This window comes from Nonomuraea sp. KM88, from assembly GCF_052245635.1.
Taxonomy (GTDB): domain Bacteria; phylum Actinomycetota; class Actinomycetes; order Streptosporangiales; family Streptosporangiaceae; genus Nonomuraea.
In genome coordinates, this window is record NZ_JBQQCC010000003.1 from 170,363 (window position 1) to 227,313 (window position 56,951).

Annotated in this window: 50 protein-coding genes (2 of these 50 running past the window's edge); 27 read left to right on the forward strand and 23 right to left on the reverse strand. The window is 69.6% G+C overall.

The genetic code is table 11. The annotated features are described in order from the left end of the window. Window positions 1–800, reverse strand: partial view of an L-talarate/galactarate dehydratase gene (locus ACTWPV_RS10420; protein ID WP_443151971.1) — the 5' portion only. The gene continues 337 nt to the left of window position 1, outside the view; only the first 800 of its 1,137 coding nucleotides appear in the window; it begins with the start codon at window positions 798–800; its stop codon lies beyond the left edge, outside the window. 5 nt (window positions 801–805) lie between these two features. Beyond that, window positions 806–1,933, reverse strand: a complete 1,128-nt coding sequence (locus ACTWPV_RS10425; protein WP_443151572.1) for an L-talarate/galactarate dehydratase — start codon at window positions 1,931–1,933, stop codon at window positions 806–808. Window positions 1,934–2,041: 108 nt separating this feature from the next. Here ACTWPV_RS10425 and ACTWPV_RS10430 point away from each other — a divergent pair, with 108 nt between their 5' ends. Continuing rightward, complete coding sequence (locus tag ACTWPV_RS10430; RefSeq protein WP_443151573.1) at window positions 2,042–2,893, forward strand: DUF72 domain-containing protein; 852 nt, start codon at window positions 2,042–2,044, stop codon at window positions 2,891–2,893. Window positions 2,894–2,983: 90 nt separating this feature from the next. Here the strand turns inward: ACTWPV_RS10430 and ACTWPV_RS10435 are convergent, their stop codons facing one another. The 6 genes from ACTWPV_RS10435 to ACTWPV_RS10460 form a co-directional block, all read right to left on the reverse strand. Continuing rightward, entirely contained in the window at window positions 2,984–3,691 is a 708-nt protein-coding gene (locus tag ACTWPV_RS10435; RefSeq protein WP_347642948.1) for an alpha/beta fold hydrolase, read from the reverse strand. Between the two features lie 37 nt (window positions 3,692–3,728). Beyond that, a complete protein-coding gene (locus ACTWPV_RS10440) occupies window positions 3,729–4,571 on the reverse strand; it encodes a class III extradiol dioxygenase family protein (RefSeq protein ID WP_443151574.1) in 843 nt (280 codons plus the stop codon). A gap of 3 nt (window positions 4,572–4,574) precedes the next feature. Beyond that, window positions 4,575–4,922: a hypothetical protein gene (locus ACTWPV_RS10445; protein ID WP_443151575.1), complete on the reverse strand. Its 348-nt coding sequence runs from the start codon at window positions 4,920–4,922 to the stop codon at window positions 4,575–4,577. 49 nt (window positions 4,923–4,971) lie between these two features. After that, entirely contained in the window at window positions 4,972–6,372 is a 1,401-nt protein-coding gene (desA, locus tag ACTWPV_RS10450; protein WP_443151576.1) for a syringate O-demethylase, read from the reverse strand. A 253-nt stretch (window positions 6,373–6,625) separates the two neighbouring features. After that, complete coding sequence (locus ACTWPV_RS10455) at window positions 6,626–7,303, reverse strand: response regulator (protein WP_443151577.1); 678 nt, start codon at window positions 7,301–7,303, stop codon at window positions 6,626–6,628. After that, window positions 7,300–8,940: an ATP-binding protein gene (locus ACTWPV_RS10460; RefSeq protein WP_443151578.1), complete on the reverse strand. Its 1,641-nt coding sequence runs from the start codon at window positions 8,938–8,940 to the stop codon at window positions 7,300–7,302. Before ACTWPV_RS10460 ends, ACTWPV_RS10455 begins: the two co-directional genes overlap by 4 nt. Window positions 8,941–9,351: 411 nt before the next feature. Here ACTWPV_RS10460 and ACTWPV_RS10465 point away from each other — a divergent pair, with 411 nt between their 5' ends. Together ACTWPV_RS10465 and purU are read left to right on the forward strand one after the other, a co-directional pair. Continuing rightward, a complete protein-coding gene (locus ACTWPV_RS10465) occupies window positions 9,352–10,251 on the forward strand; it encodes a methylenetetrahydrofolate reductase (protein ID WP_443151579.1) in 900 nt (299 codons plus the stop codon). Beyond that, a complete protein-coding gene (purU, locus tag ACTWPV_RS10470) occupies window positions 10,248–11,129 on the forward strand; it encodes a formyltetrahydrofolate deformylase (RefSeq protein WP_443151580.1) in 882 nt (293 codons plus the stop codon). Before ACTWPV_RS10465 ends, purU begins: the two co-directional genes overlap by 4 nt. A gap of 68 nt (window positions 11,130–11,197) precedes the next feature. On the opposite strand, the gene ACTWPV_RS10475 is transcribed toward purU, so the two are convergent. Next, the gene (locus ACTWPV_RS10475) at window positions 11,198–12,142 is read right to left on the reverse strand and encodes an acyl-CoA desaturase (protein WP_443151581.1); all 945 of its coding nucleotides are present in this window, start codon (window positions 12,140–12,142) and stop codon (window positions 11,198–11,200) included. A 207-nt stretch (window positions 12,143–12,349) separates the two neighbouring features. On the opposite strand from ACTWPV_RS10475, the gene ACTWPV_RS10480 reads away from it, so the two are divergent. From ACTWPV_RS10480 to ACTWPV_RS10495, 4 genes are read left to right on the forward strand one after another with little or no spacing between them, the layout of a single operon-like run. Further along, complete coding sequence (locus ACTWPV_RS10480) at window positions 12,350–13,654, forward strand: cytochrome P450 (RefSeq protein WP_443151582.1); 1,305 nt, start codon at window positions 12,350–12,352, stop codon at window positions 13,652–13,654. Between the two features lie 2 nt (window positions 13,655–13,656). Continuing rightward, window positions 13,657–15,237 (forward strand): peroxidase family protein, encoded by a 1,581-nt coding sequence (locus tag ACTWPV_RS10485; protein ID WP_443151583.1) that lies wholly within the window; start codon window positions 13,657–13,659, stop codon window positions 15,235–15,237. Further along, entirely contained in the window at window positions 15,234–17,471 is a 2,238-nt protein-coding gene (locus ACTWPV_RS10490; RefSeq protein WP_443151584.1) for a hypothetical protein, read from the forward strand. The genes ACTWPV_RS10485 and ACTWPV_RS10490 overlap by 4 nt, the downstream gene beginning before the upstream one ends. A gap of 15 nt (window positions 17,472–17,486) precedes the next feature. After that, the gene (locus ACTWPV_RS10495) at window positions 17,487–17,729 is read left to right on the forward strand and encodes a hypothetical protein (RefSeq protein ID WP_443151585.1); all 243 of its coding nucleotides are present in this window, start codon (window positions 17,487–17,489) and stop codon (window positions 17,727–17,729) included. A 40-nt stretch (window positions 17,730–17,769) separates the two neighbouring features. Here ACTWPV_RS10495 and ACTWPV_RS10500 read toward each other — a convergent pair whose 3' ends face one another. Continuing rightward, window positions 17,770–19,248, reverse strand: coding sequence for a flavin monoamine oxidase family protein (locus tag ACTWPV_RS10500; RefSeq protein WP_443151586.1), 1,479 nt, complete (start codon window positions 19,246–19,248; stop codon window positions 17,770–17,772). Between the two features lie 170 nt (window positions 19,249–19,418). Between ACTWPV_RS10500 and ACTWPV_RS10505 the strand changes: the two genes are divergently transcribed. Next, window positions 19,419–20,552 carry a hypothetical protein gene (locus ACTWPV_RS10505; protein ID WP_443151587.1) on the forward strand — a complete coding sequence of 378 codons (1,134 nt, stop codon included), beginning with the start codon at window positions 19,419–19,421 and terminating at the stop codon, window positions 20,550–20,552. 16 nt (window positions 20,553–20,568) lie between these two features. Here ACTWPV_RS10505 and ACTWPV_RS10510 read toward each other — a convergent pair whose 3' ends face one another. Genes ACTWPV_RS10510 through ACTWPV_RS10530 form a run of 5 tightly spaced genes read right to left on the reverse strand, consistent with a single transcriptional unit; the run spans window position 20,569 to window position 31,109 of the window. Next, entirely contained in the window at window positions 20,569–20,715 is a 147-nt protein-coding gene (locus ACTWPV_RS10510; protein ID WP_443151588.1) for a VOC family protein, read from the reverse strand. A 23-nt stretch (window positions 20,716–20,738) separates the two neighbouring features. Then, on the reverse strand, window positions 20,739–23,084 hold the full coding sequence (locus tag ACTWPV_RS10515) for an SDR family NAD(P)-dependent oxidoreductase (protein WP_443151589.1): 2,346 nt from the start codon (window positions 23,082–23,084) through the stop codon (window positions 20,739–20,741). Next, on the reverse strand, window positions 23,081–24,415 hold the full coding sequence (locus ACTWPV_RS10520; protein WP_443151590.1) for a cytochrome P450: 1,335 nt from the start codon (window positions 24,413–24,415) through the stop codon (window positions 23,081–23,083). The genes ACTWPV_RS10515 and ACTWPV_RS10520 overlap by 4 nt, the downstream gene beginning before the upstream one ends. Beyond that, the gene (locus tag ACTWPV_RS10525; protein WP_443151591.1) at window positions 24,412–29,880 is read right to left on the reverse strand and encodes an SDR family oxidoreductase; all 5,469 of its coding nucleotides are present in this window, start codon (window positions 29,878–29,880) and stop codon (window positions 24,412–24,414) included. Before ACTWPV_RS10525 ends, ACTWPV_RS10520 begins: the two co-directional genes overlap by 4 nt. After that, window positions 29,877–31,109 (reverse strand): acyltransferase domain-containing protein, encoded by a 1,233-nt coding sequence (locus ACTWPV_RS10530; RefSeq protein ID WP_443151592.1) that lies wholly within the window; start codon window positions 31,107–31,109, stop codon window positions 29,877–29,879. Before ACTWPV_RS10530 ends, ACTWPV_RS10525 begins: the two co-directional genes overlap by 4 nt. Window positions 31,110–31,658: 549 nt before the next feature. Here ACTWPV_RS10530 and ACTWPV_RS10535 point away from each other — a divergent pair. Beyond that, a complete protein-coding gene (locus tag ACTWPV_RS10535) occupies window positions 31,659–32,945 on the forward strand; it encodes an erythromycin esterase family protein (protein ID WP_443151593.1) in 1,287 nt (428 codons plus the stop codon). A gap of 210 nt (window positions 32,946–33,155) precedes the next feature. Here ACTWPV_RS10535 and ACTWPV_RS10540 read toward each other — a convergent pair whose 3' ends face one another. Then, window positions 33,156–33,914, reverse strand: coding sequence for an SDR family NAD(P)-dependent oxidoreductase (locus ACTWPV_RS10540; protein WP_443151594.1), 759 nt, complete (start codon window positions 33,912–33,914; stop codon window positions 33,156–33,158). A gap of 226 nt (window positions 33,915–34,140) precedes the next feature. On the opposite strand from ACTWPV_RS10540, the gene ACTWPV_RS10545 reads away from it, so the two are divergent. Beyond that, complete coding sequence (locus tag ACTWPV_RS10545; RefSeq protein ID WP_347642926.1) at window positions 34,141–35,046, forward strand: AraC family transcriptional regulator; 906 nt, start codon at window positions 34,141–34,143, stop codon at window positions 35,044–35,046. Between the two features lie 58 nt (window positions 35,047–35,104). Here ACTWPV_RS10545 and ACTWPV_RS10550 read toward each other — a convergent pair whose 3' ends face one another. Next, window positions 35,105–36,223 carry a DUF1648 domain-containing protein gene (locus ACTWPV_RS10550; protein ID WP_443151595.1) on the reverse strand — a complete coding sequence of 373 codons (1,119 nt, stop codon included), beginning with the start codon at window positions 36,221–36,223 and terminating at the stop codon, window positions 35,105–35,107. Further along, window positions 36,220–36,609 (reverse strand): GntR family transcriptional regulator, encoded by a 390-nt coding sequence (locus ACTWPV_RS10555; RefSeq protein ID WP_347642924.1) that lies wholly within the window; start codon window positions 36,607–36,609, stop codon window positions 36,220–36,222. Before ACTWPV_RS10555 ends, ACTWPV_RS10550 begins: the two co-directional genes overlap by 4 nt. Window positions 36,610–36,797: 188 nt before the next feature. On the opposite strand from ACTWPV_RS10555, the gene ACTWPV_RS10560 reads away from it, so the two are divergent. Continuing rightward, window positions 36,798–37,952 (forward strand): acyltransferase family protein, encoded by a 1,155-nt coding sequence (locus ACTWPV_RS10560; RefSeq protein ID WP_443151596.1) that lies wholly within the window; start codon window positions 36,798–36,800, stop codon window positions 37,950–37,952. A gap of 63 nt (window positions 37,953–38,015) precedes the next feature. Here the strand turns inward: ACTWPV_RS10560 and ACTWPV_RS10565 are convergent, their stop codons facing one another. Further along, window positions 38,016–38,690 (reverse strand): hypothetical protein, encoded by a 675-nt coding sequence (locus ACTWPV_RS10565; protein ID WP_443151597.1) that lies wholly within the window; start codon window positions 38,688–38,690, stop codon window positions 38,016–38,018. 720 nt (window positions 38,691–39,410) lie between these two features. Here ACTWPV_RS10565 and ACTWPV_RS10570 point away from each other — a divergent pair. Together ACTWPV_RS10570 and ACTWPV_RS10575 are read left to right on the forward strand one after the other, a co-directional pair. Beyond that, the gene (locus tag ACTWPV_RS10570; RefSeq protein ID WP_443151598.1) at window positions 39,411–40,805 is read left to right on the forward strand and encodes a cytochrome b; all 1,395 of its coding nucleotides are present in this window, start codon (window positions 39,411–39,413) and stop codon (window positions 40,803–40,805) included. Between the two features lie 199 nt (window positions 40,806–41,004). Next, a complete protein-coding gene (locus ACTWPV_RS10575) occupies window positions 41,005–42,264 on the forward strand; it encodes an alpha/beta fold hydrolase (protein WP_443151599.1) in 1,260 nt (419 codons plus the stop codon). Between the two features lie 536 nt (window positions 42,265–42,800). Here the strand turns inward: ACTWPV_RS10575 and ACTWPV_RS10580 are convergent. Next, a complete protein-coding gene (locus ACTWPV_RS10580; protein ID WP_443151600.1) occupies window positions 42,801–43,631 on the reverse strand; it encodes a DUF4231 domain-containing protein in 831 nt (276 codons plus the stop codon). 530 nt (window positions 43,632–44,161) lie between these two features. On the opposite strand from ACTWPV_RS10580, the gene ACTWPV_RS10585 reads away from it, so the two are divergent. Beyond that, window positions 44,162–44,617 carry a DUF488 domain-containing protein gene (locus ACTWPV_RS10585; RefSeq protein ID WP_443151601.1) on the forward strand — a complete coding sequence of 152 codons (456 nt, stop codon included), beginning with the start codon at window positions 44,162–44,164 and terminating at the stop codon, window positions 44,615–44,617. Window positions 44,618–45,645: 1,028 nt separating this feature from the next. Here the strand turns inward: ACTWPV_RS10585 and ACTWPV_RS10590 are convergent. Together ACTWPV_RS10590 and ACTWPV_RS10595 are read right to left on the reverse strand one after the other, a co-directional pair. After that, window positions 45,646–46,530 carry a DUF4238 domain-containing protein gene (locus ACTWPV_RS10590; RefSeq protein WP_443151602.1) on the reverse strand — a complete coding sequence of 295 codons (885 nt, stop codon included), beginning with the start codon at window positions 46,528–46,530 and terminating at the stop codon, window positions 45,646–45,648. Window positions 46,531–47,471: 941 nt separating this feature from the next. After that, complete coding sequence (locus ACTWPV_RS10595) at window positions 47,472–47,900, reverse strand: NUDIX hydrolase (RefSeq protein WP_443151603.1); 429 nt, start codon at window positions 47,898–47,900, stop codon at window positions 47,472–47,474. 79 nt (window positions 47,901–47,979) lie between these two features. Here ACTWPV_RS10595 and ACTWPV_RS10600 point away from each other — a divergent pair, with 79 nt between their 5' ends. The 9 genes from ACTWPV_RS10600 (at window position 47,980) to ACTWPV_RS10640 (ending at window position 53,182) form a co-directional block, all read left to right on the forward strand. After that, complete coding sequence (locus ACTWPV_RS10600) at window positions 47,980–48,753, forward strand: GntR family transcriptional regulator (RefSeq protein ID WP_443151604.1); 774 nt, start codon at window positions 47,980–47,982, stop codon at window positions 48,751–48,753. A 102-nt stretch (window positions 48,754–48,855) separates the two neighbouring features. Continuing rightward, complete coding sequence (locus tag ACTWPV_RS10605) at window positions 48,856–49,185, forward strand: SCO3933 family regulatory protein (protein ID WP_443151605.1); 330 nt, start codon at window positions 48,856–48,858, stop codon at window positions 49,183–49,185. Window positions 49,186–49,406: 221 nt separating this feature from the next. Then, a complete protein-coding gene (locus tag ACTWPV_RS10610; RefSeq protein ID WP_443151606.1) occupies window positions 49,407–49,637 on the forward strand; it encodes a hypothetical protein in 231 nt (76 codons plus the stop codon). After that, window positions 49,637–49,795: a hypothetical protein gene (locus ACTWPV_RS10615; RefSeq protein ID WP_443151607.1), complete on the forward strand. Its 159-nt coding sequence runs from the start codon at window positions 49,637–49,639 to the stop codon at window positions 49,793–49,795. Before ACTWPV_RS10610 ends, ACTWPV_RS10615 begins: the two co-directional genes overlap by 1 nt. A gap of 11 nt (window positions 49,796–49,806) precedes the next feature. Continuing rightward, on the forward strand, window positions 49,807–50,979 hold the full coding sequence (locus ACTWPV_RS10620) for an FtsK/SpoIIIE domain-containing protein (protein WP_443151608.1): 1,173 nt from the start codon (window positions 49,807–49,809) through the stop codon (window positions 50,977–50,979). A 293-nt stretch (window positions 50,980–51,272) separates the two neighbouring features. Then, window positions 51,273–52,043, forward strand: a complete 771-nt coding sequence (locus ACTWPV_RS10625) for a DUF2637 domain-containing protein (RefSeq protein WP_443151609.1) — start codon at window positions 51,273–51,275, stop codon at window positions 52,041–52,043. 113 nt (window positions 52,044–52,156) lie between these two features. After that, window positions 52,157–52,480 (forward strand): hypothetical protein, encoded by a 324-nt coding sequence (locus tag ACTWPV_RS10630; protein WP_443151610.1) that lies wholly within the window; start codon window positions 52,157–52,159, stop codon window positions 52,478–52,480. Window positions 52,481–52,500: 20 nt separating this feature from the next. Continuing rightward, window positions 52,501–52,662 (forward strand): hypothetical protein, encoded by a 162-nt coding sequence (locus ACTWPV_RS10635; RefSeq protein ID WP_443151611.1) that lies wholly within the window; start codon window positions 52,501–52,503, stop codon window positions 52,660–52,662. Window positions 52,663–52,960: 298 nt separating this feature from the next. Further along, window positions 52,961–53,182, forward strand: coding sequence for a hypothetical protein (locus ACTWPV_RS10640; RefSeq protein ID WP_443151612.1), 222 nt, complete (start codon window positions 52,961–52,963; stop codon window positions 53,180–53,182). A gap of 164 nt (window positions 53,183–53,346) precedes the next feature. Here ACTWPV_RS10640 and ACTWPV_RS10645 read toward each other — a convergent pair whose 3' ends face one another. After that, entirely contained in the window at window positions 53,347–53,928 is a 582-nt protein-coding gene (locus tag ACTWPV_RS10645; RefSeq protein WP_443151613.1) for a hypothetical protein, read from the reverse strand. 871 nt (window positions 53,929–54,799) lie between these two features. Between ACTWPV_RS10645 and ACTWPV_RS10650 the strand changes: the two genes are divergently transcribed. The 4 genes from ACTWPV_RS10650 to ACTWPV_RS10665 all read left to right on the forward strand — a co-directional run. Next, window positions 54,800–54,964: a hypothetical protein gene (locus ACTWPV_RS10650; RefSeq protein WP_443151614.1), complete on the forward strand. Its 165-nt coding sequence runs from the start codon at window positions 54,800–54,802 to the stop codon at window positions 54,962–54,964. A gap of 116 nt (window positions 54,965–55,080) precedes the next feature. Beyond that, window positions 55,081–55,227 carry a hypothetical protein gene (locus ACTWPV_RS10655; protein WP_443151615.1) on the forward strand — a complete coding sequence of 49 codons (147 nt, stop codon included), beginning with the start codon at window positions 55,081–55,083 and terminating at the stop codon, window positions 55,225–55,227. A gap of 136 nt (window positions 55,228–55,363) precedes the next feature. Next, the gene (locus ACTWPV_RS10660) at window positions 55,364–55,600 is read left to right on the forward strand and encodes a hypothetical protein (protein WP_443151616.1); all 237 of its coding nucleotides are present in this window, start codon (window positions 55,364–55,366) and stop codon (window positions 55,598–55,600) included. Beyond that, on the forward strand, window positions 55,597–56,951 hold the 5' portion of the coding sequence (locus tag ACTWPV_RS10665; protein ID WP_443151617.1) for a replication initiator. The gene runs 28 nt beyond the window's last position; the window shows 1,355 of its 1,383 coding nt (coding positions 1–1,355); it begins with the start codon at window positions 55,597–55,599; its stop codon lies off the right edge, out of view. The genes ACTWPV_RS10660 and ACTWPV_RS10665 overlap by 4 nt, the downstream gene beginning before the upstream one ends.

Genomic DNA, 56,951 nt, shown 5'->3' on the forward strand with positions numbered 1-56,951 from the left:
CGCACCAGGTCGGCGACGCTGGAGAGCATCTCGCCGGTGGCGATGGGGGTGTCGAGGGCCTCGGCGAGCCGGGCGTGCCCCTCGGCGTCGTACGCGTCGAGCGGCTCCTCGATCCAGACCAGGCCCAGCTCCTCCACCGCCCGCCCGAACCGCAGCGCCGAGTGGCGATCCCACTGCTGGTTGGCGTCCACCATGAGCGGCACGTCCTCGCCCAGGTGCTCACGCACCGCCGCCAGCCTGCGCAGGTCCTCCCGCATGTCCGGCTGACCGACCTTGATCTTGATCCCGCCGATGCCGTCCTCGATCGACTGCGAGGCCCGCGCCTTGACCTCCTCGATCGGGGCGTGCAGGAACCCGCCGGAGGTGTTGTACGTCCTGACGGAGTCGCGATACGAGCCCAGCAGCTTCGCCAGCGGCAGCCCCGCCCGCCTGGCCTTCAGGTCCCACAGCGCGACGTCGATCGCGGCCAGGGCCTGCGTGGCCACGCCGGAACGCCCGACGGACGCGCCCGCCCACACCAGCATGTCGTAGATCCGGCCGACGTCGGACGGGTCCTGGCCCAGCAGGCGCTCCCCTGTCTCCTTGGCGTGAGCGTACTGCGCGGCGGTGCCGGCGCGGGTGGTGTAGGAGAAGCCCAGCCCGTCCAGGCCGTCGGCCGTGGTGACCTCGCAGGTCAGCACGTCGATCTGGGACAGCGGGCGCTGGCGTCCGGTGGCGACCTTGGCGTCGCTCACGGGGGACGGCAGGGGCACGGCGTAGCGGCGGAACCGTACGGACTCGACGCGGTCGCCCGGCGGCATCACGGTCACGCCCGCCCGAACTCGACGCTGTCGACCACCCATGCGCGGCACTGGTCGCTCAGCGTGAAGCCGAGGCCGGGCCGGTCGGGGACGATCATGCGGCCCTCACGGGTCTCCAGACGCTCGTTGAACAGGGGGTCGAGCCATTCGAAGTGCTCGACCCACGGCTCGCGCGGGTAGGCGGCGGCCAGGTGGAGGTGGATCTCCATGGCGAAGTGCGGCGCGAGGTGCAGGCCCGCGTGGTCGGCGAGGGTGGCCAGGCGCAGGAAGGGGGTGATGCCGCCGACGCGCGGCGCGTCGGGCTGGATGATGTCGGCGGCGCGGGCCTCGATGAGCCGGACGTGCTCGGCGACGCTGGAGAGCATCTCGCCGGTGGCGATGGGGGTGTCGAGGGCCTCGGCGAGCCGGGCGTGCCCCTCGGCGTCGTACGCGTCGAGCGGCTCCTCGATCCAGACCAGGCCCAGCTCCTCCACCGCCCGCCCGAACCGCAGCGCCGAGTGGCGATCCCACTGCTGGTTGGCGTCCACCATGAGCGGCACGTCCTCGCCCAGGTGCTCACGCACCGCCGCCAGCCTGCGCAGGTCCTCCCGCATGTCCGGCTGACCGACCTTGATCTTGATCCCGCCGATGCCGTCCTCGATCGACTGCGAGGCCCGCGCCTTGACCTCCTCGATCGGGGCGTGCAGGAACCCGCCGGAGGTGTTGTACGTCCTGACGGAGTCGCGATACGAGCCCAGCAGCTTCGCCAGCGGCAGCCCCGCCCGCCTGGCCTTCAGGTCCCACAGCGCGACGTCGATCGCGGCCAGGGCCTGCGTGGCCACGCCGGAACGCCCGACGGACGCGCCCGCCCACACCAGCATGTCGTAGATCCGGCCGACGTCGGACGGGTCCTGGCCCAGCAGGCGCTCCCCTGTCTCCTTGGCGTGAGCGTACTGCGCGGGGCCGCCCGCCCGCTTGGAGTAGCTGAAACCGGTGCCGCTGTGGCCCTCCTCCGTCGTGATCTCGGCGAACAGGAAGACGACCTCGGTCATCGGCTTCTGCCGGCCGGTGAGGACCTTGGCGTCGCTGACGGGGACGGCCAGCGGGAGCGTGACGGAGGAGAGCGAGACGTGGCGGATCTGGTCGGCGGCCATGGCGGTCCCAAGGGGTCGGCTTGCTGGAGTCGCTCGTCATCATACGAATCTGAAAGTCGTATGACAACATGGCCGCGGTGCGCGCCGGTCTCCGATAGCGTCGCGTTCATGCGGCTTCATGTGGGATGCGCGATGTGGACCCACGCGCGCTGGCAGGGACGGCTCCTGCCCGCCGGGCTTCCCCCCGGCGAGCGGCTGCGCGCCTACGCGACCTGGTGCGACGCGGTGGAGGGCAACACGACCTTCTACGCCACCCCGTCGAGGAGCACGGTGGAGTCGTGGGCTGCGCAGACCGGGCCCGGCTTCCGCTTCGTCGTCAAGCTGCCCAAGGCGATCACCCACGAGCGCCGCCTCACCGGCGCCGAGGAGGACCTGCACACGTTCCTGGAGGCGATGGAGCCGCTCGGGTCGCGGATCCACGCGCTCTGGCTGCAGATGCCCGGCTCGTTCTCGCCGGCCGACCTCGGCGCCCTCGCCGCCTTCCTGCACCGGCTGCCCCGCTCGCACCGCTACGCCGTCGAGGTGCGGCACCGCGCGTTCTTCGCGGACGAGCGGTCGCAACGCCTGCTCGAACGGCTGCTGGCCGGCTTCGACGCCGAATGGGTGCCCTTCGACACCACCGTGCTCTTCCGGAGCCCGCCCACCAGCGACGCCGAGCGCGACGCGTGGACGAAGAAACCGCGCGTGCCGCGCCGCACGCGCGCCCTCACCGCCCACCCGATCGTGCGCTACCTCGGCAGGGACGACGAGGCGCGCACGATCGACGGCTGGGGCCCGTGGGCCGGCACGGTGGCGGACTGGCTGCGCGAGGGGCGCTCGCCGACCGTGTTCATCCACACGCCGGACAACGCGGACGCCCCGGCGCTCGCCCGCCGCTTCCACGACGACGTACGCGCCCGCGTACCCGAGCTGGAGCCCCTGCCGGAGCCGATGCCCAGCGAGCCGCTGACCCTCTTCTGACCCGGTCGTGGCCGGTCAGCGTCCCGTTCAGCGCGTAGCCGCCGGACGCCATCAGGCCGCGACCGTCACGGGCCGCGTCAGAGGGCCGCGTCACGCGGCGGCGACCGCCAGCAGCAGCTCCGCCAGCTCGCCCGGCGCGGTGACCATCGCCTCGTGGCCGGTGGCGAGCTCGTGGACCGGCCAGCCGCGGGCGGCCGCCCGCTCGGCCTGCGGGGTGAACACCCGCATCCAGTCGGTGCACTCGATGAACGCCGCAGGCGCCTGCTCCCCCTTGCCGGTGAGCCGCAGCGGCTCGGTGTAGGTCAGCCACGGGTGCGGGGTGAGACGCGGGGTCAGCCAGTCGAGGTCGGCCTGCTCGGTGACGCCCAGGACGCCCAGCGAGCGCACGGGGATCAGCCAGCCGAACCCCGGCCCCGCCACCGACTCCCGGTAGTGCCCGGCCACGGTGGCGGGCAGCAGGTCGATCGCGGCCTCGCCGTCCTCGCCGACGAAGGCGTCGAGGTGCACGCGCATGGCCAGCCGCTCGCCGATCCGGTCGGCCACGCCCGTGACGACCTGCCCCGCGTAGCTGTGCCCGACGAGCACCACGTCCCGGGCGTCGTAAGCCTCGATGAGGGCGACGACGTCCTGGACGTGGGTGCCGAGCCCGACCTGCGGGTGCAGCACGTGCGCGCGGTCGCTGAGGCCGGTCAGGGTCGGGGTGTGGACCTCGTGGCCGGCCGCGCGCAGCAGCGGCGCCACCCGCCGCCACGCCCAGCCGCCGTGCCAGGCCCCGTGGACCAGCACGAAGGTACTCATGCGCGGACCTCCTCGTACGGGCGGGCGGCGAACCGGGTCATGCGTTCTCCATGACGATCATCCCGGCTCCCGTCATCGAGGCGGGTACGAAGTAGTGCCGGTGCCTGACCACGACCTCGGGGTCGAGCGCGCCGCGCATGACCAGCCACATGATCAGCTCGGCTCCCTCCCCGCCGAACGTCTCGACGTACTGTTCCCTGCTCCAGCCGGCGAGCGTCCCGGGATCGTGGGCGATGTCCTGGAGGAAGCGCCGGTCGGCCTCCGGGTTGACGAACCCGGCGCGGGCCCCCTGGAGCTGGTGGGACAGGCCGCCGGTGCCGAGCACGACGAACCTCTCGTCGCTGTCGTAGCTCTCGATCGCCCTGCCCAGCACCTTGCCGAGCGCGTAGAGGCGGCCGGGCAGCGGGATCGGGTACTGCAGCACGTTGACGAAGATCGGCACGACCTTCACCGGCCACGCCTTCACCGGCCTGCCCCAGAAGAGCTCCATGGGCACCTGCAACCCGTGGTCGACCTTGATCTCCTGGATGATCTCCGGGTCGAAGTGGTTGTCCACCAGGGTGTCGACCAGATGCCAGGCGAAGTCGGCCGCCCCCTCGAACGGGGGGATGGGCCGCGGCCCCCACCCCTCGTCGACGGGGTGGTACTCGGGGGCGCAGCCGACCGCGAAGGTCGGCACCCGATCGAGGAACAGCGCGTTGAAGTGGTCGTTGAAGACGACGACCGCGACGTCCGGCCGCTGCTCGCGCACCCACTCCTGGGCGGGCGCGTACCCGTCGAAGAAGGGTTTCCACTCAGGCGTGTCGCGCAGGCCCTTGTCGAGCGCCGCCCCGATCGAGGGCACGTGCGACGTTCCCAGCCCTCCGACGATTCTCGCCACGTCTCACACCTTCTTCCCGAGCCTGTCCCGCAGGAACGACTCGTGGTCCATGCCGGCCTGGTGGGCGCCGATCTCGGTGATGCGCACGGGATCGACCGCGGAGATCTTCAGGATGAAGAACAGGTTGCCGCCGAGGCGCACCATCTCCGTCCAGTCGCGCGACAACACCGCGGCCTTCTCCTCGTCGTTCAGGCCGAACCGGTCCAGGTAGGCCGGCTCGTCGGCCCGGAACGCCGCGCGGTTGGCCGGGTCGCCCAGCCCCATGGCCATCTTGTTGATCCGGTAGCCGAGAAACCGGCGCTTCTTGTCGAGGAGGGGGGTGTCGGGTATCCGGTCCGGTTCCCCGCCCATGGGTTTCTCCCTTGTCTCGGCAGTGCTCGACACGTCCGCGGCTGCCGGTTCAGGCCGAGGCCGCCCGCCAGCCGCCGTCCGCGTACACCTTGCGGGCCACCTCGGAGTACGGGACGGGACTCACGGTGGCGCCGATCTCGACCTGGCCGTGGCCCTCGACGGTGAGCTTGTTCGAGCCGCCGTCGGGCTCGCCCCACACCAGCGACACCTGGGCGCCGGGCTCGGCGTGCTCCTCGTCGAGCATTGCCAGGGTCAGCATCTTGCGCTCGCTGGCGCTGTAGCCGATCCACGTCGAGATCCCGCCCGGCTCGCCGTGCGCCTTAACCAGGTCGTACGGGTGCATCGCGTAGACCGCGGACGGGAACTCGAACCACTTCGCCGGGAGCCCGCGCTCGAGCTGGCTGTTGACGGCCTTGAGGAAGTCGGCGTTGTCCAGCGCCAGGGTGACCTTCTTGCGGTGCGGGCCGGCCGCCCTGGCCTCCAGCGCCTCGCGACCGACGAAGTCGTGGTCGAACTTCACGAACGAGCCGTAGCCGAGGTCCCACGGCGTCAGGTAGTAGTCCTCGATGTCGTCGGAGACGAAGCTGCCGCCGATGGACGCGGCGGCCTCGTAACAGGTGTCCGGCAGCCACTGGCGGTAGGCCTTGAGCGACTCACCGGTGTAGATCGCCGGCAGGGGCGAGGGGATCCAGCCGGACTCCAGCGTGTTGGTGGAGTAGGCGCGCCCGCCGACCAGCCGCATCCCGAACGCCTCGCCGGCCGCGACCAGCGCCTGGTGCACCTCCTCGCCCTCCGCCCAGGGCCCGAACAGCTCGTACCCCGGCTGCCCCGCCATGCCGTGACGCAGCGCGCGGACCTGCCTGCCCGCGATCGTCATCGTCGTCATGTGGAAGAACTTCAGCTCGGGCGCGGGCCTGCCGATCGCCTTCTCGATCACCTTGACCGCGTTCGGCCCCTGGATCTGGTACCGGTAGTGGGTGCGGTTGAACGGGTCGGGGCGGGCCGCCGAGCGCTCGTCGAGCGTGACCGTGACGTCATAGCCGCCGGTCTCGGCGTGGTAGCGCACCCAGTTGAGCGCGGGGATGCGTCCGACCAGGTTGAAGGTGCTCTCCGCCAGGTGGAAGAGGATGCCGTCGCCGATGACGTAGCCGTCAGGGGTGCACGGCACGAACTGCTTGGCGGTGTCGACGGGGAACCTCGCGAAGCTGTTGACGCCCAGGTAGGACAGCAGCTTCAGCGCGTCGGGCCCGTCGACCAGCAGCTCGGCCATGTGGAAGGACTGGTTGAACAGCACACAGGTCTGCTGCCAGGCCAGCTGCTCGTCGCGCCAGTTCGTGTACTCGGGCGGAACCCCGGGATAGACGTTCGGCCCGGCCTGGAAGTTGCGCAGATGATCCGCCACGTTGGTCGGAACGCCGTTGAGAACGTCTTGGAGGCTCTTGCCGGACATGAGGTGTCTCCTTAATGGGGGCTGCTCGCAGGGCGTCGCCGCGCGCGGGACGAGGGGCGCGGGGCGACGCGCGTGCGCCGAGCTCCGTGCACGTGGGCGTTCGCGGACGGCCTGGTCATCGCGGCCTGACCTGGATGTTACGCAGCCCCCGCCGGGCCGTGGATTGCGCAATTGACGGCACTTGAGGGGGTGCCGGTCCTAGGCCGTCTACGACAAGTGACGTAGGCCGCGGCCGGCCGTGACCCGCCGGCGCTCAGCGCGGGGGGTCGACCAGCCCTTCGCGCATGGCGACGAGCACCGCCTGGGTGCGCGAGTGCAGCCCGAGCTTGCCCAGCAGGTTGCTGACGTGGGTGCGCGCCGTCCGCTCGCTGATCACCAGCTTGGCGGCGATCTCGCGGTTGGAGCGGCCCTCGGCGATGAGGACGAGCACGTCGCGCTCCCGGCTGGTCAGGCCGGCCACGCCGCTGTGCGGGGAGCGCATCTTCTGGGCCAGCCGCCGCGCCACGGCGGCGTCGAGATAGACGTCGCCGTTGGCGGCGGCGTGGAGCGCGGCGGCGACCTCGGACGGCCCCGCGTCCTTGAGCAGGTAGCCGGCGGCGCCGTTGGCCAGCGCGGCGTGGATGCGCTCGACCTCGCCGAAACTGGTCAGGATGACCACGCGGACGGCCGGGAACCGTTTGACGATCTCGGCGGTCGCCTCGACGCCGTCCATCTTCGGCATCATGAGATCCATCAGCGCCACCCGGGGCAGCGGCTGCCGCCTGACCTTGAGCGACTCGAGGAGATCGACCGCCTCGCGGCCGTTGGCCGCCTCACCGGCGACCTCGACGTCCTGCAGGGCGTCGAGATAGGCGACGACGCCGCGCCGGACCACGGCGTGGTCGTCCACGACCAGGACTCCGATGGTGCTGTTGTCCGAGGGGAGGGTCATGGCTCCTCAGCGTTCTCTCGGGCGCTGGCGGCGGTGCCGGCGGTGTCGTGTGTACGGGCGAGCACCTCCCGGTGCAGCCCCGTCGGCAGCGAGGGCGGCAGCGGGAGCACGAAGCGCACGGTGGTTCCCTCGCCGGGGCTGGAGAAGACGGCGAAGTGGCCGGCCCACCGGCCGGCGCGTTCCTTCATCGCCGTCATGCCGAAGCCGCCCTCCTCCCCCGGCAGGTCCGCGTCCTGTGCCGGCAGGCCGCATCCGTCGTCGGAGACCTCGCCCGTCAGCCACCGCTGCGAGCGGCGTCCGGTCAGCCCCAGGTCGATGGTGACGCGGGAGCCCTGCGCGTGCTTGACGCTGTTGTGCAGCGCCTCGGCGATCATGCGGTAGACGTCCTCGCGGAGCTCGGACTCCAGGTCGTCGAGCTCGTGGTGCTGGTCGGTGATCGAGACGTGCACGTCGAGGCCGGTCCTGCCCGTGGTCGACTCGGCGAGGGCGTCGAGGGCCGCCGACAGCCCCTGGTCGTCGAGCGGGATGGGGTGCAGGTCGGTCACCATGGCCCGCAGGTCGCCGAGCACCGCCTTGGACACGTGCCCGAGCTCCCCGGCCACGCGCATCACGTACGCCGAGTCCACGACGGTGTCGCGCCCGGACAACATGCTGAGCGACTCCGCCTGCATGCCCATCGAGAAGACCTGCTGCACCACGGAGTCGTGCAGGTCGCGGGCCAGCCGCTGGCGTTCCTCGCGCCGCGCGACCTCCCGCTCGCGCTCCAGCAGCGCGGCGTAGTCGACGGCCTGTGCCGCCTGCTCGGCCATGGCCAGCAGGAAGTCGAGGGCGGTCCTGCCGATCTCCTGGCCTGGGGCGAAGAAGGCGTTGAGGATGCCCACGGGCTCGCCGCGCACCATCAGCGGCACGCTGGCGAACCAGTCCCACTCCGGCGAGCGCATGTAGTCCTTCAGCGCCCGCCACGCGGGGTTCGACATGATCGACGCGTAGCGGTTGGGCACGACGACCGGCTGCCGCGAGGTGAACGCGTCGATCATGCGCAGGTCCGCGCCGGCCTCCCGGCACTCGAGGAGCATGTCGAAGAAGTTGTCCGCCTGGCTGAACCCGGCGGTGCCCATGACCTGGAAACGTTCGCTGGTGGCGTTGACCGTCAGGATCTGCACTCCGGCCAGGGCGTCGGCCTCCAGCACCTCTTTCGCCAGCGCCTCCAGCGTGCTGCCCAGCGAGCGTTTGGCGGCCACCCGGCTGGCCGCGCTGGCGATCGCGGCGAGCCTGCGCTGGTGCCGCCGGCTCTCCGTGACGTCGCGGAACGCGACGATGCGCTCGTCGCGGCCGGGCAGCCGGCTGACGCGGAACGCGAACTCGCGGCGCGGCCCCGGCTCGGCCTCCCACACGGTGACCGTCTCGGCCCCGGGGTCCTCGCCGTCCTCGTCCGCGTCACGTGGCGGGAACGGGGACACGGCGCCGGCGACGTGCGCCGCGTCGAGTCCGCAGAGCGACAGCGCCGCCGGGTTGGCCTGGACGAAACGCCCGTCGGCATCGATCACCGCGAGCCCGTCGGGCGTCTGCTCCAGCAGCGCTCCCGCGTCGAGCGGCCGGCGCCCGGCGGCCCGCCCGGACCTGACGTCGTCCACCATCGCCGGCGCCCTCCTCGCTGGTACGCCACGTCACCGATCACCATGATGCCCTCGTTCCAGGGCCACGGCACCATTTCCACCGGGACGGCCTGCGGGGATACGCCATTTGACGTAGGCGGCGGCTCCGCGGGAGACGCGGGGACAGTGCGGCGGGGGCTCGGTCACGCGCACTACGTCACTTGTCGCGTCCCGGCCAGGACGAGCGCAGGCCCAAGTGCCGTCATCCGCGTCATCCCCCGGGCCGGGCCGGAACCTACCGTCTGTTGCGGATGCCGGTGCCCGGCGTCCGCGTACGCGCACGAGCGCGCCTCCCGCTCGGCCGCCTGCCCCGACGAAAGGTCCCCACACCATGCCTCCTGCGGTTCCCGTCCCCACCGCCGACCGGGCCTCGTCCGAGAAGAGCCCGGCACGATGAGCAGCCTGCGGGTCGGCGGCCCCGGCCCGGCGCCCGCGCACCGGCAGGCGCTCGCCCGGGCGCTGAACGCCGTCAGCTACGAGATCATGCCGTTCCGCGGCACCGAGGACGCGGTGCTCGCCCACGTGCCGCGCACCATCCCGCTGACCGTCACCACGACCGAGGCCAGGGGCCTGGCGGCCACCGTCGGCCTGGCCCTGCGGCTGGCCGGCCACGGATACTCCGTCGCCCCTCACCTGGCCGCCCGCCAGGTCAGGGACGGGCGGCAGCTGGCCGACCTCGTCGCCCAGCTGCGGGAGGCGGGGATCGACGGCATCTTCGTGATCGGCGGCGACGCCGCCCAGCCCGCCGGCGGCTTCCCCGACGCCCTCTCCCTCCTGGAGGTGCTCGACGCGAACGGGCACCACTTCCGCCGGATCGGGATCGGCGGCTATCCCGAGGGGCACGGCAGCATCAGCCAGGACCTGATCGACCGCGCCATCGAACGCAAGGCCCGGTACGCCACCCATGTCGTCACCCAGCTGTGCTTCGACGCGCAGACCACGGCCGCCTGGGCCCGGCGGGTCAAGGGGCGCGGCGTGGACCTGCCGATCCACGTCGGCCTGCCCGGAGCCGTCAGCCGGCAGAAGCTCGTCCGCGTCTCCGCCGGTCTCGGGCTCGGCCAGTCGGCCCGCTTCCTGACGAAGCAGCAGAGCCTGCTGTGGCGGTTCTTCCTGCCCGGCGGGTACAGCCCTGACCGGCTGGTCGAGCGGCTCGCCCCGCGTGTCGGCGCGCCGGACGGCAACCTGCGGGGGTTCCACCTCTTCACGTTCAACGAGCTCGAGCAGACCGAGTCCTGGCGGCGCAGGATGCTGGCCAGAGCCGGGCAACCCTCCGGCAGCCCGGAGCTCCCATGACCGCCGCTTCCATGGCCCGGTCCGCCGGGCAGTGCGTCCTCATGCTGTCCTGCCCGGACACTCCGGGCATCGTGTACGCCGTCGCCGGGTTCCTCTTCGACAGGCGGTGCACCATCGTGCAGAGCCGGCAGTTCCACGACCCGGACAGCCACACGTTCTTCATGCGCGTGCAGTTCGCCCACGCCGGCGGTCTCGCGTTACCCGTGCCCGACCTGCAACGCGACTTCGCGGACGTCGCGTCCCGTTTCGGGATGACCTGGCGCCTGGGGGACGCCGACGAGAAGCAGCGCGTGCTGATCATGGTGAGCAGGTTCGGTCACTGCCTCAACGACCTGCTCTACCGCGACTCCGTCGGGGAGCTCAACCTCGACGTCGCCGCCGTCGTCTCGAACCATCCCGACCTCGGGCTGCTGGCCGGCAACTACGGTGTGCCGTTCCACCACATCCCGGTCACGCCCGGCGCCAAGCCCGAGGCCGAGGCCAGGCTGCTGGAGATCGTGCAGGACGAGCGCGTCGACCTGGTGGTGCTGGCCCGCTACATGCAGATCCTCTCCCCCGGGCTGTGCGAGCACCTCGAGGGCAGGGCCATCAACATCCACCACTCGATGTTGCCCAGCTTCAAGGGCGCGCGGCCCTACCAGCAGGCGTACGAGCGCGGCGTCAAGCTGGTCGGCGCCACCGCGCACTACGTCACGGCCGACCTCGACGAGGGGCCGATCATCGACCAGCAGATCACCCGCGTGGACCACTCGCTCAGCGCGGACGAGTTCGTCGCGCTGGGGCGGGAGGTGGAGTGCCGGGCCCTGGCCAGGGCGGTGCGCTGGCACACCGAGAACCGGGTGGCGCTCAACGGCCGCAAGACCGTGGTCCTGCACTGACCGCCGCCCCTGCGCTCACCAGGCCGCCGTGCACCGCCCGCCGTTCCGCTCCCGGGCCGACCCCGTGCTCACCGGCGGGCTGCACGGCGGGCGACCACGCGGGCGGGATCCGGCCAGTGTACGGAGTGCGCCCAGCCCGCGCGCTCGAACCAGCGGATCAGCCGCGCGCTCGGGTCGAGCTGCCCCTTGAGCACCCCGTGCCGGGCGCAGGCCGGCTCCACGTGGTGCCAGTTGTGCCAGCCCTCGCCCAGCGTCAGCATCGCCACCCACCACACGTTCGACGAGCGGTCCCTGGCAGGGAACGGCCGCTCGCCGAACGTGTGCGCGACGGAGTTCACCGACCACGTGACGTGGTGCACCACCGCGTAGCGGACCAGGCCGCCCCAGAAGAAGGCGGACCAGGCGCCCTCCCACGACATCGACCACAACCCGCCCGCCGCGGCGGGCAGCGCGAACGACAGCACCACGACGGCCGGGTAGGCGGCGTCGAAGCGCCGGACGTCCGGATCGGCCAGCAGGTCCGGCACCCAGTGGCGCCTGCTGGAGCGCCGGCGGGCGGTGAAGAACCAGCCGACGTGAGCGTGCGCCATGCCTCGCAGCAGGGCCAGGCCGTCGTCGCCGTAACGCCACGGCGAGTGCGGGTCGCCCTCGCGGTCGGCGTACTTGTGGTGGCGCCGGTGCTCGGCCGCCCACAGGGAGACGGGACCCTCGACGGCCATGCCGCCGGCGAACATGAGCGCGACCCGCAGCGGCCTGCGGCACTTGAAGGCGCGGTGGGTGAACAGCCGGTGATAGCCGATGGCGATCCCGAAGATGCTCACGAGGTACATCACGACGGCGATGACCAGGTCGCGCGGGCCGATGCCCCACCCCCACACGGCGGGAACGGCGACGGCCAGGAGCAGCACGGGAAGCACCACGAGGACGACCAGGTAGACCGCTCGGCGGCCGGTGGTGAGCGTCACCGTCTCCGAAGTGCCCGAGCCCGCCGGCGGGGTGGGTGACGCGTTCACAGTGCCTCCGTGATCGGTGCGGACGACAGGGCCTCCCCATTGATGACCGGGCCGCGGGGGCTCGGGCAATGGCCTGGAAGTGACGAGCCCGTCACCGGCAGGAGTCAAAACACTCCGCACGGTAGCAGCAACATTCTGTCTAGATTGTGGCTACACAACGTGATGATCTCTGTTCGCTCCGGCCTCAGCGGAAGGTGGGCAAACGGCATGGGTGCTACCGATCAGGCGACCACGAGCGGCCATCTGGAGAGATACGACGAGGCGCTGGCCCGCGATCCGATGACGGCGCTGGGGCTCGTCCAGCAGTGGATGCGCACCGAGTGGCGCAGCCTGTTCGCCGAGTTGCGCGAGCGGCGGCCCGTCTTCGTCACGCCCGCCTTCACGGTCGTGACGCGCTACGCCGACGTGATCGAGGTGCTCTCCCGGGAGTCGGTCTTCTCCGTCCGCGCCTTCGGGCCGCGTCTGGACGCCGCGCTGGGCGGCCCGTACATGCTGGGCCGGGACGCCACCCCGATGAACTGGCGGGACAAGGGCCTGATGCGGGTCATTCTCGACCCGGGCGACACCGCCCGCGTGCGGGCGCTCGCGGGGCGCCTGGCCGACGAGGCCCTCGACGCCGCGCTGCCGGGTGGCCGCGTCGAAGCGGTCCACGCGCTGTTCCGGCACGTCGCCCTGGGCGTGTGCGCCGAATACTTCGGGCTTCCCGGGCCCGATCCCGGCACCCTGTCGCGGTGGACGCGGGCCATCGTCACCGACGGCTTCGCCAACTACGGGGGCGACCCGGCGATCCAGGAGGAGTCGGTACGCGCGGGCGCCGAGATGACGGCCTACCTGCGCGACCGGCTCGCCGGACTCCGGGTGGCGCCGCGCGCCGGGCGTGACCTGCCGGACGACGTCTTCACCCGGCTGGTCCGCACGAACCTGCCTCCCGGCCTCGGCCTGGAGGACGACGAGCGCATCGTCATCAACATGGCCGGCCTGCCGCTCGGCTTCGTCGAGAGCGGGCCGGGAGCCATGGCCGAGGCGGTCGAGCAACTGCTCCTGCGCCCGCAGGTGCTGGCGAAGGCCGCCGAGGCCGCCGCCGACCCCGCCGGCTTCGACCCCTACGTGTGGGAGGCGCTGCGCTTCAACCCGTTCTTCAAGCTGCTGCCCCGCATGTGCGAGCGCGACCACGTCCTGGCCGCCGGCACCCCGCGCGGCACGGTGATCCCCGCGGGCACGCTCGTGCTCGCCGCGCCCGCCTCGGCCATGTTCGACGCGGACGTGGTGCCGGAGCCCGGGGAGTTCCGCCTCGACCGGCCGCGCCACCACCATCTGTTCTTCGGCCACGGTCACCACTCCTGCCTGGGCGTGCACCCCGCCGCCGCGGTGGTCTGCGAGGTCGTCCGCCGCCTGCTGCTGCGCCCCGGTCTACGCCGTGTCCCGCCGCCGGAGGGGGTCCTCGTCAGATCGGGCGGCATCTTCCCCGACCGGTTCGTTCTCGCGTTCGGCCCCGCGGGCCAGGAAGGGTGACGATGGCGACGAGCAGTGCGCGCAGCGCCGCCACAGACGGGGTCGTCAACCGGCTCAGGTTCCTGGCGCTGACCGGCGGCAGGCCTGTCTGGGACGCCGTACAGGCCGTCCCGGCGCTGCGGCGGCGGGTCAACGCCGCGCTGATCGACAGCGCGATCCGGGAGATGCCGCCCCGGCCCGAGCCGCTCAGCACGATGGCCGGCTACACGTCGTGGCCCTCACTGACCGACCGCACCTACAGCGGCAGGCACCTGCCCCCGCTCCCCCTGCCCGAGGCGAACCGGCCGGCTCCCGAGCGCGCCGCCGACCTGTTCGCCCGTGGCGACACCATGATCCCCTGTCCGCGCTCGTCGGTGCTGTTCGCCTACTTCGCCCAGTGGTTCACCGACGGCTTCCTGCGCGGCGACACCAACGTCCCGCGCGACCCCCGTAAGAACACCTCCAACCACAACATCGACCTGAACCAGCTGTACGGCCTGAACGAGACGGCCACGGCGGCGCTGCGCATGTTCGACGGGGGCCTGCTCAAGAGCCAGACCATCGACGGCGGGGAGTTCCCGCCCCACCTGTGCGAGAGCGGCAAGATCAAGCCGGAGTTCGCCCCGCTGAGCGTGATCCGCTTCGACGAGCTCACCGACGCGCAGCGCGACGCCCTGTTCGCGACGGGGAGCGACCGGGGCAACATCCAGATCGGGTTCACCATGCTCACGGTGCTGTTCCTGCGCGAGCACAACAGGGTGGCGCGGCTGCTCGCCGGACGCCATCCGCGCTGGGACGACGAGCGCGTCTTCCAGACGGCGCGCAACATCCTCATCGTGCTGCTGATCAAGCTGGTGGTCGAAGAGTACATCAACCACATCACCCCCTACCACTTCCGCTTCACCCTCGATCCGCGGCTGACGGCGACGCTGGCCCACGCTCCCTGGCACCGCGAGAACTGGGCCTCGGTGGAGTTCAACCTCGTCTACCGCTGGCACAGCCTGATCCCGTCCCGCCTGTCGGTGGGCGGTCGTGACCTGCCGATGGCGCAGACCATGGCCGGCGGCGCGCTGATCCCCGAACCCGGCCTCGGCCGGCTCTTCGAGGACGCCTCCCTCCAGCGCGCCGGGCGCATCGGCCTGTTCAACACCGACCCCCTCCTGAGGCAGGTCGACGTGGCCAGCATCGCCGACTCGCGGGTGCTCGGCCTGGCGCCGTACAACAGCTACCGGCAACACTGCCGCTTTCCGCGGGTGCGCCGGTTCGAGCAGGTCTCCGGCGACGCGCGAGTCAGCGGCGCGCTGCGCGACCTCTACCGCGGCGTCGACGATCTCGACCTGTACGTCGGCCTGTTCGCCGAGGAGCCCGGCTCGCCCGACGCCATCCTGCCGCCGCTGCTCACGAAGATCATCGCCATCGACGCGTTCTCGCAGGCGCTGACCAATCCCCTGCTGGCCCCGAGGGTGTTCAACGCCGCGACCTTCTCCCCGGAGGGCATGCGGATCATCGCGACCACGCGAACGTTGTCGGACGTGCTGCACCGCAACGTCCCCGAGGACCCGCGTCCCCGTTTCGTCAGCATGACCCGGCGGCCGCCCCGGTGACCGCCCCAGAGCCCGAGCCCGAGCCCGAGCACGGGCCGTCCAGCGGAACGGCGGACGCGCCTGAAGGCGGACCGGGCGGCGGGGCGGGAGCCGCGGGCGGGCCGCTGCGGGGGGCGGCCCGCGAGCTCGTCGACATCGCGATCACCATCAGGCAGGCCGGCGTGCACGCCACGGCCGCGCTGACCGACGGCGCCCTGCTCACGGCCCTGCCCCACGCCCCCGCGGCGGGTCTCCTGGCCCACCGCGCGCTCCTGCACGCCCTCATCGACGGCGAGGGGCTCGGGTACGCGCCCGCCGGCGGCCGGCTGGGCACCCTGGCGGCGCGGCTGGGCGGGCTGGCGGGCCAGGAGAGCCTGGCCGTCCGCGTGCTGGCCACCTCGCTGCGGCTGCGCATCGCCGCCGTCGCCACCGAGCACCCCGAGCTGGCGCGCGACCCGCTCATCGTCCGGCTCGTCGAGGCGGCCGCCGCCGACCGCGATCTGGAGGCCGTACGCGCGCTGCGCGCCCTGCTCAAGGACCGCGGCGTGGTACGCGCGCTCAGCCAGATCGCCCCGGTCCTCGGCGAGGTGCTCGCCCTGCGGGCACTCCTGGACGAGAACCCGCTGAACGACCGCACCGCCTGGCTGATCGCGACCGGCACCGGCCGCGCCACCGCAGACCCGATCACCGGCATCAGCAACCGGGCCGTCGCCGCCCTCGACCGGGGGGCTGGCGCCGCGCGCAGGACGGGCCTGACCGCGGCCGAGGCCGCCCGGCTCGGCTCGGAGACGTCGCTGCTCGGCTTCCTGCGCAACATCAGCGTGCTCGGCACGACGGGCCGGGTGCTCATCCAGAGCGTCGAAGGCTCCGACGGGGTCGTGCGCCACGTCGTCCAGGCGCCCGGCATGCGCGCCGGGCGCCCCGACCACGACTCGCCTCAGGACCTGCTCGGAGCCTTCAGCAGCACCGTGCTCGACAGCAACCCGTACAGCCGCGCGCTGGCCGCGGCGGTACGCGACTACGGCCTGCCCCAGGGCGCCGAGGTGGCCCTCATCGGTCACAGCGCGGGCGGCGCGGCCATCATGAACCTGGCCCAGGACGCCGGGTTCTGCGCCCGCCACACCGTCACCCACGCCGTCGCCGTGGGCGCACCCGTCGACTTCAAACGGCCCGCCGACCCCCGCACCTGGGTCGCCAGCGTCACCAACCAGCACGACATCGTCCCCACCCTCGACGGGCAGGGCGCGGGAGCCTGCTTCGACCTGCACCCCGACTGGTACGTGGTGGACTACTCCGACGCCACGCATTTGTTCCCGCTCTGTCACGGCATCGACCGCTACATCGCCAACCTCGCCGAGGACCTGCCCGAGGCCCGCGACCTGATGGACGCTCGGCTCGCGCCGTACCGGGGGCCGGTCGTGCGCTCGCAGGCGTACCGGCTGTTCGACCACGCGCCGCGCCCCGGCGGCTTCCCCTTCCTCACCGTGCCCACCCACGCGGTGGACGGCCCTGACGGGCCGGTCGAGCTGCCGATCAGGTGCGCGGACGGCAGCTCTCTGACGACGTACTTCGCCGCCGACGCCGCCGCGGTCGCACGCCTGCTGCACGGGACGGGTCTCGGCCGGGCGGTCGGGGTCGCGGGCCGCGCGCTCGTCACCGTGCACGCCTCCTGGAACCGGCGCACCAGCGTGGGCGGCTACCGCGAGCTCCACCTCGGGCTGGTCGTGGCGGATCCGTGGCGCCCCCGGCCACCCGGCCTCGGCCTGCTCGGGGGTGCGGACCTGCTGCGCAGGGCCGACCGGCGGTGCTCGGGCGGTTTCATGGCGGGCTCCGTGGTCGACACCGCCGCCGTCCACGCCGTGGCGCCGAGGTTGTGGGGCGCCGGGCCGTACCTGGCGCCGCTGGAGTTCGGGCTCACCGCCAGGAGCGTCCGCGTCGCCGTCGGCGGCCCCGGCGACCGGCTGCTCACCCTGCACGGCCTGCTCGGGCCCGGGCTGCCCGCGAACGCCCCCGACCTGGTCGGCTACGCGCGGGGGGCGGCGGGCGAGACGCTGCGCTCCTGCGCCCGCGCCCGCGGGCGCGGGCGCCTGCACCCCCTCCCCCGGCTGCGGCTGACCGTCCAGCCGGGGTCGGCGCACCCGCTGGCCCACCGGCTTCGCGATCTGGGCCTCGACGGTGCCCGTCCGCTGCTGTGCCTGTCGGCCGGCACCCGCCGGCTGCTTCAGGACGCCGCCGTACCGTTGCCCGCCCCCTGACCGTCCGGAGGAGCCATGCCGGCCGATCCCGCCGTGATCGCCGCCCACGCCAAGGTCCTGCAGTCCGACGCCCGCGCGCTCGCCGACTGCGCCGAACGCCTGCAGAGGATCGGGGCGAGGTTGGAGGCGGACGGCATCGCGCCTCCTTGGTTGCGCGAGGCGGTCAACGCCCACCTCGCCGCCTGCGCCGCCGCCGCCGCGGACCTGAGCGCGGCGGCGGCCCGCCTCAGCGGCTACGCCGGGCGGGCGGGCCGCTGACGCGTCGCGCTCAGCTCGCCCTCCGGACAGCGGCCCGCGCTCAGCGCGCCTCGTGGACGGCGCGGGCGGCGCTCAGCCCCGACTCCAGGGCGCCCTCGATCCATGCGTGCCACAACGAGCAGTGCTCGCCGGCGAAGTGCACGCGGCCCTCCGGCGCGATGATCGCGTCATGCAGGCTGCTCTGCTGGTGCGGCTCGAACAGGGCGAAGGCGCCGGCCGCGTAGGGGTCGTTGTACCAGGCGTGCGTGACCCCGAACTCGAAGTGGTCGTGGATCTCCGGGTGGATCTTGGCGACGTCTTCCAGGGCCTGGTCGATCCGCTTCTGCGGCGGCATCGCGCCCCACCGCAGCGCGTCCTGGCCCCAGGTGTAGCTCGCCAGCAGGACCGAGCGGTCCTCGCCGGAAACCGGGTGCGAGGGATAGCAGATGCGCCGGATCGGCAGGTCGGTGACCGTGGTGCCGCCGACGATCCCGTCGGTCTGCTCCCAGAACGCCCGGCGTACCTGGAAGAGGATCTTGGTGGAGGCGTTGTAGTTGAGCTCGCGGATCGCCCGCTGCTTGCGGCGGGAGAAGGCGGGCCTGGTCTCGATGTCGCGCAACACCGAGAACGGGATCGTGCAGATGGCGTGGTCACCGGTGAGCGCCGTCCGGCCGGAACCCGTCCTGACGTGCAGGGTGACCGCGCGGTCGTCCTGCTCGATGGCGGTGACCTCGTGGCCGAACCTGATGTGGGCCTTGAGCTCCTGGTAGAAGGCGGCCGGCAGCCGGTCGGCGCCGCCCTCGATCTCCTGCATGTCCTCGAACGCCCGCCCGATGATCTCGCGGAACTGCTCGATGATCGCCGCGTTGAGGTTGGACTCCCTGAAGCTCATCACGCCGTAGAGCTCGATGGCCCCCTCGGAGAACCCGCGCTCGCGCAGGAAGCTGCGGATGGAGTAGCGGTCGTACTCGGCGCAGATGCGGTCGAGCGCGTCCTCACCCTCCCGCGCGTACAGGTCGTGGATCTCCTGCGTGGCCGTGCGCCACAGATCCTCGTAGGTGCGGCCGCGTTCGTGCTCGGCCAGGTCGAAGTCGACGAGGCCGGGGTCGGCGTTCAGCTTGCCCATCGTGGTCCTGACGCCCTGGAGGTAGGCGAGGGCGCTGGGGTTGCCCATGACGAACGGGCGCAGGGTCAGGCCGAACTTCGCGCAGTAGGCGAGGGTGAGGTCGTGCACGCGGGGGATCCGCATCGCGCCCGCCTCGGCGTACAGGCCGGGGGCGAAGCCGCGCAGGGTGAGCACGCGCCCGCCCACCCGCTGCTGCGCCTCCAGGACGACGGGCTCGTGCCCCTGGCGCATCAGCTCGTAGGCGGCGACCAGCCCGGCCATCCCCGCTCCGATGATGAGCACGCGCTTGCCGGGGCGTCCTCCGCCGGCGAGCCCCTGCTCCGCCGTGGCGACCACCTTCGCCGGCACCCTGAGATCGTGAGTCGGTCTCGGCGCTCCCGCGTCGGCCGCCGCCGGCATGGCCGCTGACTCCATCCACACTCCTTCATGGTCACGCAAAGCACATCCATGTTCACGCAAAGCGATGATACTCGCCGAGGAGCGGTCTCTTGGGGTGCGCGGTCGCGGGCGCGGTGGGACCCCACCATCTAGGCCAATATGGGTGATTGCAGCATGTGAGGCCGGATGTGCCCCACAATGGTGTGATGGCACACCCGCAGCAACCCCCGCCCCATGGGCCCTGGGGGCAACAGGGGCAGCAGGGGTACGGGCCGCCATCAGGCCAGGGCACCCCGGCGCCCGGATACGGTCCCCCTGGCCACCAGCAACACGGCCAGCCCGGTCACCCCGGGCAAGGCGCCCCACCGCCCGGCTACGGGCAACCGCCCGCCCAGGGGCCCACGCCGTACGGCCAGAACCCCGGCCAGTACGGCCAGAACCCCGGCCAGTACGGCCAGGACGCGGGCCAGTACGGCCAGGGCGCGGGTCACGGCCAGGGCCAGTCGCCTTACGGCCAGAACCCGGGACAGTACGGCCAGGGGCCTGGACAGTACGGCTACGGCAACCCGGGTGCGCCGCCCTACGGCTCCCAGCCGCCGGGCGGCCGGAACAACAACGCCGTGCTCATCGGCGTGATCGTCGTCCTGTCGGTGCTCCTCCTCGGCGGCGGCGCGTTCGGCGCGTACAGCTATCTCAACGCTCCGGGCCCCGCACCCACCACCATCGCCCAGCCGAGCACCTCGCCGTCCGCGCCGCCCACCTCCGCGCCGCCCACCTCCGCGCCACCGACGTCGGCACCGCCGACGGCCACGCCGACCGACACCCCTGAGCCTTCCAGCACGTCCAGCGGCAGCCAGGAAACGCCGCTCGACCACACCGAGTTCGACGACTGGAACTTCTCCCTGAAGGGCGAGAAGTACGCGGCGCGCAAGGTCGGCGGCTGGACGTACGACTCGTGCGACCCGGTGGACGCCGAAGGCGTGATGGCCGACAACCACTGCGAGAGCGCCGTCCAGCTCGCCTACACCGCGTACGGCGGGAACCTCAAGGCGGTGCAGATCATCTTGGCGTTCCCCTCCAGCACCGACGCCAGGAACACCGCGAAGCGGCTGAAGAACACCGCCGACAAGAACGTGGCCTGGCGCAGGAGCAGCGCCCACAGGAGCTACGCGTACGGCAAGATCTACACGGGCGCGTACGTCAAGCACCTGGTCATCACGATCGTCACCGCCAACTCCTCGGCCAAGTCCAAGGCCCAGAAGTTCCACACCGCCATGCAGACCGACCGCGGCGTCTACTTCTTCATGGGCCGTCAGAGCGAACGTGCCGTCACCAGCTGACCCGGGGACCCCGGCGTCAGACGAAATCGGCCGCCGTCATGCCCGCCGGAGGTCCGGGCGGCCACTGCACGAGCTCGATCCTGTGGCCGTCAGGATCGGTCAGCCATGACGTCCGTATCCCCGGGGCGCCGGCGTCCTTGACCGGGCGCGCGGGGTCGTGCACGAGCTCGAGGCCACGGCAGCCCGTCAGGGAGTGGACGGTGCGTCCGGGCTCGTCGCCCGCTGCCCGGCGGAGGAAGAGGCGGCGGGCACGGCTGCCACCCCCTCGACGGACAGGACCTGGCGGCCTGATCGCAGCCCGGCCCAGCCGCCGGCGACCGGACGAAGCTCGTCGACCTGCTGCGCCCCTGGATACGGTACGATGCGGGCGATCTCCACGACGTCGCCCGTCACCCGCCCTGCCCGGCGCACCACGGCGTCGAGCGCGGCAGGGGCGATCCCGTGCTCCGGCGGGAACGGCGACGTCCACAGATCGGCTGCGGTCACCGTGGGCAGCGGGTCTCCCGTGCCGAGGATCAGCCCTGACCAGTCCAGCCGGCCGCCGGAAGCGGCCACGCCGTGCGTGACCGGTGGCGGCACGGGCCGCGCAGGCTCCGGCGGCGACGACCCGTAGAGCAGCCGCAGCGACGCGGCCGTCTCCCCGGTCTCGCTCGTGATCGTGACCTGGACGCTCCAGCCCTGCTCCGTGGTCTCGCCCAGCGCCCGGGTGGTGAACCGGCTCCCGCCCGGGGCCAGAACCAGCGCGGGCAGCCGGACCTTCACGTCACGCGCCTCGGCCAGATGCTGGGGCGGCCGGTCCGGCGGCACGACCCAGTCGGCGACCGAGCAGGCCTGCTCGATCAGCACCGAGATCGGCAGCGCGGCACGCCCGTCAACGGTGAACTCGGCCAGGCACGGATGAGCGCCCGGTGTATGGACCACGCTGCTGCGCAGCTCGCGAGACGGCTCGAACAGCTCGACCGTGCCCAGGAAGTGCGCGAGCCCATGCAACCGGGGCAGGTCCGGATGCCCGGTGAAGAGCCTGAAGCCACGTAGCTGGGTGGGCACCAGCGCGCTGCCGACCTGGCCGATGAACATGACCTCCCCGGTGCCGCCTGAGCGCAGTTCGCGGATCCACCGCTTGACTCCGTCGGCCGGGTCGATCGTGGACACGTAGCGGACCGCCGCGTCATAGTTGGCGATCACCCCGAGCCGCTCCCAGGTCGGCCAGCACAACGTCTGCACGGGCAGCCCGTGGGTGTTGCGCGCCCAGAACCCGAGTCTGGTCAGAGCCTCGTTGCCCGCCGCGTAGTCGATCTGCCCGATCATGCCGCCCATCCGGCCGGCCAGCGAGCCGACGTTGCAGAACACCTTGACCGGGTCCCGCCCCGCGCTGAGCACCGCGCGGGTGAGGTTGGCGAAGCCCGTCACCTTCACGTCGACCGTTCGGACCACCTCTTCCGGGCTCTTGTTGTCGAGCCTGGTCGGCAGGTCGATGCCCGCGTTGTGGACGATCACGCTGGGGTCGGGGATGCGGGCGAACAGCGCGTCGACCTGTTCCGGCCGCACGCAGTCGCACGGCTCGTACGTGATGCGCAGGCCGTCCCGGCGGGCCGCCGCCAGGTTCGCGCCGACCTGCCGGAGCTCGGCCTCGCGTTTGAGCAGGGCGCGTACGTCCCGCAGTTCCCTGGCGGTGCGGGCGGAGCTCACTCTGGCCCGGCAGTACTCGGAGTAGGCGGCGTCGTCCATGGTCAGCCAGCGGGCGTCGACCGGAAGCTCACCGCGGCCGGTCACCACGACCTGGCAGCCGAACTCCTCCGCGACCCCGCGGGCCAGGGCGAAGCCGACGCCACGGGCGCCTCCCGAGATCAGCACCACGTCATCGGACCCCAGCTCGACGCGGGGCGGCGGTTCCGGGCCGGGCCGCGCGGTCAGGGCATGGCGGACCCCCTGCCGGTAGCCGATCTCGAACAGGTCCCAGGCCGCCAGCTCAGCAGTCAGCAGCTCCGCCAGGTGGGCCGGCCCGATGGCGTCGACGTCCAGGACTTTCACCGCGAGGTTGGGCAGCTCGCGGGGCAGGCACTTGGCGAAACCGGCCCAGATCCCGCCCAGCGGGGAGTCGATCGGCCCATCGTCGTAGCCCATCAGCCCGCCCATGGCGGTGACGGCGACGTAGCAGGACCGGTCGGCGCGCGGGTCTGCTCCCCAGGCACCGTATCTGCGCTGCACCATCCGGGTCGTCCTGGCCAGCGCGTCCCGCCATTCCCCGCCGTCGAGCCGGTAGGGGACGCCCACGACGTTCAGGTCGACGATCCCGTCCCAGTCGTCCCGCTCGGGTTCGCGGCCGGGCACGCAGAGGTCCGCGCCGAGCGCGCTCGCCACCTCTGCGGCCAGCTCCGCGTCGGAGCCGATGACCAGCAGCCGCCGCGCCACGGGGGTGGAGGGCGGAAGTGGGAGCGGCACGGGCTCCCAGACCATGCGATGCACGGGCCGGACGAAGGAGGCGGTGTCGAAGGACACCAGGTGCGGGCGGACGGGCGCGGCGGTCGTCACATCCGCTCCTGCACGACCGCGGGGAGCCCCCCGCTGGGGAACAGCGTGACGTAGTGTCCGCTGCGGACGGTGTGCGCGCCGGAAAGCCGCAGCCGGTAGCGCTGCGACAGCATGGCGACCACGGTCACCAGCGTGGCCATCGCCAGCCCCTTGCCGATGCACATGCGCCGCCCGCCGCCGAACGGCAGGAAGGCGTGCTTGTGCCGCTTGTTCTGGGTGTCGTCGAGGAAACGCCGGGGATCGTAGGCCTCCGGGTCGGTCCAGTGCTCGGGTGAGCGGTGCGTGCCGTACACGCTGAGCAGAACCGTCGTCCCCGCGGGCACCTCGCGACCGGCCAGGCAGTCCGGCTCGACGGCGTCGCGGGGGAACTGCCAGACCGGCGGGTGCAGGCGCAGCGCCTCGTTGATCGCGGCCGTGGTCTCCACCAGTTCGCCCAGTTGGTCGGGGGCGGGCGTCTGTCCCGCGAGCACCTCGTCGACCTCGCGCTCGACGGCGCGGCGGGCCTGGGGGTGCCTGGCCAGCTCGTACATGGTCCAGGCGAGCGCCTGGCCGGTCGTGTCGGAGCCGGCCAGCAGCAGGGTGCGGAGGTTGTCAGACACCTCAGCCTCGGACAGGCCGCCGCCGAGCAGTCGCCCGGCGGCGTCGGAACCGTACTCGCCGCTGGCGCGGCGTGAGCTGATCACCCCGTGGATGATGCCGTCGAGCACCCGGTTCGCCCACTTCCGTTCCCGGTGGTACCGGGTGGGCACGAAGGCAGGGATCATGGCGGGCAACGCCATGACCGTGCGGTTGTAGATGACCTTGCTGGCGATCGCGGCGGCCCGCGCGTAGCCGGTGCCCGACAGGTCTCGGCTGATCAGCGCCATGCCCAGGACCCTGGAGGCGACGTCCATCAGGTCGGGCGCCACGTCCACGACGACGCCGGAGTCCGCGTGCGCCGCCCAGCGGCGGATGACCTCCTCGACGGCGCCGACGGCTTCGCGCGCGTTGCCGCGCACGCGTTCCGGGCTGAACGCGCGCTGGACCGCCTTGCGCGGCACGCGCCACTGATCGGTGTCGAGCGTCAGCAGGCCGGAGCCCATGACGCCGGAGAATCCGCGGTAGAGCTTGCCCCGCACATAGTTGTCCGGGTTGGTACGCAACACCCGCTCGATCGCCTCTGGCTCGGTGACCTGCACGAACGGGATGGGCAGCTTGACCGACACGAGCGAGTCGCGTTCCTGCATGCGCAGGGTGTAGGCCAGCGGGTCCTTGAAGTAGGGGATGGCGTCACCGATCACCGGCAGCCCGGCAGGGCCGTGGGCGACAGGGCAGGTTCCCGGGCGTGTCATGAGCGCTCCTCGCGGTCGAATCGTTCCCTGTCGAGGTATTCGCCCGTCTCCTGGTCCACGTAGCCGACGATGGCGCCCGAGATGTCCTTGACCTGGAGCAGCACCTCGCCGTCGGCCGCCACCGCGATCGCCCGGTTCTCGGGCTCGGGATCCTCCAGATCGAGGTCGACAGGGGTGACGTACAGTTCGACCGGGTCGGCCAGCGCGGCGAGCGTCAGGTCGGTGTGGCCGCCGTACAGGTCGATGCGCCGGACCGTGCGCGGGATCGCGACGGGCGTCCAGCGGTCCGCGACGGTGTGCAGAACGGCCACGCGCACCAGGCCGTCCAGCGCGACGGAGGGGACGAGCAGGCCGGGGAACCAGCGTCGCAACGCGGGCACGTCGAGCGCGAGCCGGCCTCGCCGTCCCAGCGGGTGCGTCCGGGTGTCGGTGGTCGACCGGAACACCTCGCGCAGCAGCACGTCGGACCCTGGCGCGTGGTAGGGGTCGCGGAGGGGCTTGCTGCCGTGCTCGTCCCAGTGCGTCCACCTCGGGCCGGGCACGGGAGCGTCGCGCAGCCGTACGGTCACCGAGAAGTGCAGCCTGTCGCGGGCGACGGTGACGCCGTTGGGCGCCACCACGTCGCCCCGCACGCGGACGGCGACCACCGACTCGCGCTCGTCGGTGCGCACCAGCGTGGCGGTGAGCCGTTTGACCTCGGGCCGGTCCTTCCGGTAGATCCGCAGGAACGACTCCAGCCGCAGGTCTTCGAAGACGACCGGGACCCGGTCGGGCACCAGCGACGCCGCGGCTTGCGCGGCCAACTCGGGCACGAAGGTGCCGGGCAGGGTCGGATAGCCGCTCACCTGGTGAAACTCCAGATAGCCGTCCCTGTCGAGGGTGAACGTACGCTCCGCGACCAGCTCCGTGGCGTCGCGACGCAGCACCGTGTCGATGTACGGCAGCGCCCGCGCCTCGCCCGTGCAGAAGTTCAGGAACTCCGGACGGATGCCTCTGACGAGCTCGCGTTCCTTGTCGCCCAGGAACACCGTGGCCGGCGCGTCCCGCACGGCGGTCAGCTCGGTGAGGAAGTGGTCGACGCCCTCCTCGGTCGGCATCGGGGTGTAGGCGTCGATCTCGGCGAGGAAGGCCCGCATCAGCGGGGTGGCACCGAGCCCGACGTCCCGCCAGAGGGTCCAGCCGATGGTGAACTCGTTCTCCGCGCTCATCGCGGCCATGTTGAGGAAGTCGTTGGCCGCGGCGTAGTCGGTCTCGCCGCGCTGGCCGGTGAGCCCGATGAACGAGCCGAAGTTGCACCAGCGGCGCGGTTCCCGCCCGCGCAGCGCCTGCTTGAGGTTCAGGTAGGTGTGCACCTTGAGGTCACGCACCGCGCGGAAGTCGGCGACCGACTTCGCGGTGACATCGGAGGCCCGGTTGGTGCCGGCGATGTTGAGCAGGAGGTCGACGGGGCCGCTCACAGCGTCGACGGCCCGCTGCACCGCGGCCGGGTCCCGGAGGTCGCAGCGCAGGTAGCGGACCCGCCCGGGACCGGACAGCCGTTCCAGCTCGGTGAGCGTGTCGCGGACCTGCCGCTGCTCGAGCAGCCGGTCGAACCTGGCGTTCGCCTCGGCCACGCTGACCCGGTTCGGCCCGTTGAGCCGGGCCCTGATGAACGTGCTGCGGTCCGGCAGCCGCTGGGAGTCGCCGGGCGGCTCGGAACTGCCCAGGATCACGATGCGCGGGCGGTACCGCCCGGCCAGCGCCGTGAGGATCGGTGCGCCGATGCCGCGCGCGCCGCCCGCGGCCACCACCAAGGAGTCCTGGCTCAGCGCCGGCATTCCGTCCGGCGTCGCGTCGGCGGGCACCGCTCGCGGGGTGAGCCGGCGCCCGCCGGCGTGATAGGTCACCGGGAGGAGCTGGGCGGCGCCCAGCTCGGCGCTCACCGTGGCCAGCACCTCCTCCAGCGGCACCGCCTCGTGCACGGTGGCGAGCACGCCGGTGTCCGGCAGCTCCAGCGCCAGGCTCTTGACCAGGCCCGTGAACAACCCGGTGAGGGGCAGCGGCACCCCCTCCGCGGTGACGCCGCCCACCACGCTCACGACGAACGAGCCGCCCGCCAGGCGTGGCGCGCACTCCTTGGCCGTCATGAACGTGCGCTCGTGCAGCTCGAGCAGTTCGCGGACCCGGTCGGACCAGCGGGCGTCGCGCAGGCTGGGATCGGTGGCGTCCACCAGCACCCGTACGTGCCGGGGTGCCTGACCGTCCTGGTGGGCCAGCGCGGCGCGGAATGCGGCGGAGTTGGTGAGCACCACCGCGTCCACCGGGATCGCGGGAGGGGCGGAGCGGACGGGCCTGCGCGGGGCGGGCGCCAGCTCGATCACGTGGCGATCCAGCAGCGGAGGAGCCGCCTTCTGCTGCCTGCTGAGCCGGATCACCCGAGGGCTCGACAGCCGGTCGGCCCTGAGCTCGATCGCCGTCCGGCTCTGCTCGCCGCTCAGGAAGGCGACCAGTTCGCGCCCGCCCTGCGCGCCCAGGAAGTTCGCGCGGGTCATGCGATCGCCTCCAGCCTCTCCTCCAACGGCGGACTCCACGGACACCTCGGCGAGTACCGGCAGGCCCTCCGCCAGCGCCAGCGACTTCCTGGTGACCGCGAACAGGAACGTCCCCTCGCCGATCTCCTCGCCACCCAGCAGGCGGCCCCATGACGTGAGGCTGTTGCCGTTGCTTCCGGCTATCAGGGCCACGTCCACGTCGCCGAAGTCCAGGTAGCACCCGGCGACCTCGAAGGCGTCGGCGAGCGACGCTGCGCCGCCGTCCACGGCGATGTTGAGCCCACGCAGGTCGAAGTAGCTGCACAGCCGCGCCGGGATGACGTTGGGCATCTCACCGGGGAAGGAGTCCTCGTCGGGCTCGCCGATCAGCCCATTCACGCGTTCACGCAGCTCCCGCGCGTTGGGGACGGCTTGGCGGTCGAGCTCGTCCAGGTGGGCGCGGATCGCGTACAGGACCGCGTTCCTGGTGGGCCCGGTGTGGCCCACCACAACTCCGGTGGTATGGCTGTGCCGCCGGCAGAATTCGCGTACCCGGGGGTCCATCCGGTGCATGCACTCGATGATCATGAGCTGGGTGCGATCGGTCGCCCGGATCGTGGAGGCCGGCATGCGCAGCCGGGCGAACGGCGGGCTCGGGTAGCCGTCCCCGAACGAGTTCGGCAGGATGGTCCTGCCGTGCGCCCACTCCGCGACCTGCGCGTTGCCCTCGGCGCCGGGCACGTGCGCCGACCAGTCGACGATCACCATGGGCTCGCCGGTTCTGGCCCCGTAGCCGGTCCTGCCTCGACGGCCCGGCCGGAACTCCTGGATGAGCATGTGCGCGTTCGTGCCGCCGAAGCCGAAGCCGGACACGGCGACGGTGCGCGGCCGGTCGGGCCGCGCCGGCCAGGGCACAGGTCGCGCGGGGATCTCCAGGTTGCACGACTCCAGGCCGAAGCTGTCCGGGGCCGCCGAGAAGCGGTGCTGGGCGGGGATGACCTCGTGCCGCAGCCCCAGAAGGGCGTGGATGACCGACACCACCCCGGCCGCCCAGCCCGTGTGGCCGATCAGGGACTTGTTCGAGGTCACCTGGACCGGATGCGTCCCGGCGTAGGCAGCGCGCAGGCTCAGGAACTCGGCCTCGTCGCCCGCAGGGGTTCCGGTGGCGTGCGCGATCACCCAGTCGACCTCTGCGGCTTCGACGCGCGACCTGGCCAGCGCGCGGGCGACGGCCAGTTCCTGGCCCGCGCTGGACGGCGCGTAGATGGCCTTGCCCTTGCCGTCCGCGGACAGCCCGACCCCGGCGATCAGGCCGTACACGGTGTCGCCGTCGGCAAGGGCCCTGGACAGCCGCTTCAGCACCACGGCGCCCGCTCCGTCGGAGAACAGCACGCCGTCGGCGGTCCTGTCGAGCGCGCGCACCTCTCCGCTCCTGGACAGCCCGTACAACTTGGAGAACAGCACCGACCCGCTGGGGACCAGCGCGAACGCTCCGCCGCACACGGCGACGTCGGCGCGGCCGGACAGCAGGTCACGCATGCCCAGGTCGATCGCGTACAACGAGGACGAGCACGCCGTGTCCACCATGAGTAGCCGGGTCCCCGCCGGCAGCAGGCCCTCGATAGCGCCGGCGCCGATCCGGTGCGGGAACGGCTGGGATCGGATGGCGTCACCGTGCCACAGCACGGAGTCGGGAACCTCGCCCAGTTCCTCGCGGATGATCGCTTCCTGCAGGTGCTGGCTGCCGTCCGGGGTGAAGCCGAAACAGGCGGTGTACGTGTCGCCGTCCCGCCTGGCCACGCCCTCCAGCGCCTGGTGCAGGCTGTGCCTCAGCCACACCGTGGTGAAGTCGAGCCCGTCGTCCGGCCGCTCGGCGGCCAGCTCGGGGTGCGGCGTGAAGCCGGTGATGAAGCCCGAGCGACGCTGGTAGGTCTTGTCGGCGGCGCTCGGGTCGTCGTCGTGGAAGCCCGCCATCGACCAGCGATCGGCCGGGACGTCGACGAACAGCTCCGCGCCCTCCATGAGCAGCGACCAGAACGCGTCCGGGTCACTGGCCCCCGGCACGGCCAGCCCCATGCCGACCACCGCGATCGGATCGGCGTCCTGATCGGGGTACGCCTCCGCTTTCGGTGCCGGCACCGGTTCCGGTCGTGGTCGCGGCTCCGGCTCCGGCTCCGGGTTCGGGTCCGGGTCCGGGGACGTGGCGCGGCGCTGCAACGACATGCCGCCGTCTGCCACCACGGTCTGCCCAGTGATCCATCCCGCACCGGGAGAGGCCAGCAGCAGAACCAGGTCGGCCAGATCCTCCGGAGTAGCCAGCCGCCCCAGGGGGGTGGCCGCCACCAGGTTTGCGCTCACCGACTCGAATCCCGGGAACATACGGCCGACCGGATTGTCCATGAGCGCGACGGAGGCGGTGTTCACCCGGATGCCGTCCGGGGCGAACTCCGCCGCCAAATAGCGGGTCAGCGCCTCCAAAGCCGCCTTGGACAGTCCGATCGGCAGGTAGTTGGCCGGGGCGTACGCCGCGCCGAGCGAGGAGACGTTGACGATGCAGCCCGCGCAGGATCGGGCCAGCAGCGAGCGGGCCGCCCTCGCGCACCAGAGCGCGCCCTTGACGTTGACTTCGAACGCCTGGTCCAGGTGCTCCTCCGTCAGCTCGTCCCAGGCGGCGAACGTCCCGCCTGCGGCGTTGTTCACCAGCAGGTCCAGCCGTCCGTGGGTGGCGTTGACCTGGTCGAACATCCTCCGAACCTGATCCGGCTTGGCCACGGAGGCCCTGATCACCTCAACGCCGTCGCCCAGTTCGGCCGCGAGGGTCCTGGCCTCGTCGTGCGAGTGGAAGCAGTTGACGATCACCTTGGCGCCGGCCTCGGCGAGCGAGCGCACGATGCGCGCGCCCACGCTGCCCGCGCCGCCGGTGACGAGAGCGACGCGGCCGTGGAAGTCCGTCATGTCGTGCCCGCCCTGGCAAGCGAGCCGATGACGAAGTCCACCACGTCGCCGAACGTCCGGTAGTCGGCCATCCGCATGTCGTCAGGCGGCGGGCCCAGCTGGAACAGCACGCCGAGCCTCCCCATCAGCTCCACCCGCTTGACCGAGTCGACGCCGAGGTCGGCCTCCAGTTCGGCGCTGTCCTCGAAGACCTCCTGGGGGTACTCCAGCGTCGTGGCGTAGAGGTCACGTACCCGGGCGGCGACCGCCTCCCTCGACGGTGGCCCCGCGGGCGTCTCCACCGGCGGCGTCGGCGCGGGAGGCACGGACATCCGCTGCGTCGGAACAGACGCGAAGGGCGTGCTCGTCTGTTGCGGCGGGGTCGCGGCGGCGGACGTGCCCGTCTCCGGTGTCACGGCCGCGGCCGCGGGCGGGCTCGCGACGGTCGTGCCGGTGTGCCGCGCCGTCCGTGGCTCGGCGGCGGGGGCCAGGTACTGTCCGGTCTCGCGGAGCGTGTCCAGGTCCGGCAGCAGCGGCGTGTGCACGGAGGCGGCCGGCTCGATCGAGCGGACCCGAGAGGTCAGCGCGTGCCCCGCCCCCACTTCCACCCACACGCCGGCGCCAGAGCGGTGCAGCCGCTCCACGGTGGGCCCGAACCGCACCGGTGTGACGAGGTGAGAGGCGAGCAGCTCGCCGAGGTCGTCGGAGTCACGGTAGTAGCGGCCGAGCACAGGTGAGAAGACCGGAACGCGCAGGGGCCTCGGGCTGTATCCGCTGAGCCGGCGGGCCAGCTCCTGCCGCGCCTGGGCGAGCAGCGGACTGTGGAACGGGTGCGGCGCGTGCAGCGCGGTCGACGGCAGCCCGATCGCGGCGGCGATCGTCGCCGTGCGGCGCAGCGCGTCAGCCGTCCCCGCGACCACCGTCTGTCCCGGCCCGTTGTCCACCGCAACGACTGCGCCGGAGGTCGGGAGCAGATCGAGGATGCGCTGGGCCCGGTCGGGCGCGCAGCCCAGCGCCAGCAGTCCGCCGCCGCTGGTGTCATGCTCACGCAGCACGGTGATCCGGTGGCAGAGGATCTCCGCACCCTCGGCGGCGTCCAGCGCGCCGCCGGCGACCAGGGCCGCGATTTCGCCGAGGCTGTGCCCGACGAGCACACTGAACCTCGCCCCCTGGCCGGACAGCGCACGAAAGGCCGCGACCGACGTGGCGAAAACAGCGAGTTGCAGCACGTCCGGCGCCGCATCAAGCAATTGGTCGGCGGTATTATCGGAGAAGGCTCGGCCCAGACCTTTTCCGATAAGGCCGTCGGCCACCGCGTCAATGGTTTCGATCGCCTGAGCGGCCTCGGAATCATGCGCGCGCAACCGCGCCAAAGCATCCGGAAGATATGCCCCTTGACCTGGAACAAGACCCACAACAATCTCAACGGAGCTCAGCATTCTGGTCCCCCTCAGAGCACGGTGTCGGCGAGATTCCCAATCTTTGGATTGGCGTTTCATATTCCGCGTGCGAGCTCGATGACGCCAAGATTAACCGCGCTCACACAGCGTGGACACCCCTAACCCAGGCTCCGGATCAGGGGTGATCGCGAAGCCACCGCCTGGCCATCTTGATAGGGTCACGGCATGCCCACTGGCAGCTTGTTTCTCTGACCGCGCCCGCGAGAGGCGGCAGCGCTGGAGCCCGCGCCGCTCCGGCGGTGACCGGACGCACGCCGGCTGGGGCGGCGTTCCGGCGATCTGCCGCGCGCTCCTGACCGAGGTCAACCATTACTCGACGGAGAAACGAGCACCATCACCATGACGTTCCCCACCTCTTCGGGACATTCGGCCCGCCCGTTGGCCGAGCACATCACCGTACTGACCACCCTCGACCCCGACGAGCCGCTCCTGGACGATCTCCACCCGCTGCGCGCCATCGTGGAGGACGCCCGGGTCGTGGCCATCGGCGAGGGCGCGCACTTCGTGCACGAATTCACACTCGCCCGCGCGCGGTTGCTCCGCTACCTGCTGGAACACTGCGGATTCACCGTCGTGGCGTTCGAGATGGGCTCCGGTGACGCCGCGGCCGTCAATCCCTGGCTCGCCGGCGACGGAGAGGGCGACCTGCTCCAGGTGGCCGGCCGGCATACCGTCAACCTGTTCGGGGAGCTGCTGCGCCGGCTGCGCCGCTACAACCGCGGCAGGTCCCATCCCATCCGGATCGTCGGGATCGATCTGCCCAACAGCCTGACCCTTCTGCCCGATCTCGACCCGGTCGCCGGCTACCTACGCATGGTCGACGAGGGGATCACCGACATGGTGGCCGGCCTCCTGCGGACGGCCGGCGCGATCACCGGCGGTTCGGCCGCCGCGTCGGCCCCGCGATGGGCGAGCCTCGACCAGGCCGACCAGGAGTCCCTGACCGCCGGACTGGCCCGGCTGTCGTTGCGAATGCGGGCGCTCGAACCGCTCTACGTGGCCCGCAGCGACCAGCACGGCTACGACGTCGCACGCCGCCACCTGGAGGCGGCCTGCCACACCGACTACATGCTGCGGGCCATGAGCACCCTGTTCTCCGGGACGGGCCTGCCCGACGACACCTCCATCCGCGACCACTACATGGCCACCTGCCTGCGGTGGCACCTCGACCGCCTCGACCCCGGCGCCCGCGTCGTCGTGGTCGCGCACAACAACCACATCCAGAAGACCCTGGTCACCTATGACGGCCACCCCACCGCCCTGCCGATGGGCCACCACCTGGCCCGCGGCCTCGGCGGGCACTACCGCGCCGTGGGCCTGACCCACACTGCGGACCACGTGCCTGACATGGTCTGGCCCGCCGAGGACTCCCCGGTCGGATTCACCATCGAATCCGTCCGCCTCGCGGCCCCGCCTCCGGGCAGCTTGGAGAAGGCCCTGGTGGACGCCGGACTCGCCGCGGACGTCACCCTGACCGATCTGCGCTCCCCCGACCCGGAGGTGACGGCCCTCGACGCCATCCGGTCGCAGAGCGCCACCATGGACACGCCCGTCGCCCAGACGTTCGACGCGGTCCTGTGCACGCCCACCGCGACCACCGACCCCACCGCCACTTTCACGTCCTAGATCCCTCAGGAGACGGACGCGGCGTGCGGGACCCGGCCCGGGCCCGCACGCCGCGACGTCCCCAGCGCCTCAGGTCCCTGCCCGCGGTGGAGTACCCGTCACCGTGCGGAACGCTCCAGGTGACGGGGCACGCCAGGCCACCGGATCGACAGGATGTGAACCTGTGTCCCCTTGGCTCCAGGCGCGTCGAGGACCGCCCGGCCGAGGCGTCTAGAGGTGGAAGCCGCCCGAGATCGTGATGTTCTGGGCGGTGACCCAGCGGCTCTCGTCGGAGACGAGTGTGGCGATCATCGCGCCGATGTCGTCGGGTTCGCCGGTCCGCCCGAACGCGGTTTTCGCGGCGAGGGCCGCGACGACCTCGGGGAACCGGGTGAAGGCGTCGCCGCCGAGCCGGGTGCGGGTCGGACCGGGTGAGACGGCGTTGACGCGGATGCCTCTCGCGGCGAATTCCTTGGCCATGTACCGGGTCAGCACGTCAAGCCCGCCCTTCATCGACGCGTAGGCCGAGTAGCCGGGCTCCAATCCCGCCGTACCCGTCGAGCTGCTGCTCGTGTTGACGATGGCCCCGCCGTCCGCCAGCAGGGGCAGCAGCCGCTGCGTGAGGAAGTACGGCCCCTTGAGCAGGACCCGCATGAGCCTGTCGAACGTCTCCTCGGTCGTGTCCTCGATCAACGACGTCTCGGCGTGACCGGCGTTGTTCACCAGGTGGTCGAAGGTGTCGCGCTGCCAGGTGTCGCGCAGCACGCCGGCCACCGTATCGCGGAAGGCCGCGAAGGTGCCGGCATCGCCGAGGTCCAGCGGCAGCGCGACGGCCTTGCCGCCCTCCTTCTCGATGACGGCGGCCGTTTCCAGCCCCGCTCGCGCGTTGGCGCCGTAGGTCAAGATCACTCCGGTTCCGCGCCTGGCGATCTCGATGGCGGCGCTCTGTCCGATCCCGGAGCTGGCGCCCGTGATGACGGCGACCTTCATGGTGTGTTCCTCCTGCGTACGTGTCCGTGCCTGAACAAGGCGGCGCCATGCGGCGGGGGGCAGGTCTCGGACGAGCCGATCGGTGCCCCGGCCGTGGCGGCGGTGGAATGCGATGATCTCATTCAACCGGCTTGACCTGCGGGAACGTTAGAACGATCCTCGCCCGTACTTGCACGATCCTCTCGCGTACGGGAACCAGGCCCCGGAATCGTGCTGCAATGGCCACATGCGGCTCGAAGAACTCCGCGACCAGCTGGCCCGGCACGCCCGGCCCGACTGGACCACCGCCATCGACGATGTCCTCGTCTCGAAGATCGACCGTTCGGAACCGCCGGCGCTCACGATGTCCGGCACGGTGCTGGCGGTCATCGCCCAGGGCGCCAAGCGCCTCGCGCTGGGCGACCGGATCTTCGAGTACGGCGCCGGACAGTACCTGGTCGCGTCGGTCGACCTGCCGATCACCGGCCAGTTCCTTCAGGCGAACCCCGAGCAGCCGGCGTTGGGCTTCGGGCTCACCCTGGAACCGTCCGCCGTCGCCGAGTTGCTGCTGGCGGCCGGGCCTGGCGACCTTCCTCCCATCGGTGGCGGCGCGTCGCCGGGGATCGCCGTCAGCGACGCTCCGGCCGAGTTGCTCGACGCGGTGGTCCGGCTGCTGCGCCTGCTCGACGAGCCTCGCGACCGGGCCGTGCTGGCCCCGCTGATCAAGCGCGAGATCCTGTGGCGCGTGATCACCGGTGAGCAGGGTGCCACGGTCCGCCAGCTCGGACTCGCCGACAGCGGTCTCAGCCACGTTTCCCGCGCCGTGCGCTGGATCCGCGAGCACTACGCGCAGCGCTTCCGGGTCGAGGACGTGGCGAGACTGTCCGGCATGAGCGTGTCGGCCTTCTACCGCAACTTCCATGCGGTGACCGCGATGAGCCCCATCCAGTTCCAGAAGCAGATCCGGCTGCAGGAGGCCCGGCTGCTGCTCGCCGTCCACCCGAACGACGTCACGGGAGTCTGCCACCGGGTCGGCTATGACAACCCGTCACAGTTCAGCCGGGAATACCGCCGCCAGTTCGGCATGCCCCCCAGCCAGGACGCCGCCCGCCTGCATCACGCCGCGCGTACCCCTGCGAGTGTCCTCCCCTGAGCCGTCTCGGACGGGTGCTCCTCGCGTCAACGGCGTCTGTTCCCTCGGGAGGGGCGGATCACACGGCACCCGCCAGCAGCAGCCCCGCCACCACGATCAGGGCGACGGCGAGGCTGCCGAGCAGGAGCCAGGCGATCGGATGGCCGAGGTTGAGGGTCCACGACGAGGAGCCGAGACGGTCGTGCACGAGCAGGGCGGGGTCGCGGCGGTTGACGTAGACCGAGCCGGCCAGGTGCCAGTGCTGATCGTCGTCGCGCTGCCCGAGCCCGGAGTCCTCCAGCTCCTCACCCGGCAGAGCGGGCAGCCGGTGCCCGGCCTGGCCCACCTTGACCTCCCACATCAGCCAGCCGCCCGCCAGCACGGCGAGCGGGGCATAGATGGTCACCTGCCAGACGATCGAGGGGGTGACGATCTCCCACAGGTGCAGGGCCGCGAACAGCAGGCTCAGGTTGAGGCAGGCCGCGCTCAGCAGCGACATCACCGCCATCCCGCGCAGGTAGGTGCGGTAGCGGCGGGCCGAGCCCCTGGGCCTGGCGGCGTCGAGGTCGGGGCGGGCGCGCAGCACGACCAGGACCATGGCGACGGCGATCACGGTGAGGACGAGCTGGAAGATCACCGGCTGGAACGCGCTGAGCACGGTCGTGGGCTCGCGCCGCGCGGCTTCGGTGGCGTACCCGAAAAGCGACGGCAGCGTGGCCGGCAGCGTGCCGTGACGCGCCCAGCCGATGCCCGCGGTGAGGAGGACGGCGGCCAGGGCGGGAAGGGCCCACGGCCACGGCACACGGACCGGGTCGGTACGGAAGGTGGTGTCCACGGCGACGCCCTGGCGCCGCTCGGCGGTCCACCCCCCGGTGAGCTTGGCGGTGCGGATCATGCGATGGGCGCGGTGGAACAGCAGCACGTCCAGGACCGCCAGCACCGACGTGGTGACGCCGATCGCGGCGGCGGACCGCGTGACCAGCAGCACCGGGATCGAGACCACCGCGACGAGCGCGCCCGCCGCCACGGTCAGGCGTGCGTAGGAGCGACGCGCGGCGATGACGGCCGGGTCGTCCACCCGCTGGACGCCGACGCGCACTCCGAACGGAAGGGTGGGCCTGGCCAGCGCGGGAAGCGCCAGCACCAGGGCCGTGACCAGCGCGGTGGCGATCAGGCCGGTGCACAGGATCATGATCACGTGTGCTCCTCGAAACCCGTCAGCAGCGCCTCGGTCCTGCGCAGCACCTCCTGCCGGTCCATGCCCTGGACGGTGGCCTCCGCCAGCAGCACGCGCACGCGTTCCTCCCAGTCGTCGATGAAGGCCGCCTCTGGTGGCCCGGTCGTGGCGTCACGCCGTACGACCGCGCCGCTCTTGCGGTTGATCCGGATGACGCCCTGCTGTCGCAGCAGGTCGTACGCCTTGTTCACGGTGTGGAAGTTGATGCCGAAATCGGCGGCCAGTTGCCGCGTGGAAGGCAACGGATCGCCTTCGTGCGCCTGCCGTCTGGCGATCCCCTCCACGATCCTGTCCCGGATCTGCTGGTAGATCGGGATCTCGCTGTCAAGGTCAAGGGTCAGCCGCACGTCGCTACTCTATCTGCTATACAACAAGTAACACAAACTTCTTCAGGGGGACACCTCATGCCGCGCGCAGAGATCCACCAGACACCACCGGCCCTCCCCGTCACGTCGTGGACCGGGTTATCCACGAGGGAGACCGGCCCGCCCGAGCACGCCGCTCGCGCCACACGGCCCGGAGGGACAGCGAACCGATGACGCAGCCCGTCAACCAGCAGGCCGCGCCGCCCACCACCGCCCCGCGGCTTCTCCATGTCGACAACCTACGCACCGCCCTGATGGCACTCGTGGTGATCCACCATTCCGTGATCGCTTACAGCAACGTCCAGGGCTGGTACTACACGGAGCCGGCCGACTCCTCAGGAGGGCTGCTGGACCTGCTGCTCGTGGTCAACCAGGCGTTCTTCATGGGGGCCTTCTTCCTCGTCTCAGGGCTGTTCGTGCCGCGCTCCTACGACCGCAAGGGGGCCGGGCAGTTCCTGAGAGAGCGGCTGCTGCGCCTGGGAGCCCCGCTGCTGCTGTGGCTGCTGCTGATCCGTCCCCTCGTGACCATCGGCAGGTACACCGCCGCCGCTGAGGCCGCCGCCCGGCAGGGAACCGACCTGCCCTACTGGAAGTTCTACCTGCTCCACTACACACCGGGTCCGTTGTGGTTCGTCGAGGTGCTGCTCGTGTTCAGCGCGCTCTACGTCCTGTGGCGGCGCCTGGCCGGCCAGGGCCGGCGCGCACCCGAGACGGCCACGGCCACCGGCCGGGCGCCCGGCGCCGCCGCGATCGCCGGGTTCGTCATCGGGCTGTCCCTGGTGACGTACGTGTGGCGCATGGTGGCGCCGATGGGCGTCACCGTGCTGGGGCTGCCGTCGTTCGGCTACCTGCCGCAGTACGCGGCGCTGTTCGTCGTCGGGCTGATCGCCGCCCGGCGCGGCTGGCTGGAGAGCCTGCCCGGAGCGGCCGGCCGGGCCGGGTTCGCCACCGCGGCCGGCGCCGCGGTCGCGCTCGTCCTCGTCGTGGGCGCCTTCGGAGAGACGAGCCTGGGCCACGGAACCCTGCCGTCCCTGCTGATGGCCGTCTCGGAGTCGGCTTTCGCCGTCGGCATCATCCTCGGTCTCGTGGTGCTGTTCAGGGAACGCCTCGGCCGCCAGGGCCGGCTGCGCCGGTTCCTGTCGACGCACGCCTTCACCGTCTACGTCACCCACCCGGCCGTGATCGTCGCCCTCAACCACGCCCTGAGCGGCGTGGAGGCGCCCTCGATCGCGAAGGCCGCGCTGCTCACCGCCATCGCGCTGCCGCTGTGCTGGGCGGCGGCGTACGTGGTCCGCGCCCTGCCGGGCGCCCGGAAGGTCCTGTAGATCCGTAGCGAGGGAGCGACGACCAGGACGGCCGGCGACAGGCCACCGCCCCCACCCCATCCGTCACCCCGCCACGTCGCCGGCCCGCACCGGCGCCGGACCCGTCACGGCCGGTTCCGGTTCCGGTTCCGGTTCGCCTCCGGTCACCGGCTCCGGCCCGCTGCGGAACCGGTAGCCGACGGACCGGAGGTGTCGATATTCCAGGGCGGCCAGCATCAGGGACGTGACCGTCCCGCAGAGGTTCAGCGTCAGCCAGAGCCCGTGAGGCACGCCTTTGGTGTCGCCCTCGAAGAGCTCCAGGCCGTTGATCAGCAACATGAGAGCCGTTGTGCCGACCGGCGCGAGCAGCGGGTGGATCTCGCCGGTCCACAAGCCGGTACGCGCGGCCCAGTAGACCGTGCAGCACCAGAAACACGCGAACCAGAGAATCAGCAGGGGCACGACGAGGATGAAGAACAGTGCCGCCCTCGGGTCGGGGTTGGTGATGTCGACGTGGCCGTCGCCGAGACTCAGCAGCAGGAACGGCAGAAAGAAGATGGCCAGTGCGAGCGCCCCGCGTCCGAGGAGACGCCTCGCGCCACGCATGAGCTGCAGGCGGCGGCCGGGGCGGGTCACGACGAGCATCACGAGAAACGCCAGCGGCGGCAGCAGCAGGGCGTACGCCCCGGTCTGGAGCGCCTTCAGGAACATGTTTCCCGAAACGAAAAGAACGTCCTGGTATCCGTAGGTCGCAATCATGACCGCTACCATGCCGGCCACCGACCGCCAGAATGCGAGCCGATCCAGCATCCGGTCATTTCTGAGCGGGCCGACCCTCGGTTTGAACACGAGTTTGGCGGTGAGCCATGGCAGAAGCACAGAAGCGACGGTCCGCCAGCGAGACAGCTCCACCCATTCCCCCAGATCCGGTTCCGCGATTTCGTCCGCACGAGATGAACGTTCGAACGCGACAGTTCCGGCTACAAGATTATCGAAAGGGCTTGCACGCCACTTGCAGATTTCTGACCCGGGCTACCTCGAAAAACATGCTGGAGTGACCGGTCAGGACGGCGCAAATGAATGTACGACCTGCGGCTGCCGCGCCTGCATTCATCGTATTTCTCGAACAATGAGGGAGAGGAGACAGCAGCCCTGTCTTGGTCTCGTCTTCGCCTCCATCGACGCCCCGACGTACGCAGAGCGTTCCGGAAGGTCGGAAGGGGGCGCCGGGATGTCAGGGCTGAAGCGTTCTCGGCCCGGTGCCGGAGGCGCTGGTGCGCGGCATCGCAGGAACGGGCACGACACCACGGCCGGGCCGCTCGATGCGATCGTCAGGCAGTGGCCGGCGCCCGTCACGCGCGACCGGCCCTGGTTCCAGCCCTCCGCAGTGACGGAACTCACGGTCACAAAGGCCCTTCCCGACGTCACACCGGCCGGCCCGATCGCGTCTTGTGTGCAGGCAAGCTTAGGGGGCCCAAGATGCGTTCGTTGCCGGCCATACGCCGCTCGTTCCAGTTCTCCCACTGGTCGTTCATGTTCGCGGAGATCGCCGTCTGGTCATTCGTCGTTCTGCTGGTGACCGGGGCGATGCTCATGCTGTTCTACGACCCCGGCATGTCCCAGGTGACCTATGACGGTTCCTACGGCCCGCTGCGCGGGCTCCTCGTCAGCAGCGCGTTCGACTCGACCATGCATCTGAGCCTGGAGGTGCGCGGCGGGCTGCTCATCCGCCAGATGCACCACTGGTCGGCGCTCGTCTTCGTGGCGGCCGTCGTGTTGCAGTTGCTGCGCATGTTCCTCACCGGCGCGTTCCGCCGCCCGCGCAGCCGGCAGTGGCTGATCTGGGTGGCGCTGCTGGCGTTGGGCATGTTCGCAGGCGAGACCGGCAACGCCCTGCCCGACGACATGCTGTCGAGCGGGAGCCTGTGGTTGATCATGTCGGTCATGCAGTCCATCCCGGTGGTGGGGACCTGGGTGACGTCGCTGCTGTTCGGCTCGGACTTTCCCGGCGACAGGGTCATTCCGGTCATGTACGTCGTGCACCTGCTGCTCGCGGCCGTCATGGCCGGGCTGCTGGTCGTACGTGAACTGCTGGTGCGGCGGCACGGCCACTCGCGGTTCGTCGCCTCGCTGCCGGTGCGGCGAAGCGCCCGCCCGCTGATGGCGGTCGCGACGTTCGGCATGCTGATCATCCTCGGGTTCGGGTTCCAGATCGCCCCGATCTGGCTGTACGGTCCGGCCAGGCCGACGCAAATCTCGGCGGGCTCGGTGCCCGATTGGTACATGGGGTTCCTCGACGGCGCCCTGCGGATCATGCCCGCGTGGGAGCTCACCCTCGGGGAGTACACGCTCAGCCTCGCGGTCCTCGTCCCCACGGTGGTGGTACCCGGGGTCTTCTTCACCGCGCTGGCCACGTATCCGCTTGCCGAGCGTTTCCTCCTCGCGCGACGCGGCCGCCGCGACGCGCTGGGTCGGCCTGAGAGCGCGCGCCGCACGGTCCGTGAGACACCCGCGCGAAACCTGCTCGACCGGTCGCGCGACACGCCCGTGAAGACGGCCATCGCCGCCGCCGGGATCACGTTCTACGGCCTGCTGTGGGCAGCCGCGGCCAACGACCAGCTCGCCCACCAGTTCCAGCTCACTCTCAACGCCGTGACGATCTTCTTCCGATACGCCGTGGTCATCGGGCCGGTCGTCGCCTTCGTCGTCACCCGGTGGATCTGCCTCGCACTCCAGCAGTCGGACCGCGACGTGGCCGAGCACGGCATGGAGACAGGGATCATCGTCCGATCCCCCGACGGCGGATTCCACGAGCGGATGGCGCCGGTGCGGCAAGAGCGCGATCGTCACCGGGAGTTGAGCCGGTCAGCATAGGTAGAGGTCGATTTCCTGCGCTGCCGGGTGTGATCGGGCTGGCCGGTGAGGTGGGGCAGGTTCGGGCCTCGCGCCCCTTGCCGCCCGTCTTCATGAAGGCTTCACACAGGCAACCGCACGAACCACACGTGACCGCGCTTGAGTGCAGCACAAGCACACAGGAGTGGAACGTCAGGTCCGGCGGCTGCGAGGAGAAGACATGCGACATCAGGTACGGCTGTCGACGATGGCGGCCTCGGTGGCTGTGGTGACGTTGGCCGTCGCGGGGTGCGGAGCGGCCGGGACGCCCGCCGGAGAAGGCAGGGCGGAGTCCTCGACCGGCTCCTCCAGGTCGGCCGCCCCCGTCGAAGCGGTCGAGATCGACGAGGAGAAGTGGTTCCGCGAGATCCGCCTGGAGGACTGGGCTGCGAATGGCGGCGACCCCGCCGTGATGCAGGCGGTCCTGCGGCGCATCCAGGAGTCGACGGACGAGCGGGAGAACGCGCAGTGGTTCGACACCGTGATCGAGCCCGGTCCCGGCAACTGGATCACGGAGTGGACCACGGTGGGGAAGGAGGCACTGGGCAAGGCCGACGCCGCCCGAGCCGGCGGCGATTCCCGTGCCGCGCGGGACTGGTATCGCGCGGCATCGATCTACTTCACGGTGGCCGCCTACCCCCAGCACCGGGAGTCGGCGCACGAGGAGGACGCGTACAGGAGGGCGAAGGACGCCTATGAGAAGGCCGCCCGTCTCGGGGACTCGGGCTTCGAGCGACTGCGGGTGCCCTTAGAAGGCGGAACGTTCGAGGCGTTCCTCCACCTCCCCAAGGGCGACGGCCCGTTTCCCGTCGTGCTCTCCACGGGCGGCATCGACGTCGCCAAGACCCAGAACCGGCCGTTGTTCGACAGGCACCTCGCTCCCGCCGGGATCGCCATGGTCTCGTTCGACAACGCGGGATTCGGCGACAGCAAGGACTGGCCCGCCGACCACCCCGCCATGGACCGCCTGCACAGCGCCGTTGTGGACAGGCTGCGCGAGCACGACCTCATCGACGCCAAGCGCATAGGAGCCGTGGGTGTGTCCTACGGAGGAAACACGGTGGGACGTCTCGCCTTCACCGACGAGCGGGTCAAGGCCGTGGTGTCCGTCTGCGGCCCGGTGCATCAGGCGCTCGACGCCGGCCTCGAGTTCATCGACAACCTCCCGCCGCAGCCGCGGGCGGCGCTGGCCGCCCGCCTCGACGTCCCGGTCGGGAACACCGAACGGCTGGCGCAGCTCGTCAGAAGGACGTCGCTGGTCAACCAGGGCTACGTGGGCAAACAGCGAACTGACACCCGATCCTGGTGGTGGCCACGGCGGATGACCCCTTCGCGCCGGTCGGCGACATCAAGCGGCTCGCCGCCTCATCCGCCGACGGCGAGGTCAAGATCACCGGCGGCCATGGACACTGCCCGCCGGTCAAGGAGCGCGACCAGGTGACCTGGGACTGGTTGAAACGGCACCTGTGACACGAGACCCGTGACACCGGCAGCTCCGGTGAGGCCGGTCCCCGCGGGCGCGGATCTCGCGGGAGGCCGGGATGCCCAGGTCAGGATGCGTCAGCTTGCCGCAGGACCGTGCGGCTCCACCGGCTCCACGGCCGGTGCGATTCGCGGCGGGCATCGCGGGCCCCGCCGCCGAGCTCGCGCCCTGAATCCCTGGAACGCCCGCAAGCAGATCCGCCTCGTACGTGCGGCGCTGGGCACACTCGCCGCTTCGTGGTCACTCACCCATGCGCAAGGGTGCCACCCTTACGAGTGACACCCTGCTCGACCAGCGTCGATCTGGTCGGGACGACAGGATTTGAACCTGCGACCCCTTGACCCCCAGAACTACGGTTTAAGCGTTGCCGCAGCTCAACAACCGAGCAGCGACAGAATTAAGCGTGTAGCCAAATGCAGTTTGTGTGGCTGCATGCAGGGCGTGTGGTCCCCAAGTGGTCCCCGCGCGACGCGTGAGCCGACACGGCAGCTCGGTCATTGGCCAGGCTGTTTATCGGTGGACTCTTCAAGTTGCAATTCGCGTTTGCGTTGCTCGTCCTTCAGTTCCTCCATGTTCTGTGCGAATCTCTTAAGCACTAATGCCTCATCCTCTTCGTCATACTCGCTGATTCGCAACTCGACAGCTTTTAGATGCCTCTTCATCGCATCAGCCGTTTGTTGCTGAGTCGTACGTCGTTCGCGAAATTTAAAGAATCCGGCAGCTGCTGCGGCGACGCTAACTAGACCACTAGAAATAGCTGTAACGAGACGAACTATAGGCTGATCTCCGCCCCCCACCGCGATGCCGGCAAGGCTTGTAGCAGTGACAGAGCCAAGGATTACGATCCACTGCAGGATGTTGGCATAGCGCTGGTTACGCCGAGCGTGCCGACTTAGTTCGTCGATGTCGTTAGTGGCGATCAAGCGATAGATGCGAAGAGCCGAGATCGGATTGGCTTCCTCTCTCGCAGCTAAGTGGAGTTGCTCCGTCTCAAACGTCCGAAGAGTGTGTACATTTTCAGATATTCTAGGACGAATCTTGATGAGATGGGTCGCAGCTACCGCCGTCGAGATGGCGGCGGCAGCAAATCCTATAAGAGTAAAAGGGGTGCGATAATTAGTCCAGATCCCGATGAACATGGCGCTGCCAAGAAACCCAGCTGCTACCATACTCGCAATGAGCCATATGGCTTGAAGAAGTCTTGTGGTACGAAGATTACGTAGGGTTGATTGCTGCTCAACTAGCTTACGCGCAGATTCACGCTGCTCGGCGTCGAGACCTTCCGCCGCAGCGCCTCTGTCGCGATGTGGCCCGACATCACTCATACGCTCCCCTGTTCGAAGTCTTAGGGTGCGATTCTCTTCTGGGCACACCCTCAGATCCATCGTTATAAGGCAGGCGTCCGTAACAGGTACGGGCCGCATCGTTATCTATGGTGCACTTCGAGCAGCCGCAGACTCAAGCTCGCAAGGGTCCCCGGCGGACAGCTGAAGCGTAGGGCCGTGCCAGCGGTACGGGGTCCCACCTCTAGACGTCCCCCCATCGATTCGGCTATCAGGCATCCGATGAGGCGCCGACGCTTCGGTGTGAACTCGTGGCATGACGGTCGCCGAGGGTCGATGCGGTGCCCGAGAGGGCAGCGAAGATCACGGACGGTCGCCCCAGGCCGGTGAAGCTGCTGCACCGCGCCGACGCGCGAGTCGCATGTGTCCGAGGGAGGACTTGGACCGTTCGCCTATCTATTGAGCAGCTTCGGCGCACCGTGGCTGGACATCTCGTGACTGGGATAGATGATCGGGTAGATGTGCAGGAGTCTCTGAGCGGACCGAACCGTCAGTATGGAAGGCTATGGACTGTGAGCATAGGTGAACGGAGCGGAGTCGTCGGCCTCGGGTACGAGGGGCGTGATCTAGATGGCTTTGTTCGTGATGTAGCCGAGATGGGCTTGGCGGCGTTGGTTGATGTGCGCCTGAATCCGATTTCGCGTAAGCCAGGCTTCAGCAGGAGACGGCTGGCTGAGGCGATGTTCGAGCACGGCATCAGCTACGTCCACATGCCACAACTCGGCAATCCAAAGTGGAATCGAGCGGGGTTCGGTGTAGGAGGAGCTGAGCTTGCTCAGGCGGTAGCAGCGTACGCTGAGGAGATCAACTCACCTGAAGCAGATGGGGCTATCGACGATATCGTGACGATGGCACAAGAAGGCCTGACAGGCTTGTTGTGTTTCGAGGCCAGCGAAGACAGATGCCACCGGCAAGTCGTACTCGAACAGGTAAATGCCAGGCTAGACGTTCTCCCGACCTCGCTCTAGCGGCGAGGATAGAAGGCGCCTAAAACGCTGAATACATGCTGCCGCTTTGCTTGATTACCGACAAAGAAGACGGTATCGCGATCTACGGCGCAAATCTCCCCTAGCCAGCGCTTTCGTAGCTCTTGCTGGGCGGTGGCATCATCGTGCGTTCTGAGGTGACGCTGGTGAGCAACGACTCCCAATCGAGCACGCCTTGGCGATGTCCCTTGCACGTTGGTGTATGGCAGCGGTAGCGATACCACGCCTTGAAGCGAGGAGCTTCAAGAGCTGTACGGGGACCACTCTCGAAGAGAGCGTCTTGGCGAACGTATGCGTCGATCTTCGCTAGCTCGTCTGGCGTCCAGCCGGGATGCAGTTCAATGTCTAGGCCGTCTACCCGGCGAGGGCGTATGGCCGCTAGTGACCGTGCCGGCGGGGTGGTGCGGACTGCGGCGAGAAGGTCGCACATGGACCGGTCGATGTGGTCAGCGATCCAGGGTAGGCGCTTGGGCCAGCCGTCAAGGTGGCCCACCTTTTGCAGCGTTGGGATGACTGGCCGCCAGCTCTCATGTCTGGGGTCCGCGGGTGCTGGCTTGGCGTCCAGGGTCACTATGTCGTATTTGCGGAAGGCGTTTGGATCCTCTAGGGCGCGGAAGTTGATGGGGTACAGCCGTATCCACTGGTGCTTCTCGGGATCCATTCGCAGCGCTGCGACGCAAACTGTTTCGCCGTACGTCTGCGACGGGTTAGGTGCCGCTTTGACGACAATCAAGAGCTTTAGGCGTTCTGGGCGGTTTCCTCCAGGTTTGGAAGTAGTGGCGTCAGGGTCTGGTGCGAAGAGAGATTGCTGTGTCACGGGCGTGACCCCCCTCGCGCGCCGAGTGAGGCGGCGCAGCCTGGACCGTTACATAGACACTTCGATCTATGCATATCCCATGGGTTCGCCGATGTCACGCCTGGTCAAGGAAGTGTCTCCCGGCGTAGGCATTCTGGCGCATCCGCGTTTGACCGTGCGGTTGTAGCTCAGGTAGTCCCCCATCGCCTGACAGTCACCCAAAGAGCTTGCGTCCAGGGGGTGCATTAATGTCGGTGCCAATCGTTTTCGCGAACTCGCGCTCAGCATCGAACGTTGGCCTATTTGAGATTACAAAGCGGGAGGCCATGAACACCTGCGCCGAGTTCTCATTCCGAACCAAACTTTCCGTAAATACAACCGGAGAAATGTGGCAGTCGTATTGAGAAATCCCGGAGTTTTGCCATGGATTTTCGTCCGGATAGCAGTAGAGAACAGCGTTCGGGGCAAGCGGGTAGACCAAATAGGCACCCTTGCTGAGAATGCCCGCCTTTAGCCACATTCGATTATCGGATGTCCTGAAGGCCACGGGATTGTCCGATGCGATGAACGGAGTCGGAGTGCCATTGTGACCAAACAGCCATGTGCAACCTCTTATCCGGCCTGCAATTTTCGAGATTATTTCATCATTCCATAGCAGCTCGGCGTGAAGTGCCCGCATCTCGTGATCAGAGTCGATGGATCGCCCCGTAGCCGTCCGATAGAAGGCCGCGAGTGTCGATCGTGTATCCGCCGTTCGAAGGAACTGAACGGCCAGAAAGAGGCTGACGATTTCGCGGTTGATGTCAGGCACGATGAGCGCATCGTACTTGTCCTGGCTGATCCATTCGAGCCACTGACCGGTGATCATAGAGACCTCACCTTCAAGATCCGCAAGCTGTCTCTCTAGAGTCAGTGGGTCACCGCCTTGTTCGGCGATGTAGGAGAGGAGGTAGAAATTGGATTCAGCGGCGATTGATCCTGTCGTCGTGGGAAAGATTCTATCGCTCCTGCGGTCCCAGACCCAAAGGCGGCTATCTGAATCGAGGAATCGGCGCAGGTAGAACTGAGGCACGTAGTGGTGAAGCTTTGGATTTCCCACAACGACATCATCTGCTATAGACATCGAGGAGGCAATCCGATTAAGGCAGAGGCTTCACCTGAAGGCTGCAATCGTCATCTCGGGCATCAGCTGTTCAACAGGGGTGAGGCGTTGTGGTCATCTCCTCGTCGGGCAGGTGCAGCCATACCGGGCCGGTCGTGCCGGGGCAAGCCGTCGTTCCCGTGTACATGCGTCCCGGTGAGCTTCCGCGTGTGCTGGTTGCCCTGCCCGCAGGCGGCGGCTTGCTCTGGTGCGGCTGGTCTGGTTTCCCTCCGGGTGACCGGCGAGGAGATGACCGCCATTGCCGACCTTGGCTCATCTTCGAGGAGGGCCGGGGTTTGGGGCAGCGCCCCAAAGGCTTTGTCCTTTAGTGATGCCGGTGAAGATCCTTAACGTGCGCAAGTCTGCGAGTCTCTTCACTGTTGACCCGGGAGGATACGCGGGCTGTGAGTTGGCCGCTTGCAGGCTTCTGCTATGTGGTGGGAGGTCGAGGAATATGGAGGAGAGTGACGCTTCCAGCCCTTACCTGGCTTATCCCCTCCCGGTGGTGCCGCTTGCCGGCACGCGCGCCGCCGCGGGCGGACGGCCGGGACGAGCCGGGCCGCCCGCGAGCGAGCGCGCTGGTGCGCGGGCTCTGCTTCGCTGGATGTCCCTCGCGGTGGTGCGCTGTCGGCAAAAGGAAGTAGCGGAGGGGTGGGCATGGTAGGGCTGACGCTTGCTCCTGAAAGATCGCGATCTTCCGAGCTGGCTGGGGCCGAAGAGGCTATCGAGCTGCACCGCTACCCGCTAGACCCGTTCCCTCAGCTCTCCGTGAAGCTCCAATCAACGAGCACCTCATCTAGCCCGAACCGTGATCGCCCAGCTTCTCGTGATCACGTGGTGCCCGCCGCTGCGCGGCGGGCTTGAAACCGCAAGGAAACTTGTAACAGGGTGATCCAGGGTCACATGAGGGTGACACCGTCGTGGTGCCGAATTGCCGGTGCATCTTCATGTAGTGCGTCGAGGATCCGGACGGAGAACGCCTCGGTCACCATGTCGCGGATCTCGTCCTCGGATGCCCAGTGGAAGGCTGTGACTTCCTCATTGGTGACGAGCTGGCCGCCGGTTGCTTTGCAGCGGAACACGAGTGCAACGATGCCTCGGGCCATGTTCTTGTAGACGCCGGTGAGGGCAAGAGGTTCTACGATCAGTCCGGTCTCTTCCAATACCTCTCGGCGTACGCCATCGGTGATGGTCTCGCCGATCTCCAAGACGCCCCCAGGGGCCTGCCATTCGCCGTTGTCGGCTCGGCGCGTGAGCAGGGCTCGGCCAGTGTCGTCGACGACGACGCCGGCGACGCTCACTGAGTGGCGTCGGTCATGCTCGACCATCGGTTACCTCCCATGGCTAGGCTATCGGTAGTAGATGTACAGACGAGTGAAGGAGCTTGGTGTGGTCAATGAGGGAGTCTTGATCAATGACATCGATCCGAACAGCGACCGCGCCGTGTTCCGTCAGATCGCTGACCAGCTGCGGCAGGCGATCGAGAGCGGCCGGCTTCGTGAGGGCGAGAAATTGCCCTCCGAGGCGGAGTTGATCGAGCACTACGGCGTGGCTCGCATGACGGTGCGCCAGGCCATACAGGAGTTGAGGAACGAAGGGCTGGCGGTTGCCGAGCATGGTCGTGGTGTCTTCGTCCGCAGGCGGCCTCCGGTGAAGAGGCTGGCGTCGGACCGGTTTGCACGGCGGCACCGTAAGGATGGTAAGGCGGCGTTCCTCGCCGAGTCGGAGGCCGTGGGCGCCACATCCGCGGTTGACATGCTTTCGGTGAGCGAAGTCCGAGCCTCTGAAGAGATCAGCGAGCGCTTGGGCATCAGCCCTGATGAGGTCGTGGTGGCTCGGAGTCGGCGGTACCTCCGTGACGGGCACCCAGTAGAGCTTGCGACCTCGTACGTCCCGGTTGGTATTGCGCGTGGTACCAGGATCATGGAGCCGAACACCGGGCCGGGCGGCATCTACGCGCGGATCGAGGATCAAGGGCACACCCTGGAGCGGTACGTGGAAGATGTCTCCACTCGGATGCCCACGCGCGAAGAGGCCAAGCAGCTGAACCTTACGTCCGGGACTCCGGTGTTCCGGCTGGTCCGTACGGCGTATGACATCGATGGGATGGCGGTCGAGGTCTGCGACACGATCATGTCGGGTGACGCCTTCTTGCTGTCGTACGAACTTCCTGCGCATTAGTCGTTGACACCTCCCCTGCACTCCTCTATACATGTAGTAGCAACTCCTCTAGTCGAGTAGGTGACTAGAGATTACATCGTCGATCGAAGAGGAGAGCACCCTGTGCGCAACATCCCGGTGGACACGTCGTCCATGTCGTTCACGGTCGCGGGTGAGGCTGAGCCCAAGATCGTAGATCGGGCGACGGGTGAGGTGAAGAAGGATGCGGAGGGGCGTGACTTGTACACGCTGCCGCTGCTGCCGATGCCGAACGATGACCGGCGTAACCCGGTGATCACGGTGACGTTCCCGTCAGCGGACTTCCCGCAGATCCAGCTCGGTATCAAGGTCCGTCCGGTGGGGCTGGTCTGCTTCTTCTGGCAGATGAACGGCCGCTCGGGCATGGGCTTTCGTTGCGAGGCGGTGCGTCCTGACACGGGCAAGGCCGCGTGATGGCGGCGCTGATGTGTGTCGAGTGCGGCTCGACACAGAACCTCGCGGAGCAGTTCGACGCGCGTTACAACAAGATCGTGTTGCTGTGCGCGTACTGCCACTACGTGGCGACGTCGAGCACCGCGTGATGATCGTCTGGTCCCGGAGCGGCGCTTGGCTTGGCGGCGTAGGCCGCTCCGGGGTCTCCCACCACTCAGAAGAGGAAAGGAGACGGCTCTAGTATGCGGGATTTCCTGCTGTGGGCGGGCACGGCGCTGCTGGCTACGGGCGTGTGCCTGTGGGCGTGGCGGCGGTTCGCGCCGGTGTCGTTCTGGCTGGTGATCGGGTTCCCGGTCAAGGCCGTGATGGTGTACGGGACGTGGCGGGCGGTGGCCTCGGGCTGCGGTCTGTCCAAGCGTCGGCGCCGCTGGCGGTGGAGCGTGCCGGGCTTCCCGGGTTGGGGGGCCGAGTGATGGCGGCGTCGAAGAAGCGCACGCTCACCGACAAGGAGATGTCTCTCATCCTGGATGCCCTCTCGGAGCGGCAGAAGCGCGACATGCTCTCGTACTTGTGCGGCTGGGACGAGGAAGGTTTCCAGAACGCGCTCAAGCAGATGGGCGGTGGCGGCTGATGCATGGGCTGATGGGCAAGCAGCGCCGCAAGCTGCACCGCGTCCAGGTCGAGAAGGCTCCGCGGCTCGGGCTGATCCGCCCGACTCCGCTCGGGTTCCAGCTCACCGCGTACCTGCATGATGGGCAGACGCCGGAGGACTACGAAGACGTACTCGACAAGCTCGCGCACGCCTGGCGCGTGCACAGTGTGCGGCTGGTGTCGTGGAAGCCGGGCCGGGTGACGCTGGCGGCCACGCTGGTCGATCCGCTGGACACGGTGGCCGGGCTGGAGGTGATGGCTAACGGGCTGCTGCGGGTGCGGGTCGGGCTGCTGGACAACGGCAACCCGTACGTGATCGATTTCCGGACGGTGCCGCACTGGCTCAACGTAGGTGCAACGCAGTCGGGTAAGTCGAACCTGGCCAACGCCCTGATCAAGGGCTTGGCGCCACAACCGGTGGCACTGGTCGGCTTCGACCTCAAGGGCGGAGTGGAGTTCACCCCGTACCAGGCCCGGCTTTCCGCGCTGGCCACCGAACGCCGCGAGTGCGCTGCGCTGCTGGCGGATCTGGTCGGCATCATCAAGGCGCGCATGGAGGTCTGCCGGCAGTACCGGGTCAAGAACATCTGGCACCCGCGACTGCCGGAAGCGGTCCGGCCGACGCCGATCGTGGTGCTGGTCGACGAGATGGCCGAGCTGTTTCTGATGGCGGATCCGGACAGCGAGAAGGAAGAGGTGGCCGCGGTCGCCACCCGGCTGCTGCGGATTGCGCAGCTGGGCCGGGCGTTCGGCATCTACCTGTTTGTGTGCGGGCAGCGCGTGGGCTCGGATCTGGGTAAGGGCGTCACCGCGCTACGAGCGCAGCTGACCGGCCGGATCTGCCACATGGTCAACGATGACGAGACGGCCAAGATGTGCCTGGGCGACATGGACCGGCGCGCGGTCGCCTCGGCTCGGCAGATCTCGCCGGACCGGCCGGGCACGGCCGTGGTGATCGGCTCCGATAGCCGCTGGCATCACGCCCGTTCGGTGCACGTGCTGGAGGAGGAGGCCGAAGCCGCCGCCGAGGAGTATGCGGAGCTGGCTCCCTCGTGGGCGTGGCTGACCGGTGGCCCTGCCATCGAGGTGGACGGTGGCGCCGAGTTGGAGCAGGCGGACGTGGAGGAGTTCGCCGAGCCCGACCTTGAGGACCTGCGGGTCTAGCGATCTCGACAACCCGGCCCAGGCGTGAGCCCTGATCACGCCAAGTCCCTACCCGCGTCTTGCCGAAAACCGGCTGGAAGGGGGGTGCAGTGTCTCGCTGCGTGGATCTGACGGGGATGCGCGAGCTGGAAAGGCCGTGCCGAAGCTGCGGCCACCAACGAGCGGTCCATACGGGCGGCGCGAAGCCGGGCGGCTGGGCGATCTACGAACCGATGTGGGCGAACGCGTCGGGCTGGTGCACACACCTGGGCTGCGGTTGCCGGGCCCGGAGCTGATCGAAAGGAGGCGGAGACATGTCACGGGTTCGTGCGCTGCTGGCCGATTCGGGGCCGGTGACGGTGCTGGCGGTGATCGCCGCTGTCGGCTCCTTCGACCACATCTCGAGTCTGGCTGCGAAGTACGGCCAGTACGGCTGGCGCTCGTGGGCGGTGGCCGTGTGTATCGACCTGGTGTGTGTGATGGCCGCGCGGGAGATCCAGCGCGACAAGCGCACCGGCCGGCGCCGACGCGGGCTGATGTCGTGGCCTTCGCTGGTGCTGGCGGGCGGGATCGTGCTGACCTTGGCGGCGAACCTGGCCGAAGCACCGAGTAGCGCGTGGGGCTGGATCCTGGCGGCCACGCCCGCGGGCGCGTTCCTGATCGCCATGTCCATGATCGAGCGCCGCGCCGGTCAGCACACGCCTGCACCCGCCGCCGTTCCCGCCTCCGGTGACGAGATGGGCGGCCTGGTGTGGGAAGACGCGGCCCTCGCCGCCACCACGAGCGAAGCCACGCCTGAACCGGCTCACCACACGCGCGTGGACCGCGTAGAGGAGCTAACCCCGCCTCCCCCGCATCGCGAGGCGGAGAGTCCGCCAGAGCTGGAGTCCGCCGTAGCCGAAAGTGCCGGCGGCCAGAGCGAGACGCACCCATCGCCCTCGCCCGCGCTGCTGGCCTACGCCCGACGCATCTCGACCGAACACCGCGCCGCGCACGGACGGCCGGTCACCGCAGATGTGCTGCGAGCGCGCATGCACATCGCACCCGAACTGGCCGCCGCGCTGGTGGCTCACGTGGAGGACTGACGTTGCATCCGGCCGCCCACTGCTTCCCCGGTGGGCGGCTCATGGAAAGCCAGTCCCTGCCCCCTCGGAAGAGACCAGTCCCTGCCCCCTCGGAAGAGAGGAGAACCGAACCGATGATGACCACCGATTCGACCGTTCGCTGCGAGTTCATCGCGGGCCTGCGCCGTCTGGCGCAATTCCTGGCCGACAACCCCAAGGTGCCGGTGCCGAGCAACGGCATGACGCTAACGGTGCACGTGGTCGACGACAACGACGACAAAGAACGCGCCCAGGTAGACCGTGTGGCCGAGCTGATCAGCTCTCCGGCCAGTGGCGGCGGCCACTACAAGACCACGCGCGACTTCGGGCCGGTCACCTACGAAGCGCTGGCGATCAGTGAGCGGTGCATGCGCGACTACGACGCTCTGACCAGCTACCGGGGGGCCGTCACGGCCTGACCCAGGGAGGAGGTGCGTTGATGTTCCGTCGCAGAGTTCTACCGCTCGCCGGGCTCGCGTTCGTCGCGTTCTACCTGTTCAGCCGTCCTGAAGCCGCCGCCGCGTCGATCAACGGCGTCGTGGATCGGATCCTCGGCGGGGCCGACAACCTGGCCGTGTTCCTGGCGGCGCTGCTGGGCTGATGAGGCGAACGGGACGACCCTCAACCTGTTCGCCGAACCCGACGTCAGCGTCGGGTCGCCCACTCGATGAGGCGCAGGCCGCTGTGACCCGCAAGACGCGCACGGCAATCGCTGCTCGGCCGCAGTCCCCGCTTAAGCCTTCGGCCGACAAGCGGCATGCCGTGATCAGCGATCGGGCCGCGCAGATCCCGACGTAGGCAGGCGAGTGCAGCAGGTTGCCCGACTGGCAGGCACCTCGGGTTTGAGCCCCGAGGCGGGCGCGCACCACCCCGCAACCCCGACAGGAAGGAACCGCATCGTGAACCAGCAGATGGCCAAGGCGCTCAACGACGTCGCCAACGAGCTCGAAGCGCAGGGCCACAAGTCGTCCGCCAAGTACGGCGAACTCGCCGAGCGAGCCAGGCGTGGCGCGCCGGTGGAGGAGATCCAGGCGGAGGCCCGGCGCCAGTACGTCGAGGACAGAGCGACGCTCGGCGTGCTCAAGGAGCGCCTTCGCGACATCTCGCAGGGCCGCTACTGACCCCGTCCGCCCGCCGGTAACCAGGCCGGCGCCGGGTTCGAGCCCCGGACGGGCGCCATGAGCGTCATTCACCAACCGAGTTTGTTCGAGGTCCCCGCAATTCACACCATCACGCAAAGGAGAAACGTCATGGCAAGAGCTGGACAATGCCGCACCTGCCGCGGCTACGGCAGGATCACCGAACTGAAGTCCCAGATGAAGAAGGGCCAGCTCCTCATTATCGAGGTCCGCCGTGCCTGCTTCACCTGCCGGGGCAAGGGCTCACGCTGATGCCGCCCCGCACCCCCGCGCCGCCGGAAACCGTCGAGGTGTGTCCGGCATGTGAGGGCCGCAAACTCCTCTGCACCACGGTGACGAAACATCGGTGGCTGCTGCGCTGGAAAATGCAGCGCTTCCGGCTGTGCCGCACCTGCAACGGCACCGGAGGAACTACCCGCAGATTCCCGCTCGAACGTCAGGAGGTGAACATGGCCGGCAAGCATCGCAGAAACACAAGAGACAAGAAGCCGTGCAAATGGTGCAAGGGCAAGGGCGAATTCCACTCCGGGGCCGTCTCGATCAGATGCGGCAGATGCGGCGGAACCGGCCAGCGCTAACCCATTCGCGACCAGACGATGAAGTGCGCAGGCAAGAAGGAAGTGAGCATGAGGATCGGTAAGAAGGTTGCGCCGTTGAAGTGCGATAAGTGCTTCGGTCTCGGCCGCGTAGAACACCAGGTATGGACGCTCGGCAAAGGCTACGTCCACGAAGGCCGAATCTGCCGGAAATGCAACGGCAACGGGGTACTCCGTTCCCGCTGAGTGACATTGCGTCCGGCCGCCCACCTCGTCGGAGGGCGGCTCACGGAAAGCCACTCATCAGCGAAACAGAAAGGAGACAGCAATGGGCAATCCCCCCTGCCCGGACTGCGGACAGACGGACAGCACCTGGTACGAGAAAGACCAGGTCGAAGTCTGCAACAACTGCGGAGCCATCATCTGGGAGGACCTGTGACCCGACCATGAGAAACAGGCGAACGCGCCCGTTGTCGTGGTACGCGTGCTGCACCTGCAACGGCACCGGCATCGACCCAGAGAACCGACGATGCAGAGACTGCGACGGGACGGGCATCGACAACCACGAGAAAGACGCCAGCGAATGAGCAGGCGGAAGAGACCTCCTCCGCGCAAGCCGCCTCAGCGGTGCTCGATATGCAGAGGCTACTTATACGTTCGCACCGGCGCATGCCCTAAATGCGATCGATGAAAGGAGGGAGCAGCAGTGAAGGACACCATGAGATACCGCACCGCTGGAGGCGCGGTCGTCACCTGGCAGATAGAGCCGTACCTGAGCGGCTGGGGACCGTACTCATGCAACGGTTGCGGCGCCAAGGGCGTCGGCAGCCCGTCAATGGCGGAAAGACACGCTGCGGCCTGTCGAGCGATTGCCGACTGATGCCGCGCGTACACGCCAACGATAAGCGGGTCACATGCCCCGACTGCCGATACGAAACACGACTGGCGCGCTTCGAGGTGCTGTTCGTCGGTGAGGCCGGCGTGCAAGCCGGATGCCGCAACTGCCGCTACTCGTTCTGGGTCACCTTCGACTAGCCAGCTTATGAGCAAAGGAGGAACGGTGATGATGATTCGCCAGTCGCAAGTCGAGAGACTCAAAGCCGCAGTACGCGCTTATGAAAGAGCTCTCCGCTACGGCACCAGCAAAGAACAAGCACGCTGTCATGCCGTGCTCAACGCCGCCTACCGCAATTCATCGCGAGACGAGATCAACGCTGCCCTCACCTGATCACGACTCGACCATTCACGGGGGTGCGCGCCCACGGAACGGCTCAGCTTGCCGGCCTTCCGCCGTCCCGGCGGGCGCGCTTCCTCCCTCACTCGTCAAGCAAAGGAGATTCCAGTATGCAACACACCCAGCCCACCACCATGCAATGCACCCGCTGCGGCGGCTCCGGCAGATCCCGCGGCAAGGTCGACGTCCGCCCGTGCCCCCGCTGCAAGGGCACCGGCCGACTGTCCCTCGACGACCTCGACAGGCTCGGGCTATGAGCACGCCCGTACGCCAGCGCTGCGATCGCTGCCGCGGCGCAGGGTGGATTCCCTGCTCAGTGTGGGACCCGGGCAACTGCCGCGGATGGCGCCGCTGCGGCGACTGCACCGGAACCGGCCTACTGCACGCAGGCCGATGACCCGCTACCGCGTCCACATCACCGAAACCTACGCCGACGACGCCGACCACCCGTGGAGCGTGACTCGGCACATCACCGCCGCGACCGGCGCCCACTGCCAACGCCCGGTCCAGGTCAACGCCAACGGCCAGCGCCGAGTCATCGCCTGCGGCCAGCGTCTGCCCGCCGACCGGCAGTGCGACGCCTGCCGTGCCCGCATCGACGTCATCGAGGTAAGGAGGCAACGAGGGTGAGCGCACCCGCGCCGCTCGCCGAGCTGGTCGGGCCGGTCGTCCGCGACCTGGCCCGACGCTCCGGCACCGACCTGAACCGCTGGCTCGAACAAGTCCACCGCCTGGGCGGCTGCACCGAACCCGTACGCCTGACCGGCGAAACCCTCACCCTCGACGCCCGTTCGGGCGAGGTCATCTCCAGCTACAGCACCGACCGCGAACCCCACGGGCAGCTGCTCATCCGCTGCGGCAACCGCCGCGCCTCCCGCTGCCCCTCCTGCGCCGAGCTGTACCGCCGCGACACCTACCACCTGATCCGCGCCGGACTCCTCGGCGCCGAAAAGGGCGTGCCGACCACCGTACGCACCCACCCGAAGGTGTTCGCCACCCTGACCGCGCCCTCCTTCGGACCGGTGCACCGCGGCCCGGACAAGAACGGCACCCGCCGCGTCTGCCACCCGCGCCGCACCAGCCCGGCCTGCTTCGAGCGGCACAAGAGCGACGACTCCCGGCTCGGCCAACCGCTCGACCCGGACTCCTACGACTACATCGGCCACGTGCTGTGGAACGCCCACGCGGGCGAACTGTGGCGCCGCTTCACCACCTACCTGCGCCGCCACCTGGCCGCCGCCGCAGGACTGACCCACACCGCGTTCACCAAAGCCGTACGGGTCTCCTTCGCCAAGGTCGCCGAATACCAGGCCCGCGGCATCGTGCACTTCCACGCCGTCATCCGTCTCGACGGCCGCGCCGACGACCCGGCCGACGTCGTCGAACCTCCCGCCTGGGCCACCCTCGACCTGCTGGAGGCCGCGATACGCTCGGCCGCCGCCGCAGTCAGCCTGACCGCCCCGGACCTCGGCCAGCCTACGCGAGAGCTCGTCTGGGGCCGCCAGGTCGACGTCAAAGCCATCCACACCGGCGACCTCAACGGAGACCTCTCAGAGCAGGCCGTAGCCGCCTATATCGCCAAATACGCCACCAAGAGCGCCGAAACCTCCGGCACCCTGGATCGCCGCATTCAGCCTCACGACCTCGCGCGACTGCACGAGCACGGCGCAACCCAGCACGCCGCGCGCCTGATCCGCACCGCCTGGACACTCGGCAGCCCGACAAGGCACCCGGACTTGCAACACCTCAAGCTCCGCAAGTGGGCGCACATGCTCGGATTCCGCGGCCACTTCTCCACCCGCTCCCGCGCCTACTCGACCACCCTCGGCGCCATCCGCAACGAACGCGCCGACTACCGCCGCGCCCAGTTCCTCGACGCACGGCCCGACCTGGCGGAGGAGTCAACGCTCGTGCTGGCCCACTGGAGCTTCGCCGGTCAGGGCTACACCACAGGCGAATCGCTTCTCGCGGCCGTGCTTCC

What these genes read in the sequence shown, in the direction of transcription:
- ACTWPV_RS10425 (WP_443151572.1), bottom strand. Translation starts at nt 1,933, where the DNA reads ATGGCCGCCGACCAGATCCGCCACGTCTCGCTCTCCTCCGTCACGCTC.
- ACTWPV_RS10430 (WP_443151573.1), top strand. Translation starts at nt 2,042, where the DNA reads ATGCGGCTTCATGTGGGATGCGCGATGTGGACCCACGCGCGCTGGCAG.
- ACTWPV_RS10435 (WP_347642948.1), bottom strand. Translation starts at nt 3,691, where the DNA reads ATGAGTACCTTCGTGCTGGTCCACGGGGCCTGGCACGGCGGCTGGGCG.
- ACTWPV_RS10445 (WP_443151575.1), bottom strand. Translation starts at nt 4,922, where the DNA reads ATGGGCGGGGAACCGGACCGGATACCCGACACCCCCCTCCTCGACAAG.
- desA (WP_443151576.1), bottom strand. Translation starts at nt 6,372, where the DNA reads ATGTCCGGCAAGAGCCTCCAAGACGTTCTCAACGGCGTTCCGACCAAC.
- ACTWPV_RS10455 (WP_443151577.1), bottom strand. Translation starts at nt 7,303, where the DNA reads ATGACCCTCCCCTCGGACAACAGCACCATCGGAGTCCTGGTCGTGGAC.
- ACTWPV_RS10460 (WP_443151578.1), bottom strand. Translation starts at nt 8,940, where the DNA reads ATGGTGGACGACGTCAGGTCCGGGCGGGCCGCCGGGCGCCGGCCGCTC.
- ACTWPV_RS10465 (WP_443151579.1), top strand. Translation starts at nt 9,352, where the DNA reads ATGAGCAGCCTGCGGGTCGGCGGCCCCGGCCCGGCGCCCGCGCACCGG.
- purU (WP_443151580.1), top strand. Translation starts at nt 10,248, where the DNA reads ATGACCGCCGCTTCCATGGCCCGGTCCGCCGGGCAGTGCGTCCTCATG.
- ACTWPV_RS10480 (WP_443151582.1), top strand. Translation starts at nt 12,350, where the DNA reads ATGGGTGCTACCGATCAGGCGACCACGAGCGGCCATCTGGAGAGATAC.
- ACTWPV_RS10485 (WP_443151583.1), top strand. Translation starts at nt 13,657, where the DNA reads ATGGCGACGAGCAGTGCGCGCAGCGCCGCCACAGACGGGGTCGTCAAC.
- ACTWPV_RS10495 (WP_443151585.1), top strand. Translation starts at nt 17,487, where the DNA reads ATGCCGGCCGATCCCGCCGTGATCGCCGCCCACGCCAAGGTCCTGCAG.
- ACTWPV_RS10500 (WP_443151586.1), bottom strand. Translation starts at nt 19,248, where the DNA reads ATGGAGTCAGCGGCCATGCCGGCGGCGGCCGACGCGGGAGCGCCGAGA.
- ACTWPV_RS10505 (WP_443151587.1), top strand. Translation starts at nt 19,419, where the DNA reads ATGGCACACCCGCAGCAACCCCCGCCCCATGGGCCCTGGGGGCAACAG.
- ACTWPV_RS10520 (WP_443151590.1), bottom strand. Translation starts at nt 24,415, where the DNA reads ATGACACGCCCGGGAACCTGCCCTGTCGCCCACGGCCCTGCCGGGCTG.
- ACTWPV_RS10525 (WP_443151591.1), bottom strand. Translation starts at nt 29,880, where the DNA reads ATGACGGACTTCCACGGCCGCGTCGCTCTCGTCACCGGCGGCGCGGGC.
- ACTWPV_RS10535 (WP_443151593.1), top strand. Translation starts at nt 31,659, where the DNA reads ATGACGTTCCCCACCTCTTCGGGACATTCGGCCCGCCCGTTGGCCGAG.
- ACTWPV_RS10540 (WP_443151594.1), bottom strand. Translation starts at nt 33,914, where the DNA reads ATGAAGGTCGCCGTCATCACGGGCGCCAGCTCCGGGATCGGACAGAGC.
- ACTWPV_RS10545 (WP_347642926.1), top strand. Translation starts at nt 34,141, where the DNA reads ATGCGGCTCGAAGAACTCCGCGACCAGCTGGCCCGGCACGCCCGGCCC.
- ACTWPV_RS10560 (WP_443151596.1), top strand. Translation starts at nt 36,798, where the DNA reads ATGACGCAGCCCGTCAACCAGCAGGCCGCGCCGCCCACCACCGCCCCG.
- ACTWPV_RS10565 (WP_443151597.1), bottom strand. Translation starts at nt 38,690, where the DNA reads ATGATTGCGACCTACGGATACCAGGACGTTCTTTTCGTTTCGGGAAAC.
- ACTWPV_RS10570 (WP_443151598.1), top strand. Translation starts at nt 39,411, where the DNA reads ATGCGTTCGTTGCCGGCCATACGCCGCTCGTTCCAGTTCTCCCACTGG.
- ACTWPV_RS10575 (WP_443151599.1), top strand. Translation starts at nt 41,005, where the DNA reads ATGCGACATCAGGTACGGCTGTCGACGATGGCGGCCTCGGTGGCTGTG.
- ACTWPV_RS10580 (WP_443151600.1), bottom strand. Translation starts at nt 43,631, where the DNA reads ATGAGTGATGTCGGGCCACATCGCGACAGAGGCGCTGCGGCGGAAGGT.
- ACTWPV_RS10595 (WP_443151603.1), bottom strand. Translation starts at nt 47,900, where the DNA reads ATGGTCGAGCATGACCGACGCCACTCAGTGAGCGTCGCCGGCGTCGTC.
- ACTWPV_RS10610 (WP_443151606.1), top strand. Translation starts at nt 49,407, where the DNA reads ATGCGGGATTTCCTGCTGTGGGCGGGCACGGCGCTGCTGGCTACGGGC.
- ACTWPV_RS10615 (WP_443151607.1), top strand. Translation starts at nt 49,637, where the DNA reads ATGGCGGCGTCGAAGAAGCGCACGCTCACCGACAAGGAGATGTCTCTC.
- ACTWPV_RS10620 (WP_443151608.1), top strand. Translation starts at nt 49,807, where the DNA reads ATGGGCAAGCAGCGCCGCAAGCTGCACCGCGTCCAGGTCGAGAAGGCT.
- ACTWPV_RS10625 (WP_443151609.1), top strand. Translation starts at nt 51,273, where the DNA reads ATGTCACGGGTTCGTGCGCTGCTGGCCGATTCGGGGCCGGTGACGGTG.
- ACTWPV_RS10630 (WP_443151610.1), top strand. Translation starts at nt 52,157, where the DNA reads ATGATGACCACCGATTCGACCGTTCGCTGCGAGTTCATCGCGGGCCTG.
- ACTWPV_RS10635 (WP_443151611.1), top strand. Translation starts at nt 52,501, where the DNA reads ATGTTCCGTCGCAGAGTTCTACCGCTCGCCGGGCTCGCGTTCGTCGCG.
- ACTWPV_RS10650 (WP_443151614.1), top strand. Translation starts at nt 54,800, where the DNA reads ATGATGATTCGCCAGTCGCAAGTCGAGAGACTCAAAGCCGCAGTACGC.
- ACTWPV_RS10655 (WP_443151615.1), top strand. Translation starts at nt 55,081, where the DNA reads ATGCAACACACCCAGCCCACCACCATGCAATGCACCCGCTGCGGCGGC.
- ACTWPV_RS10660 (WP_443151616.1), top strand. Translation starts at nt 55,364, where the DNA reads ATGACCCGCTACCGCGTCCACATCACCGAAACCTACGCCGACGACGCC.